This is a genomic window from Micrococcus lylae NBRC 15355, assembly GCF_001570885.1.
Taxonomy (GTDB): Bacteria; Actinomycetota; Actinomycetes; order Actinomycetales; family Micrococcaceae; genus Micrococcus; species Micrococcus lylae.
On record NZ_BCSN01000021.1, the window covers coordinates 1 to 43006 of the forward strand.

Consider the following 43006-nt stretch of genomic DNA (forward strand, 5'->3'; position numbering starts at 1 on the left):
GCCCGGTCTCGGCGTCGACCTGGGAGAGCACCTCGGCGGTGATCTCGATCAGGTAGGAGGCCAGGTCGGTCTGGTTCCAGGCGGTGAACACCTGGGCCTGTTCCTCCGGCTCCATGCCGGCGACCTGGCGGAGCAGGTCGTAGGCCTCGCCGATGACCTGCATGTCCGCGTACTCGATGCCGTTGTGGACCATCTTCACGTAGTGGCCGGCGCCGTCGGTGCCGACCCAGGCGCAGCAGGGCTCTCCGTCGAAGTCCGCGGCGATCTTCTCGAGCATCGGGCCGAGGGCCGTGTAGGACTCCTTCGGGCCGCCGGGCATGATCGCCGGGCCGTTGAGGGCGCCCTCCTCGCCGCCGGAGACGCCGACGCCCACGAAGTGCAGGCCCTTCTCGGCCAGCGCGGCCTCGCGGCGCCGGGTGTCCTCGTAGTGGGAGTTGCCGGCGTCGATCACGATGTCCCCAGTCTCCAGCAGCGGCACGAGCTGCTCGATCACGTCGTCCACCGGCTGGCCTGCCTTGACCATGATCAGCACGCGGCGCGGGGCGGCCAGCGACTGCACGAGCTCCTCAAGGGTTTCGGTGGCCACGAACTCGCCTTCGTGGCCGTGCTCGGCCACCAGCGCGTCGGTGCGGGCGCGGGAGCGGTTGTGCAGGGCCACGGTGTAGCCGTTGCGGGCGAAGTTGCGGGCCAGGTTGGCGCCCATGACGGCCAGGCCGGTCACGCCAATGTCCGCGGTGCCGGTGGGGATGCTGGTGGTCGCCTCGCTCATGCTCTGCCTCTCCCGGGCGTCTGACGCCCTCTGCGGTGGGTGGGTCTGGTCGGATGTCCCCTGCGGGGACGGGTCGCCGTCCGGCCGGGCGGCGACGTGCTGTCTCCAGCCTACGCGTCGGGCCCGTCGGCGAGCGCCCGCTCCATGCCCTCGGCGAGCTTCTGTGCGCCGGACACGGACAGGTGCAGCCCGTCCGTGGTGTCCTGCGGATCCGCGAACGTGTTGGACGCCTCGTCTCGGACCGGTCCCCACGGGTCCACGAATGTCCAGCCGCGTTCGGCGGCCGCGGCGCGGGTGCGCTCGTTCCAGTCGCGCACGGGGCCGGGGACGCCGCGGGCCGGGTCCGTCCCGGACGGGCCCACCGCCACCACGACGACGGCCGCCCCACCTCTGCCTCGTCGGCCCGCCAGGTCCTCGACCTCGCCGACGAAGGCCGCGTGGGCGGACGCGGTGTCGCCGGCGGCGCGGAACAGGTCGTTGGTGCCGAGGAAGACCAGCAGCGCGTCAGCCTCCATGGGGCCGTCGGCCAGGTGTCCGGCGAGCACGTCCGGCACGGTGGCGCCCCACCGGCCGCCGGCCGCGGTCACCGCGAAGCGCTCCGGATCCATGTGCGCCAGCCAGGACTCCGGGCCGAGACGACCGCCTGCGAAGTCCGGGGAGTCGGCCACGGTGAGGGAGTCTCCGTAGACCTCGTACACGGCCGCGGAGTCGGCCGGTGTGTCGAACAGCGGCGAGCGGTCCTGGCCTGCCGGCCCTCCCGGACCGGTGCCGGGGGCACTGGTTGCGTCCGCGGGCGGGGCGTCGGCGGCAGAGGTGCCGGGGCCGTCGTCGGGCAGGGAACAGCCGGCCAGGACGAGGGCGAGCGCGGCGACGGCCGCGACCCCACGGCGGGGTGCGCGGCCGCGGGCGGCGCGGAGGACGGCCCCGTGCAGGTCAGTCCCCCACGGCGTCTCGGCCACGGCGGACGATGTTCGGGTCCGGCTCGCCGACCACGGCGTGGTCCTTGCCCTCGTACTCGTACTGGGAGAGGAAGTAGCGCATGGCGTTCAGGCGGGCGCGCTTCTTGTCATTGGAGCGGATGGAGATCCACGGGGCGTGGTCCGTGTCCGTGTGGAGGAACATGGCCTCCTTCGCGGCCGTGTACGCCTCCCAGCGGTCCAGGGACTCCAGGTCCATCGGCGACAGCTTCCACTGGCGGACCGGGTCGATCTGTCGGATCGCGAAGCGGGTGCGCTGCTCGGTCTGCGTCACGGAGAACCAGAACTTGGTCAGGTGGATGCCGTCGTCGACGAGCATCTTCTCGAACGTCGGGGTCTGGCGCATGAACGTCTCGTACTGCTCGTCCGTGGAGAAGCCCATGACGCGCTCCACGCCGGCCCGGTTGTACCACGAGCGGTCGAACAGCACGATCTCGCCCTCGGTCGGGAAGTGCTGGATGTAGCGCTGGAAGTACCACTGGCCCTGCTCACGGTCCGAGGGCTTGTTCAGTGCGACGACGCGGGCGGTGCGCGGGTTCAGGTGCTCGGTGAAGCGCTTGATGGTGCCGCCCTTGCCGGCGGCGTCGCGGCCCTCGAACACCACGATGAAGCGCTGACCGGTGTCCTCGCCCCAGTACTGCAGCTTCAGCAGCTCGATCTGGAGGCGGTACTTCTCCAGCTCGTAGTCCTCACGGGACATCCGCTCCTCGTACGGATAGTCCTCCTTCCACGTCTCCACGGCCTTGCCCTGCGGATCGATGAGGTCCGGGTCGTTGGTGTGGCCGTCGGTGACGGTGTAGCCGCCCTCGCGGAGCTTGTCGATGAACGAACGGAGGTTCTCGCGGGGGGCGTCGGGGGTGAGCAGCTGCACGTGCATCGTCCTCATTTCCTTCTCGCGCGGCACGCCCTCCGGTGCCCGGCGGCCCACAGGGGGCGGGACGCGACGGACCCGAGAGGCGGATCGTGTTTCCCATTATGGTCCGAGACCCCCGCCACGGCCCGGCCCGGGGCGCGTGGTGACGTGAACAGAAGGTGAACGAGTGTGGTTCGCCTCGCCGGTCGCCGGCAGGACCCGGACGACCGCCCGCAGGATCCGGCCGCAGCGCGGTCCCGCAGCGGATGTGATGGGGTGGAGTCATGTCCACTCCGGAATTCATCCTGTCCCTGCGAGAGAAGATCGGCCACGACCCGCTGTGGCTGCCCGGCGTCAAGGCGGTGGTCCTGCGCGCGGAGGACTCCGAGGTGCTGCTGGTGCGGAGGGCCGACAACGGCCGGTGGACGGTGCCGGCCGGCATCCCCGATCCCGGCGAGGAGCCCGCGGACACCGCCGTGCGCGAAGTGCACGAGGAGACGGCTGTGGAGGCCGTGCCACGACGTCTCGCCGGTGTGGGGACCACGGCTGAGGCCGTCTACCCCAACGGCGACCGGGCGCAGTACCTGGACGTGGTCATGGTCCTGGACGCCGTCGGCGGCGAGGCGCGGGTCAACGACGACGAGAACCTCGACGTCGGCTGGTTCCCGGTCGCAGACACCCCGGAGCTGCCGCCGCTGCACCGGCGGGCGATCGAGTGGGCTCTGGCCGGCGGGGGCGGGCGGTTCGTGGCCGACGGTCAGGTGCGCGGGTCCTGAGGACCTCAGAGCAGGTTGACCAGGACGACGTAGCAGGCGGTGCCGGCGGCGATGGACAGCACGGTGCGCCGACCTGCGGCCAGGTGGACCACGACCGTCACGGCGGCCGCGAGGAGCGCGTACGACAGGCGGCGGACGTCCACCGGCTCTCCGGGAGCCAGGGCCGCGGAGTCCAGGAGCATCACGAGCGCCAGGACCGTGAGGATCCCGGCGGGCATCCAGACGGCCAGACGGCGGACCAGCAGGGACTCGCGCAGCGGACGCAGCAGCGCGAACGGCAGCGCACGCAGGCCGAAGGTCACCGCTCCGGCGACGAGCGCGACGGCCACGATGTATCCGGCGGACACGGTCATCGCCTCCCCTCCTCGGGGTCGTCCGTCACCGGGACGGCGGCCGCCTCCAACGGGTCCTCCGCCGGCAGCCCCACATCCCGGCCACGGCGGGCCACGAGGTGCGCGACGATGAGGAACAGCACGTAGACGGCGAACGCCGTCACGAGGAGCTCTCCCGGGGCGACGGCGACGCCCACGACCACGGCGGCCGCGGCCATGACGACCAGCGGCACCTGGCGGCGGGTTCGCGCGGCGTCCAGGGCGAGCACGATGAACAGTGCCGTCAGGGCGAACTCGAGGCCTTCGATCGGCGCGGGCAGCAGGGACCCTGCCGCGACGCCCACCACGCCGCCGAACACCCAGTACACCTGCAGCGCGGCCTGCATGGCCAGCAGACGCGGCCCGGTCCAGCCGGTGCGGTGCGTGGTGGCGATGGCATAGGCCTCGTCGATCAGCGCGCCCATGGAATAGAGCCTCGCCGGACGCGAGCGGACGACCCGGAGCGGGAAGCTGAAGGCGTAGAAGACGTGCCGGAAGTTCAGCAGGAACACCGTGACCGCCACCGAGACCAGAGGGGTGCCCGCCACGATGAGGGACACCAGCAGCAGTTCGACCGAGCCGGCGAAGACCACGGTGGACAGCAGCGGGGCGGTCCACCACGGCAACGGTGCCTGCGCCACGAGCAGTCCGAAGGCGACGCCGAGCGGGACCAGACCCAACCCGGCGGCCGAGGACAGCCGCAGGCCCCGGCGGACCTCCGCAGAGGTCGACACCGTGGCAGCGGTGAGAGCGGGATCCGTGTTCATGACCGGACCAGCGTGCCACAGGCGGCGCGCGGCACAGGGAGTCGACGCCGGAAAAGGTCACATGGCGGGCGCCACGGCGACCGGTGCCCCTGGGAGGGGCGCGGGGCGCACCTGTCGACGCGGCGACGCATCTGCGTGGCCTCCTCCGCGTCAGCGAGCACGATGAGGTGCTGCCGGCCGTCGGCCGTGCACAGGAGCATGCCGGGGCCCGAACGGTTCACGAAGGTGAGGACGCCGCCCCGTCCGAGGACGAGGCCAGGCCACCGGATTGGGAGATCGAGATGCTTGGACGCCACTCGACCGACTCGACGTCGTCGAACTCCACGCGATGACGGGACAGTGGCCAGTAGACGAGGGTGAGGGACGAGCCGTCCACCTCGAGCCTGTGGTACGCCAGCAGGAACGGCCACATGCAGACGGCCATGACCGCCGCGACGGCCAGCAGGGCCCACGGGCTGCCGTTCGGCGCGGCGAACTCGCCGGGCAGCAGGGCCATCGGCAGGAGCGGTCCCAGGAGGAAGACGATCCGCAGAGGCAGCGGCAGACGGATCCGACGCGTCGTCCAGGCGGCGGACGCAGTCGTGGCGGCAGTGTTCATGGTCGTTCCCCAGACGAACGGCGGTGGACCAAGAGGGACTCGAACCCCCGACCCTCTCGGTGTAAACGAGATGCTCTAGCCGACTGAGCTATTGGTCCTGGAACGGCGCCATTCTACCGGCACACTCCACCTGCACCGCAGTCCGTCCGGTTCGGAGACACACGCGGCAGGGCCGCTCAGGGGAGCGACGGCCCAGGACACAGACGGGCTCCGCTGCTGTTCCGTTGCCCGCTGGTAAGCTCCCCTCGACCCCCTCTGTGAATGGACAATGAGATGCCTGCACGCCCCCGACATGCCGCTGCGCCCGCAGCCGCCTCCTCGACGCACACTTCCGCGGCGAAGGACTCCGGCCCCGGGGGACGCTTCGGCGGCTGGCGCCCCGAGGTCCAGGGCCTCCGCGCGGTCGCCGTCCTGCTCGTCGTCGTCTATCACGTCTTCACGGATCGGGTCTCGGGCGGGGTGGACATCTTCCTGTTCATCTCGGCGTTCTTCCTCACGCTGTCGTTCACGCGCAAGATCGACGGCGGCCGTCCCCTCGCACTAGGGCGCTACTGGCTGCACGTGTTCACCCGCCTCATGCCGCTGGCGATCGTGACGATCCTGGGGACTCTGCTCCTCGTGGCCACCGTCTACCCGACGGAGGACCGGGCGAGCTGGCGCCTCGAGGGCCTCGCCTCCGCCACCTACGTGGAGAACTGGGTGCTCGCCTTCGGCGCGGTGGACTACTACGCGGCGGACAACTCGTCGATGTCCCCGTTCCAGCACTTCTGGTCGTTGTCCGTCCAGGGCCAGGTGTTCCTGATCTGGCCCCTCGTGTTCGCCCTCGCCGCCATCATCGTCCGACGGACACGGTTCGGGGCGGTCTCCGTCCTCGGGACGCTGTTCGGAGTCATCTTCGCGGCTTCCCTGTGGTGGTCGGTGACGCAGACCGCAGCGAACCAGGCCTTCACCTACTTCGACACCCGTGCCCGCCTGTGGGAGTTCGCGCTCGGGTCCCTGGTCGCCCTCGCCATCCCGTATCTGCGCCCGCCCCGCGCAGCGCGCCTGTTCCTGGGCTGGGGAGGGCTTCTTTCCATGGTCGCCGTCGGCATGGTCGTCGACGTCGAGGGAGCGTTCCCCGGCTGGATCGCCCTCTGGCCGCTCCTGTCGGCCGCTGCGGTGATCGTGGCCGGCACCTCCGGCTCGCGACACGGCCTAGACCGCATCCTGTCCTCTCGGCCGCTGACGGCCCTCGGAGGCTCGGCCTATGCGTTGTACCTCGTGCATTGGCCGCTGCTGATCACCTATGCGGTCCTCACGGGACGAGCACAGGCGAACCTGCCTGCCGGCCTTGCGATCATCGTCCTTTCCGTCGGACTCGCGATCCTGTTGACACGACTGGTCGAGCGGCCGATGGGCGAATGGACATGGCCGCGCCGCAGCGCCTGGCGACAGGCCGCCGTGATCGGCACCTGCCTCGCTCTCGTAGCCGCCCCGGTCGGCGCATGGAAGGCCTGGGACGACAGGCGCCGTGAGGAGGTCCTGGCTATGGCCGACCGGAACAACCCCGGCGCAGCAGCACTCCTCGAGGGGTTCGTCGACCGGTCGGACACGGACGCGGATCCCATCCCAGTGGTCTCCGGACGCTATCCGTTCCCCGAGTATGCGGGAGCGTGCCCGGAGGAGGTGGACATCGCCGACATCAGCAGAGCCGCCTGCAAGGTCCTCGTCGAGGGCGACGACGCCGCAGAGACCGTCCTGATGCTGGGCAACAGCCACGCCATGCAGTGGTCCCCGGCGATCGCGCACTGGGCGGAGGAGCAGGGACGGAGAGTCGTGAGCTTCACGCGAGGCAGCTGCCTGCTGGCTCCGCTCGAGGAACAGCTCGTCGACAACGACACCTGCCCTGCATGGCTGGACGACTATCAGAGCCTCATCGACTGGGCCAACCCCTCCATCGTCTTCGTCCAGGGGACTCGAAGCCTGGATGACGGGGGTGAGGCCCTCACCCCGGGCATGGCCGAGACGATCGAGTCCCTGGTCGCGGAGAACCGTGTCGTGCTCGGCATCCGAGACAACCCACGTTTCGGCGAGCGCTCGATGGCCGCCTGCGCCCGCACCCATGGCGACGACTCGCCGCTCTGCACCAGAAAGGCCGACTATCTGGTCGGGACCGACCCGATCGCCGACCTCGCCGCGTCGAATCCCGGCGTCGTCTCCCTCGACATGAACGACCTGATCTGCCCGGAGGGGGTCTGCGTCCCCGTCGTCGGCAATGTCCGGCTGTATTGGGACAACAACCATCTGACGCCCGACTACGTGCGTTCCCTCGCCCCCATGCTGGCCGAACGTGCGGAGTCCGCGCTGGCCGACAACAGGGGCGAGTGGGGCGGCTGACCTCTCGGCTAGCTGCACAGCCGCGCGGTGAGCTCCTCATGCTCGTCGCGGCTGCGCGCCCGCCCCGGCTCGGCCTCCACCCGGCCGACCTCCATGCCCTGCGCATCCAGCAGCACCGAGATCCGCCGGGGCCTGCCCGTGTCCGCGTCGAAGGCACCGAAGCGGCGGGCGGCGGCCCCGTGGGGCCAGAAGTCGGACAGCAGCGTCAGTTCGTCGGGAAGTCCGAGGTCCTCGGCCGCGCGGCGCAGGACGGGAGCCGAGTCACAGGAGACCACCCTCACGGCCACATCCTGCGCGGCCCACCGCTCGGCGAGCTCGCCGAGCCAGGCCAGCTCACCGGTGCACACGGGGGTGAAGGCCCCCGGAAGGAAGGCGAGCCACACCCCGCGGGGGCGTGCGCCGTCGTCGGGACCGGCGGTGGCCGGCCTGCCCGGATCCGTCACGGGCGGGAAGGGCCAGGACTGGCCGTGGCAGTCCCGGAGCGCGGGACTGTCAGCCACCGCGCTTCTGCACGAGCTTGACGGCTGCCCAGTCCTCGGAGGCGCCGGCGCCGGTCGTCGCGTGCAGGCCGGCGGTCGTGGCGGCCTCCTGCACGTCGGCGGGATCCACGTGGCCCTCGCGGCCCTTGCGCGGCGTCAGCACCCACACGGGACCCTCCTCGAGCGACAGCTGCGCGTCGACGAGCGTGTCCGCGAGGTCGGTGGCGTCGCCGTCCTCGGCACGCCACCACACGAGCACGGCGTCCACCGGCTCCTGGTCCTCCTCGGGCTGCAGCTCGGTGCCGAGCGCGCCCTCGAGCCGCTCGCGCAGACCGTGGTCGACGTCCTCGTCATAGCCGAACTCGTGGACGTACTGTCCGGCGGTCAGGCTCAGCTCGTCCAGCAGGGCACGGGGTGCGTCGGTCGCGGCGGACCCGGCGTCCATAGTCGTACAGACCTCCTCGGTTGACGGCGGCGCCGGTGTCCCGGCCACCGCCCGATCGGGTGACTCTCCCCACCATACGCGCAATGGCACCCCTGGGCCTTACCCCGTGCGGGGCGGGCGCGGGTAGGCTGTCACGCAGACCACCTCAACGACGGGGGCGGCCGCGCACACCGCCGGCCGAGGATGCCGCCGCGCGCGGCCCGCACCCCCACCACAGACCCCGCGGAGACACCCCTCCGCCCAGCCAGAGGAGGCAGCTTGAGCGCAGCCGAAGAGAGCTCCCGCATCCTGAGCGGACTGACGAACAACTTCCCGGACAAGGATCCCCAAGAGACCGCGGAGTGGATCGAGTCCTTCGACGGCCTCGTGGAGGAGCGCGGCACGGAGCGCGCGCAGTACATCATGCGCTCCCTGCTGCAGCGGGCCGGCATGAAGTCCGTGGGCGTGCCGATGGTGACCACCACCGACTACGTCAACACCATCCCCGCCGACCAGGAGCCCGAGTTCCCCGGCGACGAGGAGCTCGAGCGCCGCTACCGCAACTACCTGCGCTGGAACGCCGCCGTCATGGTGCAGCGTGCCCAGCGCGAGGGCATCGGCGTGGGCGGCCACATCTCGTCCTACGCCGGTCAGGCGACCCTCTACGAGGTGGGCTACAACCACTTCTTCCGCGGCCAGGACCACCCGGGCGGCGGCGACCAGGTCTTCTTCCAGGGCCACTCCTCGCCCGGCAACTACGCGCGCGCCTTCCTCGAGGGCCGGCTGACCGAGGAGGACCTCGACGGCTTCCGCCAGGAGAAGTCGAAGAAGGGCCACGCGCTGTCCTCCTACCCGCACCCGCGCATGATGCCGGAGTTCTGGCAGTTCCCGACCGTCTCCATGGGCCTGGGCCCGATGAACGCGATCTTCCAGGCGCAGTACAACCGCTACCTGCAGGACCAAGGCATCAAGGACACCTCGGACCAGCACGTCTGGGCCTTCCTCGGCGACGGCGAGATGGACGAGCCGGAGTCGCGCGGCCAGCTGCACATCGCCGCGAACAACAACCTGGACAACCTGACCTTCGTGGTGAACTGCAACCTGCAGCGCCTCGACGGGCCCGTCCGCGGCAACGGCAAGATCGTGCAGGAGCTGGAGTCCTACTTCCGCGGTGCCGGCTGGAACGTCATCAAGGTCCTGTGGGGCCGCGAGTGGGACCCGCTGCTCGAGAAGGACGACACCGGCGAGCTCGTGCGTGTCATGAACGAGACCGTCGACGGCGACTACCAGACCTACAAGGCCGAGGACGGCGCCTTCGTGCGCGAGCACTTCTTCGGCCGGTCCTCCGTCACCAAGGAGCTCGTCGCGGACATGTCCGACGACGAGATCTGGGGCCTCAAGCGCGGCGGCCACGACTACCGCAAGGTGTACGCCGCCTACAAGGCCGCGATGGAGCACAAGGGCCAGCCGACCGTCATCCTGGCGCACACCATCAAGGGCTACGGCCTCGGCAAGTCCTTCGAGGGACGCAACGCCACGCACCAGATGAAGAAGCTGACCGTGGACGACTTCAAGACCTTCCGCGACCGCCACCGCATCCCGGTCTCGGACGAGGTCATCGAGGGCGACCCGTACAACATCCCGTACTACCACCCGGGCGAGGACGCCCCGGAGATCCAGTACATGCTCGAGCGCCGCAAGGCCCTCGGCGGTGCCGTCCCGGAGCGCCGCAGCACGTACCCCGCCATCCCGGTCCCCGGCGAGGCCGCCTACAAGCAGGCGCGCAAGGGCTCCGGCAAGCAGGAGGCGGCCACCACCATGGCGTTCGTCCGCCTGCTCAAGGACCTCATGCGGGACAAGAACCTGGGCTCGCGCCTGGTGCCGATCATCCCGGACGAGGCCCGCACCTTCGGCATGGACTCGTTCTTCCCGACGGCGAAGATCTACAACACCAAGGGCCAGAACTACCTCGCCGTGGACCGCGACCTGTTCCTGTCCTACAAGGAGTCCCCGCAGGGCAAGCTCTTCCACGTGGGCATCAACGAGGACGGCGCCACCGCCGCGTTCAACGCGATCGGCACCTCCTACTCCACCCACGGCGAGCCCATGGTGCCGGTGTACATCTTCTACTCGATGTTCGGCTTCCAGCGGACCGCGGACAACATCTGGGCCGGCGCCGACCAGCTGGCGCGCGGCTTCATGATCGGCGCCACCGCCGGACGCACCACGCTCACCGGCGAGGGCACCCAGCACATGGACGGCCACTCCCCGGTGCTCGCCGGCACCAACCCGGCTGTGAAGACCTACGACCCGGCCTACGGCTACGAGATCGCCCACATCGTCCGCCAGGGCCTGGAGGACATGTACGGCGACCACGACCGTGGCGAGGACGTCCGCAACGTCATCTACTACCTGACGGTCTACAACGAGCCGATCGTGCATCCGGCCGAGCCGGAGGACCTGGACGTCGAGGGCCTGCTCAAGGGCATGTACCTGCTCTCCGCGGGCGAGGCCGACGGCCCGAAGGTCCAGCTCATGGGCTCGGGCGTGTCCGTGCCGTGGGCCGTGGAGGCGCAGCGGCTCCTCGCCGAGGACTGGAGCGTGTCCGCGGACGTGTGGTCCGTGACCAGCTGGAACGAGCTGTACCGCGACGCGGCCGCCGCCGAGAAGGAGGCCCTGCGCGACGCGGACGGGCAGGAGCGGATCCCGTACATCACGCAGAAGCTGGCCGACGTGCAGGGCCCGATCGTGGCGTCCACGGACTACACGACCTCCCTGCCGAACCAGGTGCGCCCGTTCGTCAAGCAGGACATGGCGGTGCTCGGCGCCGACGAGTTCGGCTTCGCGGACACCCGCTCGGCCGCCCGCCGCTACTTCCTCATCGACGCCCACTCCATGGTCGTCCGTGCCCTCCAGATGCTGGAGAAGGACGGCTCCGTGGAGGCCGGCACCGCCAAGAAGGCGCATGAGAAGTACCGGCTCGACGACGTGAACGCCGGCACCACCGGCAACGCCGGCGGCGACGCCTGATCCGTTCCGCAACGGGCTGACGCCCCGCTTCCCGACGACGGCCCCTCGCCTTTTCCACCGAAAGGCGAGGGGCCGTCGTCGCGTCCCGTGGGGTTCCCCGGTGCCCGCGGTGGGATGCGCGGCCTGTAGGGAACGTACAAAGACCCCCGCTAGGATCACCCCATGCCCGATTCGCGTCCCCCTGCCGGCACACGGCCGATCTCGGCGGAATCGCTCGCGCGGCTCCGTACGCACCTGGGCGAGCTGAACACCGCCATCCTGCAGCGCGTGGACGCGGCCCTCCCCTGGTACCGCCGGCTGACGCCGGACGAGCGCAGCCACCTGGGGCTGGTGGCACAGCGCGGCCTCAACGGCTTCGTGCAGTGGTTCCAGAAGCCCGGGGTGACCAGTGGGCATGTGCTGGCGGACGTGTTCGGCGAGGCGCCCACCGAGCTGACCCGCTCGATCTCGCTGCAGCGGGCGCTCCAGCTGATCCGCACCATCGTCGAGGCCGTCGAGGCCGTGGTCCCGGAGATCCTGCAGGACCGTGACCAGGCCGCGGTGCGCGAGTCGATGCTGCGGTACTCCCGTGAGGTCGCCTTCGCCCTGGCCGATGTCTACGCCCGCGCCGCCGAGACCCGGGGGGCCATGGACTCCCGCCTCGAGGCCGTCCTGCTGGATGCGGTGCTGCGCGGTCAGGACGCGGATGAGATCCGCCACCGTGCCACCGCCATCGGCTGGCGCGGTGAACGCCAGGTGCTGGTCATGGCCGGCGGCGCTCCGGGGCCGGACAAGCCCGCCTACGTCGGTGAGCTGCGCCGGGCTGCGGCCCGGCACAAGTGCGACGTGCTGATCGGCGTGCAGTCCGAGCGCCTCGTGGTGGTGGTCGGGTCCGTGGAGGACTCCACGGTGGTGGCCGCCGCCCTGGCCCCGTGGTTCGCGGAAGGACCGGTGATCGTGGGGCCGACCGTGGACTCTCTGACCGAGGCCCACGTGTCCGCTCGGCATGTGTTCGCCTCGCTGTCCGCGGCGGGGGCACACCCACGGGCACCGCGGCCGACGCCGACGCACGAGCTGCTGCCCGAACGTGTGCTGATGGGCGACCCGACCGCGCGGGAGGCGCTGATCCACGGCGTGTACCGGCCCCTGCTGCAGGCCGGCCCGTCCCTGTTGGAGACGGTGGACACCTACGGCCTGCTGGGACACTCGCTCGAGGCGACCGCCCGCGAGCTCTACATCCACACGAACACCGTCCGCTACCGCCTGCGCCGGGTCAGCGAGCTGACCGGATGGGACCCTCTGGTGCCGCGCGACGCCTACGTCCTGCACACGGCGATCACGGTCGGTCGACTCGCCGAGCACGACGCGCCCCTCGGCGGCGAGCGACCCCACGGCGAACGCGATCGCTGAGTCCGCCATCTGAGACTGTTTGTAGGAATCCTCCAAAGCTGTTCGGAAGGGTTGGTGACCGCCGTGCCGCCCGCTGAGGGCGTCCACCTGGAAGAGTGGAGGCCATGCTTGCGATCGTGTGCCCCGGACAGGGATCCCAGACGCCCGGCTTCCTCGCCCCCTGGCTCGAGCTCGACGGCGCCGCCGAGCTGCTCGGTCGGCTCTCCGAGACGTCCCGCATGGACCTGGCGGAGCACGGCACGGTCTCGGACGAGGAGACCATCAAGGACACAGCGGTGGCCCAGCGCCTGATCGTCGCCGCGGGCCTCGTCTCGGCACACGCACTGGACCTGGACGCCGTCGGCGGCGAGAAGGTCCTCCTGGCCGGGCACTCGGTCGGCGAGATCACCGCGGCGGCCCTGGCCGGCGTGCTGACCGCCGAGGAGGCCGCCGCCCTGGTGAGGGTCCGCGCGGACGGCATGGCCGAGGCCGCGGCCTCGGCCCCGACCGGCATGGCGGCCGTCGTGGGCGGAGACCAGGACGAGGTCCTGGCCGCGATCGCCGACCACGGCCTCACCCCCGCCAACGTGAACGGAGCCGGCCAGACCGTCGCCGCCGGCGCCGTCGAGAAACTTGCGGCTCTCGGCGAGGACGCCCCCGCCAAGGCCCGCGTCATCCCGCTGAAGGTCGCCGGAGCCTTCCACACCGAGTACATGGCCTCGGCGGTGCCTGCGCTCAGCGAGCACGTCGCAGGCCTCTCCCCCGAGGATCCGCGGGTGGAGCTGCTGTCCAACCGGGACGGCGAGGCCGTCGCATCCGGCGCCGACGCCCTCGACCGGATTGTCGGACAGGTGACCCGCCCGGTGCGCTGGGACCTCTGCATGGAGGCGATGGCCGCCCGCGGCGTCACCGGCATCCTCGAGGTGCTGCCCGGCGGCACCCTGACCGGCCTCGCCAAGCGAGGCCTGCGCGGCACCCGGGTGTGCGCGCTCAAGACCCCCGACGACCTCTCCACGGCCGCCGAGTTCATCGCCGAGCACACCGCCTGACACGGCCGGACCGCTCGACCTACGGAGGGAAGCACCTCGTGAACGTCACCCTGAACCAGACCACCCCCGTCGCCGGCAGCCGCATCAGCGCGGTCGGCGCATACCGCCCGAAGAACCTCGTCCCGAACGAGGAGCTCGTCGGACCGATCGACTCCTCTGACGAGTGGATCCGTCAACGCACGGGCATCGTGACCCGCCAGCGCGCCACCCCAGAGGAGACCGTGCCCATGATGGCCGAGGGGGCCGCCCGGGAGGCCCTCGACGCCGCGGGGCTGACCGGGGCGGACCTGGGCGCCGTCATCGTCGCCACCGTTTCCTTCCCGTATCAGACGCCCTCCGCTGCGGCGCTTCTCGCCGAAGCCCTGGGTGCCACCCCGGCACCGGCCTTCGACGTCTCCGCCGCATGCGCCGGCTACTGCTACGGCGTGGCCCAGGCCGATGCCCTGGTGCGCTCCGGCATGGCCGAGCACGTGCTGGTGGTCGGCGTCGAACGCCTGTCCGACCTCGTGGACCCCACAGACCGCTCCATCTCCTTCCTGCTCGGCGACGGCGCCGGCGCCGTGGTCGTCTCCGCCACAGACGAGCCGGGCATCTCCCGCTCCGTGTGGGGCTCTGAGGGCGCCCGCTGGGAGACGATTCGCATGACCCACTCCCTGCTGGACATGAAGCAGACCGTGGATCAGGCCATCGAGGCCGCTGACGCCTCCTGCCTCACGGGAGGAGAGCACACGGCCTGGCCGACCCTGCGCCAGGACGGCCCGTCCGTCTTCCGCTGGGCAGTGTGGTCCATGGCGAAGGTCGCCCAACAGGCCGTCGACGCCGCGGGCGTGCAGCCGGAGGACCTGGCCGCGTTCATCCCCCACCAGGCCAACATGCGCATCATCGACGAGTTCGCCAAGCAGCTGAAGCTGCCGGACTCCGTGGTGGTCGCCCGGGACATCGCGGATGCCGGCAACACGTCGGCCGCGTCCATCCCCCTGGCCATGCACAGACTCCTGCAGGAGCAGCCGCAGCTCAGCGGCGGCCTCGCCCTGCAGATCGGCTTCGGCGCCGGGCTGGTCTACGGCGCCCAGGTCGTGCGTCTCCCCTGAGACGCCAGACACATGATTCACTGACCAACGTACCCATTCCGCAACCAACAAAGGAGACGCCACCATGGCTTCCAAGGAAGAGATCCTCGCCGGCCTGGCCGAGATCGTGAACGAGGAGACCGGTCTGGAGACCGAGGAGGTCCAGCCGGAGAAGTCCTTCACCGATGACCTGGACATCGACTCGATTTCGATGATGACCATCGTGGTCAACGCCGAGGAGAAGTTCGACGTGAAGATCCCGGACGAGGAGGTCAAGAACCTCAAGACCGTCCAGGACGCCGTGGACTACATCGAGGGCGCCCAGGCCTGAGCCTGACGCCCGACGCCCGCCAGCGCGGCGACACCGTCGGCATCGGCCGGGGACGCATTCCGCGTCCCCGGCCCCTCAGCCGCTGGGGCCCGCGCAGCATCGGCGCCGCATCCGCCGGCACTACAGACACTGACGAATCCGTCCGAGGACGGCCGAATCGAGGGGACAGCAGACACCATGACCCGCACCGCAGTCATCACCGGCCTGGGCGCCACCACGCCGATCGGCGGCGACGTGCCCTCCTTCTGGGCGAACGCGCTGGCCGGCACCCCGGGTGCCCGCACTCTTGAGCACGAGTGGGTGGAGAAGCACGACCTTCCGGTGACCTTCGCTGCGGAGCTCGCCGTCCCGACCTCCGAGGTGCTGAAGAAGGTCGAGCTGAAGCGCCAGGACCCGTCCATGCAGATGGCCACCGTGGCCGCCCGTGAAGCCTGGGCGGACGCGGGCTTCGGTGAGGACGCGGACATCGACCACGACCGCTTCGCGATCGCCTTCGGCACCGGCATCGGCGGTGTGTGGACCCTCCTGGAGGGCTGGGACACCCTGCGCGAGCGCGGCCCGCGCCGCGTGATGCCCATGACCGTGCCGATGCTCATGCCGAACGGCGCCGCCGGTGCGCTGTCCCTGGAGTTCGGCGCCCGCGGCGGCGCCCGCACCGTGGTCTCCGCCTGCGCCTCCGGCACCGAGTCCCTCGACCTCGCCCTGCAGCTCATCCGCTCCGGCAAGGCGGACATCGTCATGACCGGGTCCACCGAGGCCGCCATCCATCCGCTGCCGATCGGCGCCTTCTGCGCCATGCAGGCCATGTCCAAGCGCAACGACGACCCCCAGGCTGCCTCCCGCCCCTACGACGTGGACCGTGACGGCTTCGTGCTCGGCGAGGGCGCAGGCGTGATGATCATCGAGTCCGAGGAGCACGCCAAGGCACGCGGCGCCCGCGTCTACGCCCGCCTGGCCGGCACCGGCGTCACCTCCGACTCCCACCACATCACGGCGCCGGAGCCGGAGGGCCTGGGCGCCACCCGCGCCATGCGCGCGGCCCTGGAGGACGCCGGCCTCTCCCCGGAGCAGGTGTGCCACGTGAACGCCCACGCCACCTCCACCCCGGTCGGCGACAAGCCGGAGTACCTGGCCATGCGTGCCGTCTTCGGCGACCACGTCGAGCAGGTGAAGGTCTCCGCCACCAAGTCCCAGACGGGCCACCTGCTCGGCGCCTCCGGCGCGATCGAATCGGTGCTCTCGGTGCTGGCCGTGCACCACGGCAAGGCCCCGGTCACCATCAACCTGGACAACCAGGACCCCCAGATCCCGCTCAACGTGGTCACCGGCACCCCGGCCGAGCTGCCCGAGGGCGACCGCGCCGTGGTGAAGAACTCCTTCGGCTTCGGCGGACACAACGCCGTCGCCGTGTTCACCTCGTACTGATCTCGGCCGCGCCGACGAACGGCGGCTGCACGCCAGAAGGGCCGGGCCCGGAGGTTGCTCTCCGGATCCGGCCCTTCCTGACATCCCGGCGACGATGCGATGCGGCCGTCTGCGCGCTGCTCGGGGATGTCCTGCCTGCCTGCGGATGTCCTGCCTGCCTGCGGATGTCCTGCCTGCCTGCGGATGTCCTGCCGGACCGCTCACCACGGGGTGTTGCGGGACTGGATCCTCATGATCGCCTCGCGGTCGTCCGGCTGGCGGCAGTTCTCGGCCACCTTGTTCCGCTGCCGGTGCCCGCAGCGGGAGCACACGTGGACGATCTGGAAGCCCTTCTTCGGGTGGTAGTCGATCTGCTCGGCCGTCATGACGCCCCGGCACTCGGAGGCCCGGTCCCCCGGCATGACGTCCACGTGGACGGAGGCCAGGCAGAACGGGCAGTGGTTCCGGTAGGAGCCGTTGTTCAGCGGCAGCACGTGCTTCCCGCAGGCGGCACAGTCGAACTCCGTGTTCTCGGTGGACCGGGACATGGGTGAGGGGCTCCTTCGGCGTGGGGACTGCTGACAGCGTAGCCGGGACGGCGGCCGGGGACGTCTGGGCGGCACGAGCCTGTGCGGGCAGCGGCCGGGTCTGAAGCCGAGACACGACGACGGCCCCCGCCATCCGGTGCGGGGGCCGTCGGTCTGTGCCGGCCGGGGACCGTGGGAGTGTGGCCGCCTCCGCCCGCTGCCCGCCGCACAGTGTCGAGGATGCGCGGGAGCGCAAGGTCGGGGACGCGCGGGAGCGCAAGCGGACGACTCAGGCGGTCAGCCGACCTCGCGGAGCCAGCGGACGGGGGCGCCCTCCACGGCCTGGCGGAACGGCTCGAGCTCCTCGTCCCAGGCCTCGCCGAGAGCGAGGGAGAGCTCGTGGAACACGGCGGTGGGGTCTCCGGCGCCCTGCTCGTAGGCGTAGCGGATGCGGTCCTCGGACACCATGATGTTGCCGGTGACGTCGGTGGTGGCGTGGAAGATGCCCAGCTCGGGGGTATGGGACCAGCGCGAGCCGTCGCAGCCGGCGGAGGCCTCCTCGGTGACCTCGTAGCGCAGATGGGCCCAGCCGCGGAGGGCAGAGGCCAACGCCGCGCCGGTGCCCTGCGCGGCGGTCCAGTGCAGTTCAGCGCGGTAGTGTCCGGGCGCGGCCGGCTGCGCCGACCAGTCGACGCTGACATGGGTGCCCAGAGCAGAGCCCAGTGCCCACTCGACATGCGGGCAGAGCGCTGCAGGGGCGGAGTGGATGTGGACCACTCCGCGGGTCTCGACGTGGGACATGTTTCCTCCGGATGCAGTGCGGTACGTCTTCCCCTACGACCACGCTGCTCTGACGCCCTGGGTGAGGGCCCGGCGGTGTTCCACGCTCTTCGGTTGTGAGGACGTGTCACCCCTGCCTCCTCCGTCCTGGGACGGCGACGACGACGCTGACACGTCGGGTCCATTGTGCACCCTCCGACGGGTGCGGGCAACGACGGCGGCCGATTCCGTCGCCGTGTCGTGACCGGCTCAGGCGCGCGGGTGCGCCTGCCGGTATCCCTCGCGCAGGCGGTCGATCGACACGTGTGTGTAGACCTGGGTGGTCTGGAGGGAGGAGTGTCCGAGGACCTCCTGGACGCTGCGCAGGTCCGCGCCGCCGTCCAACAGGTGGGTGGCGGCGGTGTGTCGGAGGGCGTGCGGCCCGCGGGCCGAGGTGTCGCCCAGTCCCTCCAAGGATCGGTCGACGACGGCACGCACCTGGCGGACGCCGATCCGCCCTCCACGTGTGCCGAGGAACAGCGCCGGTCCGGAGGCGGCGCGAGCCAGCCGGGAGCGTCCGTGCTCCAGCCAGTCCTCGAGTGCCTGCGCGGCGGGACCTCCATACGGGACGGTGCGCTGGCGGTCTCCCTTGCCGACCACGGTGAGCGTGCGCCGAGCCCGGTCCAGGTCGTCCACGTCCAGTCCCGCAAGCTCGGCCACGCGGATGCCGGTGGCGTAGAGCAGCTCCAGTACGGCGAGGTCGCGGCGCGCCACGCCGGCCGCGATGGGATCCTCGGCTTCATCCGCGGCGGCGACCGCCTCGGACAGGCCGGACAGGAGACGGCCCACCTGCTGCCGTTGGAGCACCGGCGGCAGCGTGGAGTCGGCCGTGGGAGAGGCCAGACGGACGGTGGGGTCGTCCTCACGCAGGCCCTCGCGCACGGCCCAGGCCATGTAGGTCCGCACGCTGCTGACACGACGGGCGAGCGTGGCGCGGGCCAGGCCGCCGCGGGCCATCCCGGCCAGCCAGCGCCGCAGGTCGGTGAGGTCGACGGCGTCCAGGGCACTCACCCCGGTCGGGGCCGCCGGCCCGGTGGTCTCCGGATGCTCGATGCGCAGATGCACGAGCAGGTCCCGCAGGTCGGTCTCATAGGCGCGGACGGTGTTCTCACTGCGGTGCAGCTCGTGGCGTTGGTGATCCGCGAACGCCTCGAGCCTCGCGAGGTCGGCGGCGAAGCAGTGGTCGCCGATCTCTGCGCCGGAGCCCCGGCGGGATGCCTCGGCGCGACGGTCCTGGTACGGGGTCATCCCTTCATTGTGCTCTCCTCGGTGCCGGCGCCGGCGGAGCCTGCCCGCCGAGCCGCGGCCCGCGATCCGCGCCGCCAGCGACGATCCCTCTCCTCGGCCAGCCCGGCCCGGGCGAGGCGCTGGAGGACCGGCAGCAGCATCGGCACCGGCATCCCCGCTGCCACGGTGAGGCGGTCGAGGGTGGCGTGGGCGCGCACCGGGAGGGCGTCGAAGACGAGCAGCTCCTGCTCGGACAGCGCGTCCTCGGGCCTGGCCTGCTGTCCGCCGACGGGCGCGGCGGCATGCGCCGAGGGACTCGACGGCGTCCCCGCAGGGCCGTGGGCGGCGGGCAGCGGCCCGCAGGACCCGCCCGCACCGAGCAGCTCGCGGACCCCGTCCACGTCGGTGACGAGCCGGGCGGGGGTGTCCCTGAGGAGGCGGTGGCAGCCGGCAGAGCTGGGTGAGGTGATCGGCCCCGGGACCACACCGAGCTCCCGGCCGAGGCCCAGGGCGTGGGACGCGGTGTTCTGGGCCCCGGACCGCCACCGCGCCTCGACGACGAGCACCCCGGCGGCCAGCCCTGCGATCAGCCTGTTGCGGTGCAGGAAGCGGTGGCGCGTCGGGCTGGCCCCGGGCGGCATCTCGGAGAGCAGCAGGCCCTGATCCATGACGGCGCGCAGCAGGTCCTCGTGCCCGGCCGGGTAGAAGCGGTCCAGTCCCCCGGCGAGCACGGCGACGGTGGGAGGGCGTCCGTGTCCGGCCTCGAGGGCGACGCGGTGGGCGTGCCCATCGATGCCGTAGGCGCCCCCGGACAGGACGGTGACGCCCTCGGCGGCGAGCGGTGCCACCACCTGCCCGGTGACCGCCCGTCCGTAGGGGGTGGCCTCACGGCTGCCGACCACGGCCAGGGTGCGCGCCTGCTCCGGAAGGACACCTGGTCCTCGCGTCCAGAGGGCGATGGGTCTGCGGTGGCCCAGGTCGTCCAGGCAGGAGGGCCAGGCGGCGTCTTCCGGGACCAGCAGTCCGCCGCCGAGCCGGTGCATGGCCACCAGGTCCCGCTCCGGTGCGAGTGTGGTGGAGCGGGTGCCCCAACGGCGCAGCCCCGCCGCGAACCGTCGCCGCCAGGAGTCGCCGCCTGCTCCGCACGCTTCGGCGAGCGCGTCCTCCTCCTCGCCGGTCGGTCGGCACCGGCCGGTGAGGACGACCAGCGCGTGCTCGGCGCCGAGGACGTCGATCACAGTCAGCGCGGTCTCGTCGCCGGGCTCGATGAGTCGCGTCAGTGCGGCGCGCGCCAGGCGCACGGAGTCCCGGTGCCGTGGCCGATCGCTGGCAGCCGTGGGGGCGTCGAGCCCCGCAAGGGGCCGGGTGGTGGGGTTCGGAGTCATGCGGCGGCCTCCTCGTCGTGACGGCGGCGCAGGTGCAGGGCGACGTCCACGTCCTCGGCGGCCGGCACGGTGGCCCCGCGAAGGTCCGCGACGGTCCAGGCCAGCCTCAGCACACGGGCGTGGCCGCGGGCACTGAGCCAGCCGGCGTCGACCGCGGCGTCGGCGGCGGCCCTGGCGGCGGGCGGGACGGCGAACCGACCCCGACGCAGCAGCGCCCCGGAGATTCGCCCGTTGGCCTCTCCCCATCGTTCGCGCTGGGCGCCGACCGCTGCTCGCACCCGGGCCGCGACCGCGGCGGAGGCCTCCGCCCCGGCCGGGGATCCCAGCTCCGCCCCTGTGACCGGGGCGACGGTGACCTGCACGTCCACCCGGTCCAGCAGCGGACCGGAGAGTCTGTCGGCATAGCGTCGTCGTTGCAGCACGGTGCACCGACACTGCGCCCCGGATCCCTCGCCGTAGCCGCACGGGCAGGGGTTCGCGGCCAGGACCAGCTGGAAGCGCGCCGGGTAGCGGACGGTGCCGTAGGCGCGGTGGAGGACGACCTCGCCGGACTCCAGCGGCTGACGCAGCGCCTCCAGGCTGCGCCGGTCGAACTCGGGTGCTTCGTCCAGGAAGAGCACTCCGCCGTGGGCCAGTGATGCTGCTCCGGGGCGCGCGAGACCGCTGCCGCCTCCCACGAGCGCGGGCATGGAGGCCGAGTGGTGGGGTGCCTGGAAGGACGGCCGGGTGTCCAGCCTGGTGGGCGCGGGGCCGTCCGAGCGCAGCGATGCCAGGGCCGCGGCCTCGAGCGCGGTGCGGTCGTCCAGCTCTGGGAGGATGCCGGGCAGGCGCTCGGCGAGCATCGTCTTTCCTGCACCCGGTCGGCCGGACAGCAGCAGGTGGTGGCCGCCGGCGGCGGCGACCTCGAGCGCATAGCGGGCCTCCCACTGTCCGACGACCTCCGACAGGTCGGGGACGCCCTCGGGCGCGGCGAGGGGCGCGCCGGAGGTGCGGCGGCCGCCGTCGGGACGGCAGGGGCTTCCTGCCGTCTCCCCGGGGCGGACCATGAGGGCCTCGGGGCGCACCCCCGGCACCGGGTCCGGCTTGCCGCCGAAGGCATGGACCACGTGGTGCAGGTGTGCGAAGCCGCGCACCCGGGCGCCGGGGACCAGTGCCGCCTGGTCGACGGCGTCGGCGGCGACGACCATGTCCGGCAGCCCGGCGTCCACCGCGGCCATCGCCATGGCGACCATGTCCGATGGCCCGTGCAGGGAGCCGTCCAGGCCGAGCTCGGCGAGGAACACCGGGCCATGGACGCCGGAGACCTTCCCCTCCGCGGCGTACGCCGCAAGGACGATCGCCAGATCGTGTCCCGCCCCCCGCTTCTGCACACCGGCCGGCAGCAGGTTCACCGTGAGATGACGCCGGGTGAGCGGCAGCCCGGCGTTGCGGGCGGCGGAGCGGATGCGGTCACGGCTCTCCTGCAGCGACTGGTCCGGAAGACCGAGCAGAGTGAAGCCGGGCAGGGACTGGGCGATGTCCGCCTCGACCTCCACCACCGTGCCGCGCAGACCGGCGAGCGTGATCGAGCGGGTGCGTCCGATGCGGCTCATGGGCGCACGTCCGTCAGCAGGTCGAAGCGGGGCGCCTCCCCCGGCACCACGAGCACCGCGACGGCGTCCACCCGCCACGGCTCCTCGCGCCGGGCGATCCCGGACTGGGCGTGCCACTGCCGCATGAGACGGTGCAGGCGGGCGAGCTTGCGCGGGCCGATCGCCTCGAACGGGTCGCCGAAGCCCAGGCCCGAGCGGGTCTTCACCTCGACGGCGACCCACCAGCCGTCCTGCAGGGCGATCAGGTCCAGCTCACCGCCGGCGCCGCGCCAGTTCCGCTCCACGACGCTGTAGCCGTGGCCGGCCAGCCAGACTGCGGCAGCGTCCTCGCCGAAGCGACCGAGAGCGGTGCGGGCGGTGCTCGAGCGGGGCCGGTCCAGGCGCGATCCGGTGGGCGGCTCCGAGGCCGGGTGGACGGCGGGGTCGGGTGCCGGGGACGTCTTCGGGGTCTGCATGGGACCACCTCCTGCCACCACGATGGGCGTCCCGGGGACGGCCGTGCAGGCCCACACCCCGAATGTGGAGGACGCAGCGGCCTGTGCAGGACAGGACCGCGGACCCGTCAGCCGCCGAAGGGTCCGCCGGGGCCGTCCGGCGGCAGCGAGAGGTCGGGGTTCGCCGGGAGCTCCTCGATGTTCACGTCCTTGAAGGTCAGGACGCGCACGCGCTTGATGAACCGGGCGTGACGGTAGACGTCCCAGACCCAGGCGTCCTCGAGGGTGAGCTCGAAGAACACGTCGCCACCGGAGCGGTGCGGCGTCAGGGACACCTCGTTGGCCAGGTAGAACCGGCGCTCGGTCTCCACCACGTAGCGGAACAGGCCGACCACGTCCCGGTACTCGCGGTACAGCAGCAGCTCGGCCTCGGACTCGAAGTCCTCCAGGTCGTCGGCGCTCACGGCCATGCTCCTTCCCGCCCGTCGTCGGGCCCGGTGTCCTCGCCCCACGCGAACAGCGCGGGCTCCTCGACGCGCCGCACCGGCAGCGCCCAGGATCGGCGGTGGTGGACGACGGCGCCGTCCTGCTCGATCGCGGCGCGGTGCTCGGCCGAGCCGTAGCCCTTGTTGCCCGCCCACCCGTAGGCGGGGAACTCCTCGTGCAGCGCGATCATCAGATCGTCACGGTACACCTTCGCGGTGATGGAGGCGCCGGCGACCGTGGCGGCCTGGTCCTCGGCCTTCACCACCATCTGCGGGACCGGCGGCACCGGCCCCGGCACCTCGTCCACGACCTCGCGGCCTGTGCCGCGGGTCAGCCAGTCGTCACGGCCGTCCAGGATCAGGGCGACCGGTTCGGCGCCGGCGTTGCGGCACAGCACGGACCAGGCCCGACGCCCGGCCAGGGCCAGGGCCGTCGAGAGCCCGTGCTCGTCGATCTCCGCGGGACTGGCCTCCCCGATGCCGACGGCGGCCGCCCAGTCGAGGACCTCCGGCACGAGGCTCCGCCGGCGGCGGTCCGTGAGGGCCTTGGAGTCCCGGACGGGCGGCGGCGCCTCGTCGGTCGGCACCCGGACGGCCACGGCTCCGACGACGGCCGGACCGGCCATCGCGCCGCGGCCCACCTCGTCCATGCCGGCGACGAGCAGGGGCGTCTGCGCCGTGGCGCCCCGGGTCTGGGCCAGGGCGGACTCCAGGTGCAGTCCGGCGGTGATCACGGGGCGGCGCGGGCTCATCGTGACGCCTCCGGCACGCCGGCGAAGGTGTCCGGATCCGACCCGGCGCTCCCCCAGCGGGACACCGGCCACACGCGGGCCTCGGCACGTCCGACGACGTCGTCCACGGAGACGAAGCCGGCGCCCGGGCCGTCCCGGTGGGCGCGCGAGTCCGCGGAGCGGCTGCGATGGTCGCCGAGGACCCACAGGCGTCCTGCGGGGACGACGACGTCGAACGGTTCCTCGGAGGGGGCGTCGCCCGCGAACAGGTACGGTTCGGTGACCTCGACGCCGTTCACCGTCAGGCCGGCGTCGCCGGGCTCCCAGCGGACGTGGTCGCCGGGAAGCCCCACCACTCGCTTGACGACGTTCTCGTCGGTCCGCTCGGGCACGAGCCCGGCGACCCGCAGGACGGAGGTGACGAGGCCGTCGTCGTGCACCGCCGGCAGCCAGCCCTTGGTGTCCCGGAACACCACGACGTCGCCACGGCGCAGGTCCATCACCTGCGGGACGAGCAGGGACACCGCCACGCGGTCCCCGACCTGCAGGGTGTCCTCCATCGACTCGGAGGGTATGTGGTAGACGCGGACCAGGAACAGGCGGATCAGGCCGGTGAGCAGCAGGACGACCGCAACGATCACGAGGACCTGGCGGAGGGTGGGCCCCACGCGCTTCCACGTGGTGGAGCCGCTCACGGCGCCCCCTCCCCGGCCGAGGCGGCGGGTCCGTCCAGGGCGCCCCTCCGGCCCAGGGGCCAGACGACGTCCTCCGCGGTCCCGACCACCGTGTCCAGGCCGATCAGCCCGCCGCCCGGGGCGCCGAGCAGGGCACGCGAGTCCAGCGAGTCCGAGCGGTTGTCCCCGAGGACGACCATGCGGCCCCCCGGGACCGAGAACTCGAACTCGGTGCCGCTGGCCGGGTGGCCGGCGTCCACGGCACGGCCGAGGTAGGGCTCGTCGACAGGCACCCCGTCGACCTCGAGGCGGCCGTCGTCCCCGCAGCAGCGCACCGTGTCCCCCGGAAGGGCGACGACGCGCTTGACGTAGACGTCCGATCTGGCGCCCAGGCCCCACCAGACGACGAGGTCCTCCAGCGCCCGGTCCAGGCTCGTCCGGGAGCGGTAGGGCGCGAGGCTGCCGGAACCGTCGAAGACCACCACGTCCCCGCGCTCCAGTCCCTGTCCCTGCTCGTGGGAGGTGTCCACGCGCACGCGGTCGCCGGGCATCAGGGTGGGTTCCATCGACCCGGAGGGGATGAGGTAGACCGGCCCCACCAGCGCCCGCAGGACCGCCGCCAGCACCACGGCCACGGCCACCGTCAGCCCGATGTTCCGCAGCCAGCGGATGCCCCGGTCGGACTCGCCGCCCTCGGCAGACACAGCGGAGCCCCGGGACCGACGGGGGTCTCGGGGCTCCAGCTGCGTCATCGCATGACCGGACACGGCAGGCCGTGTCCGGGGACGATCACTTGGCGTCGGCGCGCTTCTCGCGGATGCGGGCGGCCTTGCCGTGACGATCGCGCATGTAGTACAGCTTCGCGCGGCGCACGTCGCCCTTGGTGACGAGCTCGATCTTCTCGATGACCGGGGAGTGCACCGGGAAGACACGCTCCACACCCACACCGAAGGACACCTTGCGGACGCGGAAGGTCTCGCGCACGCCATGGCCGGAACGGCCCATGACGTATCCCTGGAACACCTGGACGCGGGCGGTCTTGCCCTCGACGATGTTCACGTGCACCTTCACGGTGTCGCCGGGGGCGAACTCCGGGATGTCGGTGCGCAGCGAGGCGTTGTCGAAAGAGTCAAGGATGTGCATGTCGCATACTCCTCACGCGGACGCCACAGGTCCCCCGCGCTGGACAGGCCGGCCCCGTGTCCGCAGACGGACAGGACGGGAACCGGAAGCGGTGTGACCGGGTCCGGCGATGGCCGCGACCCGGTGGTCTCGCTGTCGACGCCGACCCCCTGTGGCAGGTGCGACGCCCAGCAGACGCAAGGCACCATTATGCCACACATCGGGCTCAGGCCGACGGTTCCTCCGCAAGCAGGTCGGGACGGCGCTGCCGGGTGCGCTCCAGCTGCTGGGCGCGACGCCATACGGCGATCTTCCCGTGGTCGCCGGAGAGCAGCACCGGCGGCACGTCGTGGCCGCGCCAGCTGGAGGGCTTCGTGTACACCGGGTACTCCAGCAGCCCGTCCTCATGGGACTCCTCCACGAGCGACTCCGGGTTGCCGACCACGCCCGGGATCAGGCGCCCCACCGCCTCGACCATCGCGAGCACGGCCACCTCTCCCCCGTTGAGCACGTAGTCGCCGAGGCTGACCAGGCGCACGTCGAACCGCTCGGCCGCCCACGGGAACACGCGCTCGTCGATGCCCTCGTAGCGGCCGCAGGCGAACACGAGGTGCTCGTGCTCGGCCAGCTCACGGGCCAGCGGCTGGGAGAAGACGGTGCCGGACGGGGTCGGGACGAGCAGGGTGGGCCGCTCCACCGGCGAGTCCGCGGCCACGGCCTCGAGCGCCTCGGCCCACGGCTCCGGCTTCATGACCATGCCGGCGCCGCCGCCGTACGGGGTGTCGTCCACCGTGCGGTGGCGGTCGTGGGTGTACTCGCGCAGGTCGTGGACGCGCACGTCCAGCAACCCGTCCTGACGTGCACGGCCGATCAGGGAGATGTCCAGCGCGGACAGGTAGTCCGGGAAGATCGAGATGACGTCGATGCGCACAGCTCAGGCCTCCGACTCCACGTCGGGGGCCTCGTCGGCGCCCGGCTCGTTCAGGTCGAGAAGTCCGGGCGGCGGGGTCAGCAGCACGGCGCCGCGCTCCTCGTCCACCTCCGGCACGATCTCCTCCACGAAGGGCACGAGAACCGGCTCGTCGCGCCCCTCCACGACGATCTCCAGCAGGTCCTGGGCGGGGCCGGTGATCAGACCGACCACGGTGCCGATGCGGCGCCCGTCGGCCTCGACGGCGAGGTCCAGCAGGTCGTCCTCGTACCACTCGTCGTCTTCGGCCCGGTCCTCCGGGGCGGCGAACAGCTGGGTGCCGCGCAACGCCTCGGCCGCGTTGCGGTCCGGGGACTGCTCGAAGCCGAGGACGAGGATCTGCTTGTTCCACCGCGCTCGGGTGACCGTCAGCTCGGCCGGGGTGCCGGCAGGCCCCTCAGCCGTGAGCACGGAGCCCGGGGCGAAGCGGGTCTCGGGGTCGTCGGTGAACAGCTGGACCGTCACCTCGCCACGGATGCCGTGTGGCTTGCCGATGCGGGCCAGGCGAACCAGGCCCTCGGTACGGGTGCTCATGCGGGTGTCTCCTCGGGTGGGACGGACGTTCTGGATGCGGGGACGACGACGGCCCGCCGTCACCGTTCTACCGGTGGCGGCGGGCCGTGGTCACAGGCGTGTGCCCGACGTGCTCAGCGGCGGCGGTCGGTGTCCACCACGTCCACGCGGACGGGGTGGCCGGCCAACCCGTCCAGCACGGTGCGCAGTGCCGAGGCGGTGCGGCCCTGACGGCCGATCACCCGCCCGAGGTCGGCCGGGTCGACACGGACCTCCAGCATCTCGCCCCGGCGCTGCCGCCGCGCGTCCACGCGGACGGCGTCCGGGTTGTCCACGATGCCGCGCACCAGGTGCTCGAGAGCCTCGGTGAGCATGGTCACTCGGCCTTCTCGGCCTCAGCCTCGGCGGTCTCGCCCTCGACGGAGTCGGACTCCTCAGCCTCGCCCTCGGCGGACTCGGTCTCCTCTGCGGGGGCCTCCTCCTTCGGGGCCTCCGGCAGGATCACGGACTCCTTGTCGCCGGCGACGAAGGCCTCCTTCTCGGCCTTGGTCTTCAGCGTGCCCTCGGCGCCGGCCTCACCCTTGAACTTCTGCCAGTCGCCGGTGACCTTCAGCAGTGCGGCGACCTGCTCGGTCGGCTGGGCGCCGACGGACAGCCAGTACTGCGCGCGCTCGGAGTCGATCTGGATGAACGACGGCTCCTCGGTCGGGTGGTACTTGCCGATCTCCTCGATCGCACGGCCGTCGCGGCGGGTACGGGAATCCATGACGACCACGCGGTAGTACGGAGCACGGATCTTGCCCATGCGCTTCAGTCGAATCTTGACAGCCACGTTTGTGGTTTCTCCTGTTTCTGGTCTGAGGTGCGGTGCTCGGCCGGGGACGTGGGGCGCATCCTCGTCGGCCGAACCGCGGGACGGAGCGCAGGCGGAGGAGAGAGGGTCGTCCGCGCGCTCAGTGCCCTGCCATTCTGCCAGAGATCGGCCCGGAACACACGTCGGGCGCGCCACCCTGTCCGTCGCGCCGCGCCCGAGGGGCGCGGGGGCCGGGCTCAGCGGTCCTTGAGGTACTTGTCGAAGCCCGCCGGGAGGTTCAGGTCCTGGGCGTTGAAGCTGGACGGGTCGAAGTCCTGGCCGAACATGGAGCCCGGCTTCTGGGCGCTGCGGGCGCGACGCTCCTCAAGGGCCTGACGCTCGGCCGCGGCCTTCGCCGGATTGCCGGAGCGGACCTTCTGCCTGCCCTTGCCCTTGCCCTTCTTCCGGGTGCCGCCCCTGCCGGGGCCGGGGCCCATGCCGGGCATGCCGGGCATGCCGCCGCCGGAGGCCATCTTCTTCATCATCTTCTGGGCCTGGCCGAAGCGCTCGAGCAGGGCGTTGACCTCGGAGACGGAGACGCCGGAGCCCTTGGCGATGCGGGCGCGACGGGAGCCGTTGATGATCTTGGGCGCCACGCGCTCGTGCGGGGTCATCGACTTGATGATGGCCTCGACGCGATCGATGGAGCTCTCGTCGAACTGCTCGAGCTGCTGCCGCATGCTCTGGGCACCCGGCATCATCATGAGCATCTTCTTCATCGAGCCCATCTTCTTGAGCTGCTGCATCTGGCTCATGAAGTCGTCGAGGGTGAAGTCCTCTTGGTCCGCGAACTTCTTGGCCATCTTCTCGGCCTCGGAGCGGTCCCAGTTCTTCTCCGCCTGCTCGATGAGGGACATCACGTCGCCCATGTCCAGGATGCGGGACGCCATGCGGTCCGGGTGGAAGACTTCGAAGTCCTTCAGGCCCTCGCCGGTGGAGGCGAACATGATCGGCTTGCCGGTCACGTGCCGCACGGACAGGGCGGCGCCGCCGCGGGCGTCGCCGTCGAGCTTGGTGAGCACCACGCCGGTGAAGCCGACGCCCTCGTTGAACGCCTGGGCGGTGGCCACGGCGTCCTGGCCGATCATCGCGTCGATGACGAAGAGGACCTCGTTCGGGTTCACGGCGGCGCGGATGTCCTTGGCCTGCTGCATCAGCTCCTGGTCCACGCCGAGGCGGCCGGCGGTGTCGATGATGACCACGTCGTGGTACTTGGAGTTCGCCTCCGCGATGCCGTCCAGGGCCACCTGGACCGGATCCCCGGTGGGAACCTCGAACTCGGAGGAGACGCCCGGGTGCGGAGCGAACACCGGCACACCGGCACGCTCGCCGCCCACCTGCAGCTGCTTCACGGCGTTCGGTCGCTGGAGGTCACAGGCCACGAGCAGCGGGGTGTGCCCGTCGGACTTCAGCTGGTGGGCCAGCTTGCCGGCCAGGGTCGTCTTTCCGGCGCCCTGCAGGCCCACGAGCATCAGCACGGTGGTGCCGGTCTTGGCGTGCTGGATGCGGCGGGTCTCGCCGCCGAGGATCTCCACGAGCTCCTCGTTGACGATCTTCACGACCTGCTGGCCCGGGTTCAGCGCCTGGGAGACCTCCGCCCCGAGCGCGCGCTCCTTGATCTGCGCGATGAACTGACGCACGACCGGCACGGCCACGTCGGCGTCCAGCAGCGCACGGCGGATCTCGCGCGCGGTGGCGTCGATGTCCGCCTCGGTGAGCCGGCCCTTGCCCTTCAGGTTGCGGAAGGTGTTGGCCAGACGATCAGACAGGGAGTTGAACACGGCGGTGGTGGTCCTTCGGAAGGGGGCGGGATCGGCACGGGCGCGAGGGGCCCGGCGTCGGATGGCGCCGTCGGCGCCCCACCAGGGTAGCAACCGAAGCAAGGGCGGACGATGCGGCGAGAGCCCCGACCGCCGTGCGGCGGTCCGGGCCCTCGGTGTCCTCGGGCGGCGGCGGGAGACGGCCGTCGCCGTCGGGCTCAGCGCGCGGGCGTGGGCTCGGCGGCCTGCGCCTCGCCGCCGTCCTCCCTGTAGGCGGTGCCCAGGCCGTAGTCGTAGGCGGACTCGGCGTGCAGGGCGAGGTCGACGCCGCGCTCCTCCTCCTCGGCGGAGACGCGCAGGCCCATGGCGGCCTTGAGGACGAAGGCGATGATCGCGGTCATCACGCCGGTGAACACGATGGTGAACAGCACGGCCACCACCTGGGCGAGCAGCAGGCGGAGCCCGCCGCCGTAGAACAGGCCGGCCATGCCCTCCTCGGACACCAGCTCCGGGCGGCCGAACAGGCCGATCATCACGGTGCCGATGATGCCGGCGACCAGGTGCACGCCCACCACGTCGAGCGAGTCGTCGAAGCCGAGCTTGTACTTCAGGTTCACGGCGAGGGCGGCGGCGGCGCCGGCGACCGCACCGATGACCACGGCGCCCACCGGGTCCACGTAGGCGCAGGCCGGGGTGATGGCGACCAGGCCGGCCACGATGCCGGAGGCGGTGCCCAGGGAGGTCGGGCGGCCGTGGCGGACGACCTCGACGATCATCCAGCCGACCATGGCGGCGGCCGGGGCGGCCAGGGTGTTCACCCAGATCAAGCCGGCGGTCTGGACGTCCGTGGCGGCGCCGCCGTTGAAGCCGAACCAGCCGAACCACAGCAGGGTGGCGCCGAGCATCACGAAGGGGATGTTGTGCGGGCGGTGGCCCGGGTCCACGCCGAAGCCGGCGCGCTTGCCCATCATCAGGGCCAGCACGAGGGCGGCCACGCCAGCCGCGGTGTGCACCACGAGGCCGCCGGCGAAGTCGACGGCCTCGCCGACCACAGAGCCGATGGCGCCGTCCGCGGAGAGCAGGCCGCCGCCCCAGACCATGAAGGCCATCGGGCAGTAGACGAGGGTCACCCAGACGGGGACGAACACGCACCAGGTGCTGAACTTGGCACGGTCGGCGACCGCGCCGGAGATCAGGGCGACGGTGATGATCGCGAAGGTGGCGCCGAAGCCGATGCCCACGAGGCCCTCGGTGTTCACCGCGCCGTAGAGGCCGAAGTCGGCGAACGGGTTGCCGACGATCCCGGCGAAGCCGTCGCCGCCGGTCATGCTGTAGCCCCACAGCACCCACACGACGCCGATCAGGCCCATGGAGATGAAGGACATCATCATCATGTTCAGGGAGGCCTTGGCGCGCGTCATGCCGCCGTAGAAGAAGGCCAGTCCGGGGGTCATCAGCAGCACGAGCCCGGCGCAGACCATGGTCCACACCGCCTCGGCACTCAGGGGGGTCAGCTCGACGTCCATCTCTCGTCGTCCTCTCCGTGCGTCGTGTGGGGGGCCGCCGCGGCGCCGGCCGGGATGGACCGGGCCGCGACCTGTGACCAGGCTCCCCGTCCCGTGTTGCCCGTTGCGCGCCCCCGTGTTGCGGGGAGGTAAGGGATCGTTTCCATCGTGTGACACAGCCGACAGCCGGCCGGATCCGACCCCGTCGTCCCGGTGCGGGAACGACGACGGCTCCGTCGCCTCGCAAGGCGACGGAGCCGTCATCGTGGGTCCCCTTGTCCGCGGGACCGGCGGGGTCAGTCGGCGAGCAGCGCGTCGACGAAGCCCTCGGCGCTGAACGGCGCCAGGTCGTCGGCGCCTTCGCCCAGGCCGACGAGTTTCACGGGAACGCCCAGCTGGCGCTGGATGGCGACGACGATCCCGCCCTTGGCGGTGCCGTCGAGCTTGGTGAGCACGATGCCGGTGACGTCCACGACCTCGGCGAACACCTTGGCCTGGGTCAGCCCGTTCTGACCGGTGGTGGCGTCCAGGACCAGCAGGACCTCGTCCACCTCGCCCTGCTTCTCGATGACGCGCTTGATCTTGCCCAGCTCGTCCATGAGGTTGGCCTTGTTCTGCAGCCGTCCGGCGGTGTCCACCAGCACGACGTCCGCCTCCTGGCGGATCCCCTCGGCGACGGCCTCATAGGCCACCGATGCCGGGTCCGCACCGTCCTTGTCCGAGCGGACGGTGTCCACGCCCACGCGGGCACCCCAGGTGGCGAGCTGCTCGGCGGCGGCGGCGCGGAAGGTGTCCGCGGCGCCGAGGACGACCTTGCGGTCCTCGGCCACGAGCACACGGGCCAGCTTGCCCACGGTGGTCGTCTTGCCGACGCCGTTGACGCCCACGACCATCGTGATGGCCGGGCGGTCGCCCTTGCGGGAGGCCTCGAGGCGGCGGTCCATGGACGGGTCCACCATGGCCAGCAGCTCCTCGCGCAGCAGCGAGCGGACCTGCTCCGGGTCCTGGGTGCCCTCGACCTTCACGCGGTCGCGGAGGCGGTCCACGAGCTCCATGGTCGGCTCCGTGCCGAGGTCCGCCATGAGGAGGGTCTCCTCCACCTCGTCCCAGACGTCCTCGTCGATCCGGTCGCGGGAGAGCAGGGCCAGCAGGCTCTTGCCGAAGACGTTGTTGGACTTCAGCAGCCGGGCGCGCAGGCGCTGCAGGCGCGAGCCCGCGGCCTCCGGCCGCTCGACCTCCGGCTCCGGCTCGGCCTCGGGCTCGACGACCTCCGGCTCCGGCTCGGCCTCGGGCTCGACGACCTCCGGCTCGCGCTCGAGGACGGCGGTGCCGCCACGGCCCGGGTCGTCGGGGTCCCGGACCTCCTTGTAGGTGCCCTTCGGCGGCGCGGGGCGGCGGTCGAGGAAGCCGACCAGGACCACGCCCACGGCGAGGGCGATGACAACAGCGATGATCAGAGTGAACTCCACGCTTCCAGTCTGTCACAGACCCCGTTGCCGCTCCGTGAGACAATCCGCCCTATGGCCACCCGACGATCTGACGCGACCCGCATCCCCCTCCCCCGTGAGATCAAGGTCATGGTGGCCGCCGCGTTCACGATCGCCATCGGCTTCGGCCTCATCGCTCCCCTGCTGCCGGCCTACGCCCACTCCTTCAACGCCTCTGCGATGGCCGTGGCATCCGTCGTGTCCGCGTTCGGCGTCACGCGTCTGCTCTTCGCCCCGGTGTCCGGACGGCTGACGAACCGGCTCGGCGAGACGCCCGTGTACATGACCGGCGTCCTGATCGTGGCCCTGTCCATGTTCCTCACGGCCTTCGCCCAGGACTTCACCCAGCTCATCGTCTTCCGTGCCCTCGGCGGGATCGGCTCCACCCTCTTCACCGTCTCCGCGATGGCGTTCCTGGCCCGCAAGTCCCCGCCCACCATCCGCGGCCGCGTCTCCGGCGCCTACGCCTCCGCCTTCCTCGTCGGGAACATCGTCGGCCCGATCGTCGGCTCGGCGCTGTCCGTGTTCGGCTTCCGCATCCCGTTCCTCATCTACGGCACCGCTCTGGTCTGCGCCGCGGCGCTGGTGTTCTTCCAGCTCAAGGACACCCGCCGCGCCGACCGCCGCGTGCAGGACTCCCGACCGCCGATGCCGCTGAAGGAGGCCCTCGCACTGCCCTCCTACCGGGCCGCGCTCGTCTCCTTCTTCTCCAACGGCTGGGCCACCTTCGGCGTCCGCAACTCCGTGATGCCGCTCTACGCCTCCACCGCGTTCGCCGGCGCAGCCCTGTTCGGGTACGCGGTGGACGGCGCCCTGATGTCCGGCCTCGCCCTGTCCCTGTTCGCCGCGGGGAACGTCACCGCCGTGACGTTCAGCTCACGCCTGTCCGACGTCCACGGACGCAAGCCCCTGATCCTGATCGGCCTGACCACCACCGCGGTCATGACGGGCCTGATCGGCCTCGCCTCCTCCCCCGCGCTGTTCCTCGTCGCCTGTCTGCTGGCCGGCGCGGGCACCGGCACCCTCAACTCCCCGCAGCAGGCGGCGATCGCAGACATGGTCGGCCAGGAGCGCAAGGCCGGCCACGTCATGTCCACGGCCCAGATGTCCGCAGACATGGGCGCGATCATCGGTCCGCTGCTCGCCGGTGCCATGGCGGACATGTGGGGCTGGGACTGGGCCTTCTTCGCCACCGGCGCCGTCCTGGCCATCGGTGCGATCGCCTGGGCCCGCGCCCCGGAGACCAACCTGCCGGTCCGCCCCGGCGGGCCCCGCACGGGCACCCTGCCGGTCATCGTCCCGCCGGAGAAGCCGCGCACCTCGCCCGAGGAGAGCTGAGCGGCACGCAGGCACCGCTGCCGGGCCTGCTGCTTCCCGACGACGGTCCCCCACCCCGTCGCCCGCCTCGCCTGCACCGCCGGCACGTCAGTGCCGGGATCCCGGACACGACGGAGCCCGCCTTCCTGAGCGGAAGGCGGGCTCCGTCGTCGTGGGCCTGCCGGCGGAGGCTGGTGGCTCAGCGCTCCCCGAGGCCGTCGTCGAACTCGGAGTCCCGTTCGCCGACACCCAGCATCTGAGCGATGGCGGAGACGGTGCGGCCGGCGGCCCTGCCGTCGCCGTAGGGGTTCACCGCGTTGGCCATGGCCTTGTAGGCGGCCTCGTCGTGCAGAAGGGTCTGCACCTGCTCGAACACGACGTCCTCGGCGGTGCCGATGAGGCGGACGGTGCCGGCCTCCACCGCCTCCGGGCGCTCGGTGTTCTCCCGCATCACCAGCACCGGCTTGCCGAGGCCTGGGGCCTCCTCCTGGACGCCGCCGGAGTCGGTGAGCACGACGTTCGCCAGGGACAGCATGTGGGTGAACTCGCCGTAGGCCAGCGGCTCGGTGACCACGATGTTCTCCAGGCCCTCGAGGAACGGCAGGACGGCCTCGCGGACCACCGGGTTCTTGTGGGCCGGAAGGACGAAGAGGACCTCCGGGTTCTGCTTCGCCAGGCGGGCCAGGGCACGACCGACACCGCGCATGGCCTCGCCCTGGTTCTCACGGCGGTGGGTGGTGACCAACACGACCTTGGTGCCCTGCGCCACCTTCTGCTCGACCTCCGCCAGCTGCGGGTCGGTGAACGGGATCTTCTTGTCCACGACCTCCAGGAGGGCGTCGATCACGGTGTTGCCGGTGATGTACACATCGGCCTCGTCCACGGCCTCGCGCAGCAGGTTCGCCTTGGACACACGGGTCGGCGCCAGGTGCAGGGACGCGAGCTGGGAGGTGAGCTTGCGGTTCGCCTCCTCCGGGAACGGGGACATGATGTCGAAGCTGCGCAGGCCTGCCTCGGCATGCACCACCGGGATCTGCAGGTTGAACGCGGCGATCGCGGCGGCGGTGGAGGTGGTGGTGTCGCCCTGGACGACGACCGCGTCCGGCTTCTCCTCCACCAGGATGCGGTCCACGCCCTCGAGGATCTTCGCGAAGATCGAGTTCAGGGTCTGGCGCGGCTGGATGATGTTCAGGTCGTGGGCCGGGACGATGCCGAACAGCTCGTTGACCTGGTCCAGCATCTCGCGGTGCTGGCCGGTGACGGCCACGACGCAGTCGAACTGGTCCGACGCCTCCAGCGCCTTCACGATCGGGGCGACCTTGATGGCCTCCGGACGGGTGCCGTAGATCGGCATGATCTTCTTCACAGTGTTCCTCGCTGTGTGGGAGTCGGCGGTCTCGAGGCCACTGGTTCTCCGGGCACATGTGGCCCGCCCTCGAGTTGCCCCCACCATAGTCCACGGCCCCGGCCGGCACCGGCTCGGCACGCAGGATCGCCGCCGGCACCGCGCGGTCTCCTACACTGGTACAGCGGTCGACGCCGCCTTCCGGCGGCGACGGCGTCGTCGTGCCGTGCCCCGCACGGCGCTGACGACGGCGCGCGACCGTGACACGACCCCCTGGCCGCCACCCGACGTCCATGGGACACACGGTGAGAAAGGCAGGCGCACACACCCATGTCGACACAGCGCCACGACGGGCGACCCGCGTCCCGGACCGACGAGTTCCGCAGCGCCGTCCACGACGCCTACGGCGACGCGTCCCACCTGACCTCGGTCACCGGACGTCCCGGGCTCGGCAGCTACATCCGTCAGCTCTGGCAGCGTCGCCACTTCATCTGGTGGCAGTCCCGCAGCCGTGTGGTGACCAGCAACGACGACAGCCGGCTCGGCGCCTTCTGGCTCATCCTCCGCCCGCTGCTCGACGCCACGTTCTACTGGCTGGTCTTCGGCGTGCTCCTCCAGCTCGACCGCGGCATGTCGAACTACGTCGCCTTCGTCATCATCGGCGTGTTCATGTTCCAGTTCACCGGTGCCGCACTCACCGGCGGCACCCGGACGATCTCCTCGAACATGTCCCTGACACGGGCCTTCCAGTTCCCCCGCATGGCCCTGCCGATCGCGGATCTGCTCTTCGACGTCTTGCAGCGCATGCTCGCCGTGGGCGTGATGTTCGTGCTCGTCCTGGTCATCCCCCCGCACGAGACGCCGGAGTGGACCTGGCTCTTGGTCCCGGTCGTGCTCGTCCTGCACATCCTCATGAACTTCGGCATCATGCTCCTGCTGGCGCGGGCGAGCACCCTGTTCCCGGACGTCAGCCGCTTCATGCAGTTCGTGACCCGCATCCTGATGTACGGCTCCGGCGTGATCTTCCCGATCACCCGCTTCACCGACCGGTACCCGGTGCTCCACGACATCATCGAGATGAATCCCGTGTTCGTCGTCCTCACGATGTACCGCGACCTGATCATCGACGGCGTCATGCCGTCCGCCGCCCACTGGGTCACCCTCGGCGCGTACGCCGTCGGTCTGTCCGTGGTGGGCTTCTTCGTCTTCTGGCTCGGAGAGGAGTCCTACGGCCGTGACCAGTACCGATGACAGGAACGCCGGCGAGTCCGGCCGCACAGACACCGACGCGTCGGACGACGCACGGCAGTTCGGAGACCTCACCCTCCTGGCCACCGACATCACGCTCGACTACCCGGTGCGCATCGCCCGCGAGGAGAAGACGCGCGGGCTCTTCTCGTCCGCCGGTGAGCGCGGCGTGGTGCACGCCGTCCGCGGCGTCTGCCTGGCTGCGCGCCAGGGCGAGTTCATCGGCCTCGTGGGCCGCAACGGCTCCGGCAAGAGCGCACTGCTGCGCGTCCTCGCCGGCGTCGAGGCCCCGACCACAGGCGAGGTCTTCGCCGCCTCGAAGCCCCAGCTCATGGGCGTGGGAGCGGCCCTCATGCCGCATCTGACGGGCCTCGACAACATCCGCATCGGCCTGCTCGCCATGGGGCTCACCCCGGACGAGGTCCAGGCCCGGATCGCGCAGGTCGCCGAGCTCGCGGACATCGGTGACTCCATCCGCATGCCCATGCGCACCTACTCCTCCGGCATGCGGGCCCGGCTGCGCTTCTCCATCTCGGTGGCCGCCGAGCCGGACATCATCATGATCGACGAGGCGCTCTCCACCGGCGACGATGCCTTCCGGGAGCGGTCGAACCAGGCCATGAAGGACCTCATCGCACGGTCCGGCACGGGATTCCTGGTGAACCACTCCGCCCCCGTGATCCGGGAGCTCTGCACACGCGTGGTCTGGATGGACAAGGGCGAGATCGTCGAGGACGGGGAGACCATACGCGTCATGAAGGACTACAGCATGTTCATGAACGCCCTCCGCAAGCACGGCGAGAAGAAGGCCCTCGAGGTCAAGGCGCGCTACGCCTCGACCTTCGAGGAGCGGATCGAGGACATCCGCCGCGGCACCGTGGACACCTGACCGCACGGCCGGCACCGTGGACGCCTGAACCTGACCGCGCGGCCCGCGCCGTCACAACGGGGCCGTCACGACGGAGACGGGGCCCGCCCCGCAGCACGGCTGCGGGGCGGGCCCCTCGTCGTTCGGATCCGCGCGGTGCGCGATCACTCTTCAGCGGCGGCGTCCCTCGACCACCTCGAGGATCTGGGCGCCGATCGTCGCCGGGGCGAAGTGGCTGCGCATGAACTCGCGCACCTCGGCGGACTCCTGCAGGAACCGGTCCCGGTCCGCCGTCAGGCGACGGACCCGGTCCACGGCTTCGGCGGCGTCCTCCACGAGCCACCGCTCTCCGTACACGAACTCGGCGCCCGCCCAGGGCCAGATGATCGGCACACAGCCGGCGGCGCCGCCCTCGGCGATGGCCTGGTGGGTGCCCTCGTGGTCGCTCGTGGAGAGGATGAATCCGGGCTCGGTGCGGTACCACTCGGCGATGTCGGCGCTGTGCCCGCCGAACTCCACGGCGCCCTGGAGCGCCGGAGAGTCCGTCAGGCGGGCATACTGCGCCTCGAAGTACTCGCGCTCGGGCTCACGGTTCATCAGCCACGGGTACTCCATGTACTCCTTGCCCTTGACCACGAGGCGGTAGCCCGGGTCCTCGGCCGTGAGACGCTCCATCACGTCGAGCGCCAGGTCCAGTCGCTTGGACTGCGGCACCGAGCCCACCATGCCCAGCACGTGCGGGTCCGGGTCCGTACGAGGCGCCGCGAAGGCGTCGAAGTCGAAGGTGTTGCCGATGACCACCGAGCGCTCGGCCGGGACACCGAAGGTGATCTGCGCGCGGCGCATGCCGACCGGCGAGACGAAGACGAAGGTGTCCACGGCTTTCAGATCCGCCTCCCGGAGGAAGCGGGTGCGCAGCTCCTGGGCGTGAAGGCGCACGATCAGGCGCTGTCCCTCACGCTTGTTCCGGCTGTACCACTTCACGTTGCCCAGCGCCCACTCGCAGAACACCACGTCAGCCTCGGCGAGGAGACGGCGGCTCTGCTGCTCATCGTGGATGTCGTGGCCGCCCCACTGGTCGACGATGACGCGGTGGCCCGCTCCTTCCAGCACGGCGGTGATCTGCGGGAAGAACTTCAGGTCGTGACCGGCCACCAGCACCGTCAGGGGCTGCGTGGTCTCCTCGCCCACCATGACGGCGCCGGCGACGTCCTGGGACCCGTCGGGCAGGCCGGCAGAGGCCTGCACACCCGATGCACCGGCCGCTGCGGCACCGGCACCGACGGGGCTCGACGCGGTGCCGGAGACGACCGCCGCCGTTCCTCCGGAGGCCTGGGCGGAGCCGTCACGGTCCACCACCCGCTGCCAGGCGAAGACCTGGTCGTCGTCGAGCGCCGGCGGGGAGCCCTGCAGCCACGCCTCGTAGACGTCCTCGGCGAGCAGGACCGTGCCCGGCTCGATGTCCGAGGTCAGCGCAGCGATGCGCACGTGCGGTTCGCCCTTGCCCCAGGAGACCGTGCGCGTGCCGACCGCCTTCCAGTCGCCGAAGCGCAGGGCCAGGGACATGTCCTCGAGCAGGTGGGCCTCCGGAGCGGGGGCACCGGCGCGGTGCACCACGACGTGGCCGATGCCGGCCTCGCGCAGCGCAGCCACGCGTGCCTCACCCTCGGCGTGGACCACCGGGCAGGAGGCCTGGACGCCGTCGGTCGAGTCGGTGAGCAGGTACAGGGCCGGACGGATGGTCTGAGCCTCGAAGAGAGGCACGTCCGCGCGCGAGCACTCGACCGCCACGGGGGCCGTCGCCGGGCTCTGCACCCGGAAGCCGGCCACGCGCATCATGTACACCAGACGATGGGCGCAGGTGTGCGCCTCGTACACGTGGCGGAACGCCTTCCACAGGCCCTCGTGGCGCAGCGCCTCGGAGCCCTTCCATGCCTCAAGGTGGCCGTTCGCCTGATCCGGGGTGGTCACGGTCGGCACGGTCCCGGCGAGGGTCTCGTCCACGCCGCGGCCGGCCGAGCTGAGCACGGTCGAGCCGGACGCGGTGATCTCCACGACGCGGCGGGAGAACATGCTCGGGGAGTCCACCACGGAGTTGCCGTTGAGGTGGATCGGGTGGGCCTTGTAGGCCTGGCACATGTCCGGGTAGCTGAGGCTCTGCCGTGCGTACCGGCGGAACCGGTCCGGGAGGCGGTACGGCGAGTTCGGGTCGTTGTGCACCCGCTCGTAGATGGCGAGGCCGAACGGCGCGGACTCGTAGAACAGGAAGTCGAGCCCCTGCTTGCGGGTCGCGTACTTGTCGCCGTAGTAGGTGCCGCCGTAGGCGATGCTCTCGTCCTGCTCACGCGTGCTCGGCAGGGGGTTGTGCAGCAGCGGCTGCGCGGCGAACGGGGCGGAGGCCACGGTCTTGATCTGGTTGTCCGGCAGGGACTTGTAGTCCACGATCGTCCGCGCGTCCGTGGTGAACACGTAGTCGCAGAGGGAGGCGGTCCGCTTGAAGCGGTTGTAGTGGACCGGGTCCTCCTTGTTCCAGAACATCACCGGGATGCCGTGCTGACGACAGTGCGCGATGAGCTCTGCGATCGGAGCATGGGTCTCGTCGTCGTAGTAGCCGATGATGCCCGTCCAGGCGCCGTCGTTGCCCTGCCAGGCGGACTCGATGAACAGGGCGTCGACGCTGTGCGTCTGGAACTGCTCGTTCCAGTCGTCCGGACGCACGCGCAGGGCGGTCAGCTCCGGGACGAAGGTATCCGAGGTGAACACGTCGCCGATGAACGCGACCGTGAAGTCCTTCAGCGGTCGCTCGGCTTCCGCATCGGCCCCCGCGGTGCGGCCGTCGCGCGACAGCGACCCCAGTGCCTCGGCGATGCGGGCGCCCGTGACGGACCAGCTGCGGTTCTCCTTCACCCAACGGCGGGCGCGCACGCCCATGGCCCGGGCGGCCTCGCGATCCTCGAGGACCTCGGCGAGACGGTCGACCAGGCTCGCCACGTCGTCCTTGGCGAAGCTCAGTGCGGTCGCCTGGTCCGGCCCGCAGAACACCGTGTGCGGCGAGACGTCCGAGAGGACGACCGCACCGCCGACCGCCATCGCCTCGAGCGGCTTGAGCGGGGAGACGAGCTCCGTCACCGGCAGGGACTTCCGGGCCAGCGGGAAGACGTCGATGCTGGAGAGGTAGGCGGGCATCTTGGCGTTCGGGACACCGCTGACGAAGCGGGTGTCCGCGTCGAGGCCGAGCTCGGAGACGAGGGCCTTGAGGCGGTCCAGGTAGGCTCCGCCGCCCATCACGAGGAAATTGAACCGGGTTCCTCGGCCCTTCAGGGTGGCCAGCGCCTCGGCGACGAGGTCGAGGCCCTCGTAGTCGGTCACGCTGCCGGCGAAGCCGACGACCGGCAGGTCCGGCTCGGAGAAGCCGAGGCTGCGCAGCAGGGCTGTGTCCTTGCCCAGGGGCGCGAACGTGTCCGCGTCCACGCAGTTGGGCGCCACGGAGACGAGGTCGCCGTCGACACCGCGGGCGATCAAGTCCTGGCGCATCTCCTCGGTGATGACGACGACGCGGTCGGCGGAGCCTGCGACGAGGTCCTCCATGCGACGGTCGAGGCGGTACTGGTCGGAGTCGGCCCAGCCCTCGCGGACGGAGGCGGCAGAGACCTCCCAGAAGCCGCGCATCTCATAGACGAACGGAATGCCCAGGCGACGGGCGGCGATCAGCGCCGGCAGCGCGGACAGGTAGTTGGAGGCCGCGAGGATGTACTCCGGCTTCTCGATCATGGCCTCGCGCACGTAGGCGTCGGCGGCCACCTGGAAGAAGATGTCGATGTCGCCCTCCCAGGCGGGGATGCCCGGGTTGTGGATGTAGCGGACGTCGTCGATCTCCTCGACGTAGCGGCGCTGCTCTGCCGGGACGCGCCGGCCCCCCTGGACGGTCTTCTTGTCCCACGGCTTGCCCGGCATCGGGGCCACGAACACGTCGAGGCCCTGACCGGTCAGCCCCTCCACGACACCCTTGGTGCGCGAGGTGTAGCCGTTGGTGACGGACACCGGGGACATGCCCACGGCGTACATGACCTTGTTCCGCACGGGGACGTAGTTGTAGCTGCGGTGTCGCTGCGGCAGCTCCACGTCCTCGGAGAGGAAGCGGTGCAGCGAGTCGACGCGCCGGATGTAGCCGACCTCCGCCTCCTTCAGACCGCTCTTGTCCCGGATCTGGTCCAGCACCTCGCGGGCACCGCTGATGTCGCCCTTCTCCTGGATCAGCTTGCGGGCGAATGGCAGGCCCGCGGCCACGGTGCCCCGCCGCTCGAACGCGGCCCGGAGGGTCTCGAGCGACTCCTGGGAGGACAGCCGCGCCGCCGCGCCCTTGGACGCGGGCTTGCGCGCGGCCGACCCCGGCACGGCGGCGCCGCGGGCGCGGGCGAAGCGCGTGATCTTCGCGTTCAGCCGGCGGTGGTACATGATCATGACGAAGACCGCGGCGCACAGCATCCAGAACAGGCCGATGATCAGGACGGTGTGGTCCACGATGAAGGCCAGGACGGTCCCGACCAGCGCGAGGAGCACGAACAGCCCCATCACGAGCTGCTGTCGTCGTGAGAATCGAAGGAACAGCTGGATCATTGATGCGAGTCCTCGGTAGTCAGGGTTCAGGGGGTCGGTGTGCTGCCCGGTGGTGGGTGGCGGTCAGTCGGCCAGCGGAGCGAAGTCCACCACGGAGGCGACGATGTCCTCCCGTGAGTGGCGCGAGGTCCAGCCGAGGTCTTCCGCGATGCGCGAGACGTCGGCCGTGAGAGCCCCGGGGTCCCCGGGGCGGCGCGGACACAGGTCGTAGTCCAGCGTGATGCCGGGATAGGAGCGGAACGCCTCGACGATCTCGAGCACGCTGCTGCCCTGTCCGGTGCCGACGTTGTAGGCGAGGGTCCGGGCCGGGGCGTCCCGGGTGACGGCCGGCAGGGCGGCGAGGTGTGCCTCGGCCAGGTCGACCACATGCACATAGTCGCGCACGCAGGTGCCGTCGACCGTGTCGTAGTCCGAGCCGAAGACCGAGAGCCGGTCGCCCCGGGTGATCACGTCTCGGATCGCCGGCATGAGGTTCGTGGTGGTGGTGTCGGCCAGCTGTGCGCTCTCCGCTCCCGCCACGTTGAAGTACCGCAGCGCGACGGCCCGGAGCCCCCAGGCCCGCGCCGCGTTCTCGAGGGACAGCTCGCTGACGAGCTTGGACTGGCCGTACGGGTTGATGGGCGCCGTCGGCGTGTCCTCGTACACGACGGTGGCCTCCGGCTCGCCGTACACGGCCGCGGAGGAGGAGAACACCATGGAGTCCACGTCCGCGGCGCGCATGGCTGTGAGCAGGTTCACCGTGGAGCCGATGTTCGCACGGAAGTACTCCTCCGGCTGCACCACCGAGTCACCGACGACCTTCTTCGCGGCGAAGTGGACGACGACGTCGATCCCCCGGTCCCGCAGCAGCGCCGTGAGCTCGGGGACGGAGCTGTCTCGGGACAG

Annotated in this window: 40 protein-coding genes and 1 tRNA gene; 11 read left to right on the top strand and 30 right to left on the bottom strand. The window is 71.3% G+C overall.

Annotation, left to right across the window (positions count from 1 at the left end):
- The 3 genes from gnd to ppk2 all read right to left on the bottom strand — a co-directional run.
- Positions 1 to 769: NADP-dependent phosphogluconate dehydrogenase (gene gnd / locus MLY01S_RS05940; RefSeq protein WP_082739777.1), on the bottom strand; the 769-nt coding region annotated here is incomplete at its 3' end.
- Positions 770 to 879: 110 nt separating this feature from the next.
- Positions 880 to 1728 carry an SGNH/GDSL hydrolase family protein gene (locus MLY01S_RS05945; RefSeq protein ID WP_067190242.1) on the bottom strand — a complete coding sequence of 283 codons (849 nt, stop codon included), beginning with the start codon at positions 1726 to 1728 and terminating at the stop codon, positions 880 to 882.
- Entirely contained in the window at positions 1703 to 2632 is a 930-nt protein-coding gene (ppk2, locus tag MLY01S_RS05950; protein ID WP_245232037.1) for a polyphosphate kinase 2, read from the bottom strand. The genes MLY01S_RS05945 and ppk2 overlap by 26 nt, the downstream gene beginning before the upstream one ends.
- A gap of 251 nt (positions 2633 to 2883) precedes the next feature.
- Here ppk2 and MLY01S_RS05955 point away from each other — a divergent pair, with 251 nt between their 5' ends.
- The gene (locus MLY01S_RS05955; protein WP_067190246.1) at positions 2884 to 3375 is read left to right on the top strand and encodes an NUDIX hydrolase; all 492 of its coding nucleotides are present in this window, start codon (positions 2884 to 2886) and stop codon (positions 3373 to 3375) included.
- Positions 3376 to 3380: 5 nt separating this feature from the next.
- Here MLY01S_RS05955 and MLY01S_RS05960 read toward each other — a convergent pair whose 3' ends face one another.
- From MLY01S_RS05960 to MLY01S_RS05975, 4 genes are all read right to left on the bottom strand, one after another.
- Positions 3381 to 3728, bottom strand: coding sequence for a branched-chain amino acid transporter permease (locus MLY01S_RS05960; protein WP_067190248.1), 348 nt, complete (start codon positions 3726 to 3728; stop codon positions 3381 to 3383).
- Complete coding sequence (locus tag MLY01S_RS05965; RefSeq protein ID WP_067190249.1) at positions 3725 to 4513, bottom strand: AzlC family ABC transporter permease; 789 nt, start codon at positions 4511 to 4513, stop codon at positions 3725 to 3727. Before MLY01S_RS05965 ends, MLY01S_RS05960 begins: the two co-directional genes overlap by 4 nt.
- 217 nt (positions 4514 to 4730) lie before the next feature.
- Positions 4731 to 5111, bottom strand: a complete 381-nt coding sequence (locus tag MLY01S_RS05970) for a hypothetical protein (protein ID WP_067190251.1) — start codon at positions 5109 to 5111, stop codon at positions 4731 to 4733.
- Positions 5112 to 5135: 24 nt separating this feature from the next.
- A tRNA-Val gene (locus MLY01S_RS05975) sits at positions 5136 to 5209 on the bottom strand.
- A 175-nt stretch (positions 5210 to 5384) separates the two neighbouring features.
- On the opposite strand from MLY01S_RS05975, the gene MLY01S_RS05980 reads away from it, so the two are divergent.
- Positions 5385 to 7487 carry an acyltransferase family protein gene (locus MLY01S_RS05980; protein ID WP_082739779.1) on the top strand — a complete coding sequence of 701 codons (2103 nt, stop codon included), beginning with the start codon at positions 5385 to 5387 and terminating at the stop codon, positions 7485 to 7487.
- 8 nt (positions 7488 to 7495) lie between these two features.
- Here the strand turns inward: MLY01S_RS05980 and MLY01S_RS05985 are convergent, their stop codons facing one another.
- Positions 7496 to 7987, bottom strand: a complete 492-nt coding sequence (locus MLY01S_RS05985) for a redoxin domain-containing protein (RefSeq protein WP_067190253.1) — start codon at positions 7985 to 7987, stop codon at positions 7496 to 7498.
- Complete coding sequence (locus MLY01S_RS05990) at positions 7980 to 8411, bottom strand: DUF3052 domain-containing protein (RefSeq protein WP_067190255.1); 432 nt, start codon at positions 8409 to 8411, stop codon at positions 7980 to 7982. The genes MLY01S_RS05985 and MLY01S_RS05990 overlap by 8 nt, the downstream gene beginning before the upstream one ends.
- 258 nt (positions 8412 to 8669) lie before the next feature.
- Here MLY01S_RS05990 and aceE point away from each other — a divergent pair, with 258 nt between their 5' ends.
- The 6 genes from aceE to MLY01S_RS06020 all read left to right on the top strand — a co-directional run bounded on the left by aceE (position 8670) and on the right by MLY01S_RS06020 (position 16663).
- Positions 8670 to 11420, top strand: coding sequence for a pyruvate dehydrogenase (acetyl-transferring), homodimeric type (gene aceE / locus MLY01S_RS05995; RefSeq protein ID WP_067190257.1), 2751 nt, complete (start codon positions 8670 to 8672; stop codon positions 11418 to 11420).
- 162 nt (positions 11421 to 11582) lie between these two features.
- The gene (locus MLY01S_RS06000; protein WP_067190259.1) at positions 11583 to 12809 is read left to right on the top strand and encodes a PucR family transcriptional regulator; all 1227 of its coding nucleotides are present in this window, start codon (positions 11583 to 11585) and stop codon (positions 12807 to 12809) included.
- Between the two features lie 104 nt (positions 12810 to 12913).
- The gene (locus MLY01S_RS06005) at positions 12914 to 13837 is read left to right on the top strand and encodes an ACP S-malonyltransferase (RefSeq protein ID WP_067190261.1); all 924 of its coding nucleotides are present in this window, start codon (positions 12914 to 12916) and stop codon (positions 13835 to 13837) included.
- A gap of 38 nt (positions 13838 to 13875) precedes the next feature.
- A complete protein-coding gene (locus MLY01S_RS06010) occupies positions 13876 to 14928 on the top strand; it encodes a beta-ketoacyl-ACP synthase III (protein WP_067190263.1) in 1053 nt (350 codons plus the stop codon).
- A 64-nt stretch (positions 14929 to 14992) separates the two neighbouring features.
- Complete coding sequence (locus tag MLY01S_RS06015; protein WP_067190265.1) at positions 14993 to 15238, top strand: acyl carrier protein; 246 nt, start codon at positions 14993 to 14995, stop codon at positions 15236 to 15238.
- A 177-nt stretch (positions 15239 to 15415) separates the two neighbouring features.
- On the top strand, positions 15416 to 16663 hold the full coding sequence (locus tag MLY01S_RS06020; RefSeq protein ID WP_067190267.1) for a beta-ketoacyl-[acyl-carrier-protein] synthase family protein: 1248 nt from the start codon (positions 15416 to 15418) through the stop codon (positions 16661 to 16663).
- Between the two features lie 200 nt (positions 16664 to 16863).
- Here MLY01S_RS06020 and MLY01S_RS06025 read toward each other — a convergent pair whose 3' ends face one another.
- From MLY01S_RS06025 to ftsY, 18 genes are all read right to left on the bottom strand, one after another.
- Positions 16864 to 17190, bottom strand: a complete 327-nt coding sequence (locus MLY01S_RS06025; RefSeq protein ID WP_067190269.1) for an RNHCP domain-containing protein — start codon at positions 17188 to 17190, stop codon at positions 16864 to 16866.
- Between the two features lie 276 nt (positions 17191 to 17466).
- On the bottom strand, positions 17467 to 17970 hold the full coding sequence (locus MLY01S_RS06030) for a DUF3145 domain-containing protein (protein WP_067190271.1): 504 nt from the start codon (positions 17968 to 17970) through the stop codon (positions 17467 to 17469).
- Between the two features lie 228 nt (positions 17971 to 18198).
- The gene (locus MLY01S_RS06035) at positions 18199 to 19236 is read right to left on the bottom strand and encodes a tyrosine recombinase XerC (RefSeq protein ID WP_082739780.1); all 1038 of its coding nucleotides are present in this window, start codon (positions 19234 to 19236) and stop codon (positions 18199 to 18201) included.
- Positions 19233 to 20600 (bottom strand): DNA-processing protein DprA, encoded by a 1368-nt coding sequence (gene dprA / locus MLY01S_RS06040; protein ID WP_082739784.1) that lies wholly within the window; start codon positions 20598 to 20600, stop codon positions 19233 to 19235. Before dprA ends, MLY01S_RS06035 begins: the two co-directional genes overlap by 4 nt.
- Complete coding sequence (locus MLY01S_RS06045; RefSeq protein WP_067190273.1) at positions 20597 to 22192, bottom strand: YifB family Mg chelatase-like AAA ATPase; 1596 nt, start codon at positions 22190 to 22192, stop codon at positions 20597 to 20599. The genes dprA and MLY01S_RS06045 overlap by 4 nt, the downstream gene beginning before the upstream one ends.
- Entirely contained in the window at positions 22189 to 22647 is a 459-nt protein-coding gene (locus tag MLY01S_RS06050; RefSeq protein WP_067190275.1) for a YraN family protein, read from the bottom strand. The genes MLY01S_RS06045 and MLY01S_RS06050 overlap by 4 nt, the downstream gene beginning before the upstream one ends.
- A 107-nt stretch (positions 22648 to 22754) precedes the next feature.
- Positions 22755 to 23090 (bottom strand): DUF2469 domain-containing protein, encoded by a 336-nt coding sequence (locus MLY01S_RS06055; RefSeq protein ID WP_067190312.1) that lies wholly within the window; start codon positions 23088 to 23090, stop codon positions 22755 to 22757.
- Entirely contained in the window at positions 23087 to 23863 is a 777-nt protein-coding gene (gene rnhB, locus MLY01S_RS06060) for a ribonuclease HII (RefSeq protein WP_067190277.1), read from the bottom strand. The genes MLY01S_RS06055 and rnhB overlap by 4 nt, the downstream gene beginning before the upstream one ends.
- Entirely contained in the window at positions 23860 to 24537 is a 678-nt protein-coding gene (lepB, locus tag MLY01S_RS06065) for a signal peptidase I (RefSeq protein ID WP_245232036.1), read from the bottom strand. The genes rnhB and lepB (MLY01S_RS06065) overlap by 4 nt, the downstream gene beginning before the upstream one ends.
- Positions 24534 to 25268: a signal peptidase I gene (gene lepB / locus MLY01S_RS06070; protein ID WP_067190279.1), complete on the bottom strand. Its 735-nt coding sequence runs from the start codon at positions 25266 to 25268 to the stop codon at positions 24534 to 24536. Before lepB (MLY01S_RS06070) ends, lepB (MLY01S_RS06065) begins: the two co-directional genes overlap by 4 nt.
- Before the next feature lie 37 nt (positions 25269 to 25305).
- Positions 25306 to 25659, bottom strand: a complete 354-nt coding sequence (gene rplS / locus MLY01S_RS06075) for a 50S ribosomal protein L19 (protein ID WP_067190281.1) — start codon at positions 25657 to 25659, stop codon at positions 25306 to 25308.
- A 205-nt stretch (positions 25660 to 25864) separates the two neighbouring features.
- Complete coding sequence (gene trmD, locus MLY01S_RS06080; RefSeq protein WP_067190283.1) at positions 25865 to 26569, bottom strand: tRNA (guanosine(37)-N1)-methyltransferase TrmD; 705 nt, start codon at positions 26567 to 26569, stop codon at positions 25865 to 25867.
- Positions 26570 to 26572: 3 nt separating this feature from the next.
- Positions 26573 to 27142 carry a ribosome maturation factor RimM gene (gene rimM, locus MLY01S_RS06085; protein WP_067190285.1) on the bottom strand — a complete coding sequence of 190 codons (570 nt, stop codon included), beginning with the start codon at positions 27140 to 27142 and terminating at the stop codon, positions 26573 to 26575.
- 113 nt (positions 27143 to 27255) lie between these two features.
- Complete coding sequence (locus MLY01S_RS06090) at positions 27256 to 27495, bottom strand: RNA-binding protein (protein WP_067190287.1); 240 nt, start codon at positions 27493 to 27495, stop codon at positions 27256 to 27258.
- Between the two features lie 2 nt (positions 27496 to 27497).
- On the bottom strand, positions 27498 to 27953 hold the full coding sequence (rpsP, locus tag MLY01S_RS06095; protein WP_067190289.1) for a 30S ribosomal protein S16: 456 nt from the start codon (positions 27951 to 27953) through the stop codon (positions 27498 to 27500).
- 218 nt (positions 27954 to 28171) lie between these two features.
- Positions 28172 to 29755, bottom strand: coding sequence for a signal recognition particle protein (ffh, locus tag MLY01S_RS06100; RefSeq protein WP_067190291.1), 1584 nt, complete (start codon positions 29753 to 29755; stop codon positions 28172 to 28174).
- A 197-nt stretch (positions 29756 to 29952) separates the two neighbouring features.
- Positions 29953 to 31260, bottom strand: coding sequence for an ammonium transporter (locus MLY01S_RS06105; protein ID WP_067190293.1), 1308 nt, complete (start codon positions 31258 to 31260; stop codon positions 29953 to 29955).
- A gap of 275 nt (positions 31261 to 31535) precedes the next feature.
- Positions 31536 to 32708 carry a signal recognition particle-docking protein FtsY gene (gene ftsY / locus MLY01S_RS06110; protein WP_067190295.1) on the bottom strand — a complete coding sequence of 391 codons (1173 nt, stop codon included), beginning with the start codon at positions 32706 to 32708 and terminating at the stop codon, positions 31536 to 31538.
- Between the two features lie 51 nt (positions 32709 to 32759).
- Between ftsY and MLY01S_RS06115 the strand changes: the two genes are divergently transcribed.
- Positions 32760 to 34064 (top strand): MFS transporter, encoded by a 1305-nt coding sequence (locus MLY01S_RS06115; RefSeq protein WP_067190297.1) that lies wholly within the window; start codon positions 32760 to 32762, stop codon positions 34062 to 34064.
- A 178-nt stretch (positions 34065 to 34242) separates the two neighbouring features.
- Here the strand turns inward: MLY01S_RS06115 and wecB are convergent, their stop codons facing one another.
- A complete protein-coding gene (wecB, locus tag MLY01S_RS06120) occupies positions 34243 to 35409 on the bottom strand; it encodes a non-hydrolyzing UDP-N-acetylglucosamine 2-epimerase (RefSeq protein ID WP_067190299.1) in 1167 nt (388 codons plus the stop codon).
- Between the two features lie 309 nt (positions 35410 to 35718).
- Here wecB and MLY01S_RS06125 point away from each other — a divergent pair, with 309 nt between their 5' ends.
- Positions 35719 to 36639, top strand: a complete 921-nt coding sequence (locus tag MLY01S_RS06125; protein WP_067190301.1) for an ABC transporter permease — start codon at positions 35719 to 35721, stop codon at positions 36637 to 36639.
- Complete coding sequence (locus MLY01S_RS06130) at positions 36623 to 37525, top strand: ABC transporter ATP-binding protein (RefSeq protein ID WP_067190303.1); 903 nt, start codon at positions 36623 to 36625, stop codon at positions 37523 to 37525. The genes MLY01S_RS06125 and MLY01S_RS06130 overlap by 17 nt, the downstream gene beginning before the upstream one ends.
- Positions 37526 to 37675: 150 nt before the next feature.
- Here MLY01S_RS06130 and MLY01S_RS06135 read toward each other — a convergent pair whose 3' ends face one another.
- Together MLY01S_RS06135 and galE are read right to left on the bottom strand one after the other, a co-directional pair.
- Positions 37676 to 42121: a glycosyltransferase gene (locus MLY01S_RS06135; RefSeq protein ID WP_067190305.1), complete on the bottom strand. Its 4446-nt coding sequence runs from the start codon at positions 42119 to 42121 to the stop codon at positions 37676 to 37678.
- 63 nt (positions 42122 to 42184) lie between these two features.
- A partial coding sequence (gene galE, locus MLY01S_RS06140; RefSeq protein ID WP_067190307.1) for a UDP-glucose 4-epimerase GalE occupies positions 42185 to 43006 on the bottom strand: 822 nt, incomplete at its 5' end.

Excerpts from the sequence above, each read along its gene's own strand:
- MLY01S_RS05970 (WP_067190251.1), bottom strand. The coding sequence starts at position 5,111 with ATGAACACTGCCGCCACGACTGCGTCCGCCGCCTGGACGACGCGTCGG.
- MLY01S_RS06090 (WP_067190287.1), bottom strand. The coding sequence starts at position 27,495 with ATGCTCACCGAGGCTCTCGAGCACCTGGTGCGCGGCATCGTGGACAAC.
- MLY01S_RS06115 (WP_067190297.1), top strand. The coding sequence starts at position 32,760 with ATGGCCACCCGACGATCTGACGCGACCCGCATCCCCCTCCCCCGTGAG.
- MLY01S_RS05965 (WP_067190249.1), bottom strand. The coding sequence starts at position 4,513 with ATGAACACGGATCCCGCTCTCACCGCTGCCACGGTGTCGACCTCTGCG.
- rplS (WP_067190281.1), bottom strand. The coding sequence starts at position 25,659 with ATGCACATCCTTGACTCTTTCGACAACGCCTCGCTGCGCACCGACATC.
- MLY01S_RS06005 (WP_067190261.1), top strand. The coding sequence starts at position 12,914 with ATGCTTGCGATCGTGTGCCCCGGACAGGGATCCCAGACGCCCGGCTTC.
- MLY01S_RS05955 (WP_067190246.1), top strand. The coding sequence starts at position 2,884 with ATGTCCACTCCGGAATTCATCCTGTCCCTGCGAGAGAAGATCGGCCAC.
- MLY01S_RS06050 (WP_067190275.1), bottom strand. The coding sequence starts at position 22,647 with ATGCAGACCCCGAAGACGTCCCCGGCACCCGACCCCGCCGTCCACCCG.
- MLY01S_RS06015 (WP_067190265.1), top strand. The coding sequence starts at position 14,993 with ATGGCTTCCAAGGAAGAGATCCTCGCCGGCCTGGCCGAGATCGTGAAC.
- MLY01S_RS06020 (WP_067190267.1), top strand. The coding sequence starts at position 15,416 with ATGACCCGCACCGCAGTCATCACCGGCCTGGGCGCCACCACGCCGATC.
- MLY01S_RS06030 (WP_067190271.1), bottom strand. The coding sequence starts at position 17,970 with ATGTCCCACGTCGAGACCCGCGGAGTGGTCCACATCCACTCCGCCCCT.
- MLY01S_RS06135 (WP_067190305.1), bottom strand. The coding sequence starts at position 42,121 with ATGATCCAGCTGTTCCTTCGATTCTCACGACGACAGCAGCTCGTGATG.
- MLY01S_RS06000 (WP_067190259.1), top strand. The coding sequence starts at position 11,583 with ATGCCCGATTCGCGTCCCCCTGCCGGCACACGGCCGATCTCGGCGGAA.
- rimM (WP_067190285.1), bottom strand. The coding sequence starts at position 27,142 with ATGAGCACCCGTACCGAGGGCCTGGTTCGCCTGGCCCGCATCGGCAAG.
- MLY01S_RS06105 (WP_067190293.1), bottom strand. The coding sequence starts at position 31,260 with ATGGACGTCGAGCTGACCCCCCTGAGTGCCGAGGCGGTGTGGACCATG.
- lepB (WP_067190279.1), bottom strand. The coding sequence starts at position 25,268 with ATGACGCAGCTGGAGCCCCGAGACCCCCGTCGGTCCCGGGGCTCCGCT.
- MLY01S_RS06125 (WP_067190301.1), top strand. The coding sequence starts at position 35,719 with ATGTCGACACAGCGCCACGACGGGCGACCCGCGTCCCGGACCGACGAG.
- MLY01S_RS05960 (WP_067190248.1), bottom strand. The coding sequence starts at position 3,728 with ATGACCGTGTCCGCCGGATACATCGTGGCCGTCGCGCTCGTCGCCGGA.
- MLY01S_RS05990 (WP_067190255.1), bottom strand. The coding sequence starts at position 8,411 with ATGGACGCCGGGTCCGCCGCGACCGACGCACCCCGTGCCCTGCTGGAC.
- dprA (WP_082739784.1), bottom strand. The coding sequence starts at position 20,600 with ATGACTCCGAACCCCACCACCCGGCCCCTTGCGGGGCTCGACGCCCCC.
- rnhB (WP_067190277.1), bottom strand. The coding sequence starts at position 23,863 with ATGAGCCCGCGCCGCCCCGTGATCACCGCCGGACTGCACCTGGAGTCC.
- MLY01S_RS06045 (WP_067190273.1), bottom strand. The coding sequence starts at position 22,192 with ATGAGCCGCATCGGACGCACCCGCTCGATCACGCTCGCCGGTCTGCGC.
- MLY01S_RS05980 (WP_082739779.1), top strand. The coding sequence starts at position 5,385 with ATGCCTGCACGCCCCCGACATGCCGCTGCGCCCGCAGCCGCCTCCTCG.
- MLY01S_RS06035 (WP_082739780.1), bottom strand. The coding sequence starts at position 19,236 with ATGACCCCGTACCAGGACCGTCGCGCCGAGGCATCCCGCCGGGGCTCC.
- ppk2 (WP_245232037.1), bottom strand. The coding sequence starts at position 2,632 with ATGAGGACGATGCACGTGCAGCTGCTCACCCCCGACGCCCCCCGCGAG.
- MLY01S_RS06025 (WP_067190269.1), bottom strand. The coding sequence starts at position 17,190 with ATGTCCCGGTCCACCGAGAACACGGAGTTCGACTGTGCCGCCTGCGGG.